The organism is Pantoea sp. X-Soil-MYKO-1785, assembly GCF_059730675.1.
In genome coordinates, this window is record NZ_AP036000.1 from 1 (window position 1) to 57,311 (window position 57,311).

The 57,311-nt window shown below is 57.4% G+C and carries 53 protein-coding genes (1 of these 53 running past the window's edge); 40 read left to right on the top strand and 13 right to left on the bottom strand.

Translation table 11 applies throughout. The features are described from left to right. The first annotated feature begins 324 nt into the window (after positions 1-324). The 19 genes from mnmG to AC6I8D_RS00095 all read left to right on the top strand — a co-directional run bounded on the left by mnmG (position 325) and on the right by AC6I8D_RS00095 (position 20,185). A complete protein-coding gene (gene mnmG / locus AC6I8D_RS00005; protein ID WP_312054958.1) occupies positions 325-2,214 on the top strand; it encodes a tRNA uridine-5-carboxymethylaminomethyl(34) synthesis enzyme MnmG in 1,890 nt (629 codons plus the stop codon). A 47-nt stretch (positions 2,215-2,261) separates the two neighbouring features. Then, the gene (rsmG, locus tag AC6I8D_RS00010) at positions 2,262-2,879 is read left to right on the top strand and encodes a 16S rRNA (guanine(527)-N(7))-methyltransferase RsmG (protein ID WP_312054957.1); all 618 of its coding nucleotides are present in this window, start codon (positions 2,262-2,264) and stop codon (positions 2,877-2,879) included. A 713-nt stretch (positions 2,880-3,592) separates the two neighbouring features. Next, positions 3,593-3,973 (top strand): F0F1 ATP synthase subunit I, encoded by a 381-nt coding sequence (gene atpI, locus AC6I8D_RS00015; RefSeq protein WP_031376171.1) that lies wholly within the window; start codon positions 3,593-3,595, stop codon positions 3,971-3,973. Between the two features lie 8 nt (positions 3,974-3,981). Beyond that, positions 3,982-4,800 (top strand): F0F1 ATP synthase subunit A, encoded by an 819-nt coding sequence (gene atpB / locus AC6I8D_RS00020; protein ID WP_497819486.1) that lies wholly within the window; start codon positions 3,982-3,984, stop codon positions 4,798-4,800. 104 nt (positions 4,801-4,904) lie between these two features. Further along, the gene (gene atpE, locus AC6I8D_RS00025; protein ID WP_003849523.1) at positions 4,905-5,144 is read left to right on the top strand and encodes a F0F1 ATP synthase subunit C; all 240 of its coding nucleotides are present in this window, start codon (positions 4,905-4,907) and stop codon (positions 5,142-5,144) included. Positions 5,145-5,249: 105 nt separating this feature from the next. After that, positions 5,250-5,720 carry a F0F1 ATP synthase subunit B gene (gene atpF, locus AC6I8D_RS00030; protein WP_031376169.1) on the top strand — a complete coding sequence of 157 codons (471 nt, stop codon included), beginning with the start codon at positions 5,250-5,252 and terminating at the stop codon, positions 5,718-5,720. 14 nt (positions 5,721-5,734) lie between these two features. Further along, on the top strand, positions 5,735-6,268 hold the full coding sequence (gene atpH / locus AC6I8D_RS00035) for a F0F1 ATP synthase subunit delta (protein ID WP_031376168.1): 534 nt from the start codon (positions 5,735-5,737) through the stop codon (positions 6,266-6,268). 14 nt (positions 6,269-6,282) lie between these two features. Continuing rightward, positions 6,283-7,824: a F0F1 ATP synthase subunit alpha gene (atpA, locus tag AC6I8D_RS00040; RefSeq protein ID WP_069728658.1), complete on the top strand. Its 1,542-nt coding sequence runs from the start codon at positions 6,283-6,285 to the stop codon at positions 7,822-7,824. Between the two features lie 52 nt (positions 7,825-7,876). Continuing rightward, positions 7,877-8,743 carry a F0F1 ATP synthase subunit gamma gene (gene atpG, locus AC6I8D_RS00045; RefSeq protein ID WP_031376166.1) on the top strand — a complete coding sequence of 289 codons (867 nt, stop codon included), beginning with the start codon at positions 7,877-7,879 and terminating at the stop codon, positions 8,741-8,743. Positions 8,744-8,773: 30 nt separating this feature from the next. After that, on the top strand, positions 8,774-10,171 hold the full coding sequence (gene atpD / locus AC6I8D_RS00050) for a F0F1 ATP synthase subunit beta (protein ID WP_010258870.1): 1,398 nt from the start codon (positions 8,774-8,776) through the stop codon (positions 10,169-10,171). Between the two features lie 23 nt (positions 10,172-10,194). Next, the gene (locus tag AC6I8D_RS00055) at positions 10,195-10,614 is read left to right on the top strand and encodes a F0F1 ATP synthase subunit epsilon (protein ID WP_312054953.1); all 420 of its coding nucleotides are present in this window, start codon (positions 10,195-10,197) and stop codon (positions 10,612-10,614) included. Between the two features lie 161 nt (positions 10,615-10,775). After that, the gene (gene glmU / locus AC6I8D_RS00060; protein WP_497819487.1) at positions 10,776-12,146 is read left to right on the top strand and encodes a bifunctional UDP-N-acetylglucosamine diphosphorylase/glucosamine-1-phosphate N-acetyltransferase GlmU; all 1,371 of its coding nucleotides are present in this window, start codon (positions 10,776-10,778) and stop codon (positions 12,144-12,146) included. 147 nt (positions 12,147-12,293) lie between these two features. Beyond that, positions 12,294-14,123 (top strand): glutamine--fructose-6-phosphate transaminase (isomerizing), encoded by a 1,830-nt coding sequence (gene glmS, locus AC6I8D_RS00065; protein WP_031376164.1) that lies wholly within the window; start codon positions 12,294-12,296, stop codon positions 14,121-14,123. Between the two features lie 165 nt (positions 14,124-14,288). Beyond that, the gene (gene pstS / locus AC6I8D_RS00070) at positions 14,289-15,332 is read left to right on the top strand and encodes a phosphate ABC transporter substrate-binding protein PstS (protein WP_312054949.1); all 1,044 of its coding nucleotides are present in this window, start codon (positions 14,289-14,291) and stop codon (positions 15,330-15,332) included. Between the two features lie 87 nt (positions 15,333-15,419). After that, positions 15,420-16,382, top strand: coding sequence for a phosphate ABC transporter permease PstC (pstC, locus tag AC6I8D_RS00075; RefSeq protein WP_031376162.1), 963 nt, complete (start codon positions 15,420-15,422; stop codon positions 16,380-16,382). Beyond that, a complete protein-coding gene (gene pstA / locus AC6I8D_RS00080; protein WP_312054948.1) occupies positions 16,379-17,269 on the top strand; it encodes a phosphate ABC transporter permease PstA in 891 nt (296 codons plus the stop codon). The genes pstC and pstA overlap by 4 nt, the downstream gene beginning before the upstream one ends. Positions 17,270-17,313: 44 nt before the next feature. Next, entirely contained in the window at positions 17,314-18,087 is a 774-nt protein-coding gene (pstB, locus tag AC6I8D_RS00085) for a phosphate ABC transporter ATP-binding protein PstB (protein ID WP_031376160.1), read from the top strand. 17 nt (positions 18,088-18,104) lie between these two features. Further along, positions 18,105-18,839, top strand: coding sequence for a phosphate signaling complex protein PhoU (phoU, locus tag AC6I8D_RS00090; RefSeq protein ID WP_003849553.1), 735 nt, complete (start codon positions 18,105-18,107; stop codon positions 18,837-18,839). A gap of 107 nt (positions 18,840-18,946) precedes the next feature. Next, positions 18,947-20,185, top strand: coding sequence for an MFS transporter (locus tag AC6I8D_RS00095; protein WP_312054946.1), 1,239 nt, complete (start codon positions 18,947-18,949; stop codon positions 20,183-20,185). A gap of 115 nt (positions 20,186-20,300) precedes the next feature. Here AC6I8D_RS00095 and xylB read toward each other — a convergent pair whose 3' ends face one another. Next, positions 20,301-21,743 carry a xylulokinase gene (gene xylB, locus AC6I8D_RS00100; protein ID WP_497819488.1) on the bottom strand — a complete coding sequence of 481 codons (1,443 nt, stop codon included), beginning with the start codon at positions 21,741-21,743 and terminating at the stop codon, positions 20,301-20,303. A gap of 17 nt (positions 21,744-21,760) precedes the next feature. Beyond that, a complete protein-coding gene (gene xylA, locus AC6I8D_RS00105) occupies positions 21,761-23,083 on the bottom strand; it encodes a xylose isomerase (RefSeq protein WP_312054942.1) in 1,323 nt (440 codons plus the stop codon). Between the two features lie 346 nt (positions 23,084-23,429). Here xylA and xylF point away from each other — a divergent pair, with 346 nt between their 5' ends. The 5 genes from xylF to AC6I8D_RS00130 all read left to right on the top strand — a co-directional run bounded on the left by xylF (position 23,430) and on the right by AC6I8D_RS00130 (position 30,426). Continuing rightward, a complete protein-coding gene (gene xylF, locus AC6I8D_RS00110) occupies positions 23,430-24,422 on the top strand; it encodes a D-xylose ABC transporter substrate-binding protein (RefSeq protein WP_312054940.1) in 993 nt (330 codons plus the stop codon). 28 nt (positions 24,423-24,450) lie between these two features. Continuing rightward, positions 24,451-25,971, top strand: coding sequence for a xylose ABC transporter ATP-binding protein (locus tag AC6I8D_RS00115; protein WP_497819489.1), 1,521 nt, complete (start codon positions 24,451-24,453; stop codon positions 25,969-25,971). Then, entirely contained in the window at positions 25,964-27,148 is a 1,185-nt protein-coding gene (gene xylH / locus AC6I8D_RS00120; protein WP_497819490.1) for a xylose ABC transporter permease XylH, read from the top strand. The genes AC6I8D_RS00115 and xylH overlap by 8 nt, the downstream gene beginning before the upstream one ends. Positions 27,149-27,240: 92 nt before the next feature. Then, positions 27,241-28,419, top strand: coding sequence for a D-xylose utilization transcriptional activator XylR (gene xylR, locus AC6I8D_RS00125; protein WP_312054935.1), 1,179 nt, complete (start codon positions 27,241-27,243; stop codon positions 28,417-28,419). A 555-nt stretch (positions 28,420-28,974) separates the two neighbouring features. Next, the gene (locus AC6I8D_RS00130) at positions 28,975-30,426 is read left to right on the top strand and encodes a sugar porter family MFS transporter (RefSeq protein WP_312054933.1); all 1,452 of its coding nucleotides are present in this window, start codon (positions 28,975-28,977) and stop codon (positions 30,424-30,426) included. A gap of 32 nt (positions 30,427-30,458) precedes the next feature. On the opposite strand, the gene AC6I8D_RS00135 is transcribed toward AC6I8D_RS00130, so the two are convergent. The 6 genes from AC6I8D_RS00135 to AC6I8D_RS00160 all read right to left on the bottom strand — a co-directional run bounded on the left by AC6I8D_RS00135 (position 30,459) and on the right by AC6I8D_RS00160 (position 36,264). After that, positions 30,459-31,592 carry an ROK family protein gene (locus AC6I8D_RS00135; RefSeq protein ID WP_312054931.1) on the bottom strand — a complete coding sequence of 378 codons (1,134 nt, stop codon included), beginning with the start codon at positions 31,590-31,592 and terminating at the stop codon, positions 30,459-30,461. A gap of 128 nt (positions 31,593-31,720) precedes the next feature. Beyond that, entirely contained in the window at positions 31,721-33,232 is a 1,512-nt protein-coding gene (locus AC6I8D_RS00140; protein ID WP_312054929.1) for a sodium:solute symporter family protein, read from the bottom strand. A 195-nt stretch (positions 33,233-33,427) separates the two neighbouring features. Next, positions 33,428-34,168, bottom strand: a complete 741-nt coding sequence (gene dnaC / locus AC6I8D_RS00145; protein WP_312054927.1) for a replicative helicase loader DnaC — start codon at positions 34,166-34,168, stop codon at positions 33,428-33,430. Beyond that, positions 34,168-34,704 (bottom strand): primosomal protein DnaT, encoded by a 537-nt coding sequence (gene dnaT / locus AC6I8D_RS00150; RefSeq protein WP_312759160.1) that lies wholly within the window; start codon positions 34,702-34,704, stop codon positions 34,168-34,170. The genes dnaC and dnaT overlap by 1 nt, the downstream gene beginning before the upstream one ends. A 107-nt stretch (positions 34,705-34,811) precedes the next feature. After that, positions 34,812-35,489, bottom strand: a complete 678-nt coding sequence (locus AC6I8D_RS00155; protein WP_312759164.1) for a hypothetical protein — start codon at positions 35,487-35,489, stop codon at positions 34,812-34,814. A gap of 76 nt (positions 35,490-35,565) precedes the next feature. Then, positions 35,566-36,264 carry an autotransporter gene (locus tag AC6I8D_RS00160; RefSeq protein ID WP_497819491.1) on the bottom strand — a complete coding sequence of 233 codons (699 nt, stop codon included), beginning with the start codon at positions 36,262-36,264 and terminating at the stop codon, positions 35,566-35,568. A 182-nt stretch (positions 36,265-36,446) separates the two neighbouring features. Here AC6I8D_RS00160 and AC6I8D_RS00165 point away from each other — a divergent pair, with 182 nt between their 5' ends. The 9 genes from AC6I8D_RS00165 (at position 36,447) to AC6I8D_RS00205 (ending at position 45,573) form a co-directional block, all read left to right on the top strand. Beyond that, positions 36,447-37,007, top strand: a complete 561-nt coding sequence (locus AC6I8D_RS00165) for a DNA-3-methyladenine glycosylase I (protein ID WP_312054920.1) — start codon at positions 36,447-36,449, stop codon at positions 37,005-37,007. A 115-nt stretch (positions 37,008-37,122) separates the two neighbouring features. Then, the gene (locus AC6I8D_RS00170) at positions 37,123-37,785 is read left to right on the top strand and encodes an OmpA family lipoprotein (RefSeq protein WP_312054918.1); all 663 of its coding nucleotides are present in this window, start codon (positions 37,123-37,125) and stop codon (positions 37,783-37,785) included. Between the two features lie 148 nt (positions 37,786-37,933). Further along, on the top strand, positions 37,934-38,920 hold the full coding sequence (locus AC6I8D_RS00175; RefSeq protein WP_497819492.1) for a LacI family DNA-binding transcriptional regulator: 987 nt from the start codon (positions 37,934-37,936) through the stop codon (positions 38,918-38,920). A gap of 72 nt (positions 38,921-38,992) precedes the next feature. Then, the gene (locus AC6I8D_RS00180; RefSeq protein ID WP_312054914.1) at positions 38,993-40,018 is read left to right on the top strand and encodes a LacI family DNA-binding transcriptional regulator; all 1,026 of its coding nucleotides are present in this window, start codon (positions 38,993-38,995) and stop codon (positions 40,016-40,018) included. Between the two features lie 138 nt (positions 40,019-40,156). After that, positions 40,157-40,903 (top strand): sugar phosphate isomerase/epimerase, encoded by a 747-nt coding sequence (locus AC6I8D_RS00185; protein WP_312054912.1) that lies wholly within the window; start codon positions 40,157-40,159, stop codon positions 40,901-40,903. A 9-nt stretch (positions 40,904-40,912) separates the two neighbouring features. After that, positions 40,913-41,866: a sugar kinase gene (locus AC6I8D_RS00190; protein ID WP_031376140.1), complete on the top strand. Its 954-nt coding sequence runs from the start codon at positions 40,913-40,915 to the stop codon at positions 41,864-41,866. Positions 41,867-41,899: 33 nt separating this feature from the next. Further along, positions 41,900-43,183: an MFS transporter gene (locus tag AC6I8D_RS00195; protein ID WP_497819493.1), complete on the top strand. Its 1,284-nt coding sequence runs from the start codon at positions 41,900-41,902 to the stop codon at positions 43,181-43,183. Positions 43,184-43,266: 83 nt separating this feature from the next. Then, complete coding sequence (ghrB, locus tag AC6I8D_RS00200) at positions 43,267-44,241, top strand: glyoxylate/hydroxypyruvate reductase GhrB (protein WP_312054907.1); 975 nt, start codon at positions 43,267-43,269, stop codon at positions 44,239-44,241. 81 nt (positions 44,242-44,322) lie between these two features. Continuing rightward, positions 44,323-45,573, top strand: a complete 1,251-nt coding sequence (locus AC6I8D_RS00205) for a valine--pyruvate transaminase (RefSeq protein ID WP_497819494.1) — start codon at positions 44,323-44,325, stop codon at positions 45,571-45,573. Here the strand turns inward: AC6I8D_RS00205 and AC6I8D_RS00210 are convergent. Continuing rightward, positions 45,570-47,021 carry an aminotransferase-like domain-containing protein gene (locus AC6I8D_RS00210; protein ID WP_312054903.1) on the bottom strand — a complete coding sequence of 484 codons (1,452 nt, stop codon included), beginning with the start codon at positions 47,019-47,021 and terminating at the stop codon, positions 45,570-45,572. The genes AC6I8D_RS00205 and AC6I8D_RS00210 overlap by 4 nt on opposite strands. A gap of 227 nt (positions 47,022-47,248) precedes the next feature. On the opposite strand from AC6I8D_RS00210, the gene AC6I8D_RS00215 reads away from it, so the two are divergent. From AC6I8D_RS00215 to AC6I8D_RS00240, 6 genes are read left to right on the top strand one after another with little or no spacing between them, the layout of a single operon-like run. Next, positions 47,249-48,715 carry a hypothetical protein gene (locus AC6I8D_RS00215; protein WP_497819495.1) on the top strand — a complete coding sequence of 489 codons (1,467 nt, stop codon included), beginning with the start codon at positions 47,249-47,251 and terminating at the stop codon, positions 48,713-48,715. 17 nt (positions 48,716-48,732) lie between these two features. After that, the gene (locus AC6I8D_RS00220; protein ID WP_312054899.1) at positions 48,733-50,007 is read left to right on the top strand and encodes an ATP-grasp domain-containing protein; all 1,275 of its coding nucleotides are present in this window, start codon (positions 48,733-48,735) and stop codon (positions 50,005-50,007) included. Continuing rightward, the gene (locus AC6I8D_RS00225) at positions 49,995-50,702 is read left to right on the top strand and encodes a class II glutamine amidotransferase (protein ID WP_312054898.1); all 708 of its coding nucleotides are present in this window, start codon (positions 49,995-49,997) and stop codon (positions 50,700-50,702) included. The genes AC6I8D_RS00220 and AC6I8D_RS00225 overlap by 13 nt, the downstream gene beginning before the upstream one ends. Before the next feature lie 5 nt (positions 50,703-50,707). Next, on the top strand, positions 50,708-51,508 hold the full coding sequence (locus tag AC6I8D_RS00230; RefSeq protein WP_312054897.1) for a 2OG-Fe(II)-dependent halogenase WelO5 family protein: 801 nt from the start codon (positions 50,708-50,710) through the stop codon (positions 51,506-51,508). A 29-nt stretch (positions 51,509-51,537) separates the two neighbouring features. Next, positions 51,538-52,038, top strand: coding sequence for a YbaK/EbsC family protein (locus AC6I8D_RS00235; RefSeq protein ID WP_312054896.1), 501 nt, complete (start codon positions 51,538-51,540; stop codon positions 52,036-52,038). A 20-nt stretch (positions 52,039-52,058) separates the two neighbouring features. Continuing rightward, positions 52,059-52,970: an EamA family transporter gene (locus AC6I8D_RS00240; protein ID WP_312054895.1), complete on the top strand. Its 912-nt coding sequence runs from the start codon at positions 52,059-52,061 to the stop codon at positions 52,968-52,970. A 38-nt stretch (positions 52,971-53,008) separates the two neighbouring features. On the opposite strand, the gene ibpA is transcribed toward AC6I8D_RS00240, so the two are convergent. Further along, positions 53,009-53,425, bottom strand: coding sequence for a small heat shock chaperone IbpA (gene ibpA, locus AC6I8D_RS00245; RefSeq protein WP_046289498.1), 417 nt, complete (start codon positions 53,423-53,425; stop codon positions 53,009-53,011). Positions 53,426-53,715: 290 nt separating this feature from the next. On the opposite strand from ibpA, the gene AC6I8D_RS00250 reads away from it, so the two are divergent. Further along, positions 53,716-54,087 (top strand): YceK/YidQ family lipoprotein, encoded by a 372-nt coding sequence (locus tag AC6I8D_RS00250; RefSeq protein WP_497819496.1) that lies wholly within the window; start codon positions 53,716-53,718, stop codon positions 54,085-54,087. Here AC6I8D_RS00250 and AC6I8D_RS00255 read toward each other — a convergent pair. From AC6I8D_RS00255 to AC6I8D_RS00265, 3 genes are all read right to left on the bottom strand, one after another. Further along, the gene (locus AC6I8D_RS00255; RefSeq protein WP_497819497.1) at positions 54,059-55,321 is read right to left on the bottom strand and encodes a YidR family protein; all 1,263 of its coding nucleotides are present in this window, start codon (positions 55,319-55,321) and stop codon (positions 54,059-54,061) included. The genes AC6I8D_RS00250 and AC6I8D_RS00255 overlap by 29 nt on opposite strands. Positions 55,322-55,368: 47 nt before the next feature. Continuing rightward, positions 55,369-56,691, bottom strand: a complete 1,323-nt coding sequence (locus AC6I8D_RS00260; RefSeq protein ID WP_497819498.1) for an MFS transporter — start codon at positions 56,689-56,691, stop codon at positions 55,369-55,371. Positions 56,692-56,929: 238 nt separating this feature from the next. After that, positions 56,930-57,311: the 3' portion of a FadR/GntR family transcriptional regulator gene (locus tag AC6I8D_RS00265; RefSeq protein ID WP_312759181.1), read on the bottom strand. Its footprint extends 317 nt past the window's final position; only the last 382 of its 699 coding nucleotides appear in the window; the start codon falls outside the window, past its right edge — the gene reads right to left on this strand; the stop codon is at positions 56,930-56,932.

Consider the following 57,311-nt stretch of genomic DNA (forward strand, 5'->3'; position numbering starts at 1 on the left):
CCGGTAGTTATCCAAAGAATAACCGTAGTATGCTTTTTGAGCTGTGTATAAGTCGCCATTTAGATCCCAGCTTATACGGATCAGGATCACCGATCATTAACAGCTAGTGATCCTAAGTAATCACCTGATTTGACAGCTGTTCTGGCACATATCCACAGAAACCGGCGATCCTAATAAGAGATCTAACAGAAAGATCATATACAGATCTAAGATCCTTTCTTTTAAAACCGGACGATCCCGCGGCTTTCACCCCAGACGGAATTTGAGTAGAATCCACGCCCCAGGACGACGATCCGGCACGTTTATCAACCGAGGTACCACTTCATGTTTTATCAGGATCCTTTTGACGTCATCGTAATTGGTGGTGGTCATGCGGGCACCGAAGCCGCAATGGCGGCAGCCCGAATGGGTCAGCAAACCCTGTTACTCACCCATAACATTGATACGCTTGGACAAATGTCCTGTAACCCGGCGATCGGTGGTATTGGCAAAGGACATCTGGTGAAGGAAGTGGATGCCATGGGGGGTCTGATGGCCCATGCAATCGATCAGGCTGGCATCCAGTTTAGGATACTAAACGCCAGCAAAGGCCCGGCCGTCAGGGCAACCCGTGCTCAGGCCGATCGCGTGCTCTATCGGCAGGCGGTTCGCACTGCGCTGGAAAATCAGCCCAACCTGATGATCTTCCAGCAGGCGGTCGACGATCTGATTGTGGAAAACGATCGGGTCGTCGGTGCCGTTACCCAGATGGGGCTGAAATTCCGGGCGAAGACCGTGGTGCTGACGGTAGGGACCTTCCTCGACGGGAAAATTCATATCGGACTGGATAACTACAGCGGCGGTCGCGCTGGCGATCCACCTTCCATTCCGCTGGCAAAACGTCTGCGTGCCCTGCCACTGCGGGTTAATCGCCTGAAAACCGGTACGCCGCCGCGCATTGACGCACGCAGTATCGACTTCAGCGTACTGGCGCCGCAGCATGGCGATAACCCGATGCCGGTGTTCTCGTTCATGGGCAATGCCGCTCAGCATCCGCAGCAGGTGCCGTGCTGGATCACCCATACCAACGAAAAAACCCATGAAGTGATCCGCAATAACCTCGATCGCAGCCCGATGTACGCTGGGATCATCGAAGGGATCGGCCCGCGTTACTGTCCGTCAATCGAAGACAAGGTGATGCGCTTTGCCGATCGTAACGCCCATCAGATCTTCCTGGAACCGGAAGGGCTGACCAGCAACGAAATTTACCCGAACGGCATCTCGACCAGCCTGCCGTTTGACGTACAGATCCAGATCGTACGATCGATGCAGGGCATGGAAAATGCGAAGATCGTGCGTCCGGGCTATGCCATTGAGTATGACTTCTTTGATCCACGCGATCTGAAACCGACGCTGGAGAGCAAATTCATTAACGGTCTGTTCTTTGCCGGACAGATCAACGGCACCACCGGTTACGAAGAAGCCGCCGCGCAGGGGATGCTGGCCGGCCTCAACGCCGCGCGGCAGTCTGCCGACAAAGAGGGCTGGGCCCCGCGTCGCGATCAGGCTTACCTCGGTGTGCTGGTTGATGACCTCTGCACCCTCGGTACTAAAGAGCCGTACCGCATGTTTACCTCCCGCGCCGAGTATCGTTTGATGCTGCGTGAGGATAATGCCGATCTGCGTCTGACCGAAACCGGCCGTGCCCTGGGCCTGGTCGATGATGCCCGCTGGGCGCGTTTCAACCAGAAGCTGGAAGCGATTGAGCAGGAACGTCAGCGTCTGCGCGATATCTGGGTACACCCTAAATCGGAGCGCGTTGCCGAGGTGAACACCGTCCTCAGCGCACCGCTGACCAAAGAAGCCAGCGGCGAAGATTTGCTGCGTCGTCCGGAAATGACCTATCTCACCCTGATGACGCTGGATACCTTTGGCCCGGCGCTGGCTGATGAGCAGGCGGCGGAGCAGGTTGAGATTCAGGTTAAATATGAAGGATACATTGCGCGTCAGCAGGAAGAGATCGATCGTCAGCAGCGCAACGAGAACACCCTGTTGCCGGTGGATCTGGATTATCGCCAGGTCAACGGCCTGTCGAATGAGGTGATCGCCAAGCTGAATGACCACAAACCCACCTCGATTGGTCAGGCGACGCGCATTTCCGGCATCACGCCGGCGGCGATCTCTATTCTGCTTATTTATCTGAAAAAACAGGGTCTGCTGCGCAAAAGCGCCTGACCTGAAACGGGGCGAGGCGACTCGCCCCCGCTGACTGGACTTACGCTGTGATCAACACACTCACCTCGCTGCTGCAGGCAGCCAAGATTTCCCTCTCCGATCAACAAAAACAGCAGCTGGTTGCCTATGTCGGCCTGCTGGACAAGTGGAACAAAGCCTACAACCTGACGTCAGTGCGCGATCCGCAACAGATGCTGGTTCGCCATATTCTTGACAGCATTGTGGTGGCACCACACCTGATCGGTTCACGCTTTATTGATGTCGGTACCGGACCGGGCCTGCCAGGCATACCGCTGGCGATTGTGATGCCTGATGCGCACTTTACGCTGCTCGACAGCCTCGGTAAGCGGGTGCGCTTCCTGCGTCAGGTGCAGCATGAGTTAGGACTCACTAACATTACGCCGGTGCAGAGCCGGGTTGAAGCGTTCCCGGCAGAGCCGCCGTTTGACGGCGTAATCAGCCGGGCATTCGCCTCGCTGACTGACATGGTGAACTGGTGTCATCATCTGCCCGGGGCAGAAGGGCGCTTTTTTGCCCTTAAAGGTGTTCGTCCGGATGATGAAATCGCCAGCTTACCGGCAGGCTATCGCTGTGATGAGGTGATTAAACTGCAGGTCCCGCAGCTGGAAGGCGACCGTCACCTGGTGATCCTTCGTCAGCAATAAGCCTGAAATACGTAAGGATTTAACCCGCTGCGGCATTTTGCCTTATCCCGCTGGCTGGTCAAAAAAAGTGCATTTGATGCGCTAATAATAACGGATTTTCATTAAGCCTCTGACGGCGAAAAGTTAAAAAAGCCGTCGGAAATTATCCGAAAAACTCTGTTACATTTAACGTTTAATTCACATTTAGTTAGCACAAAGATCACTTGTATAGCGGACTAACGGAATAAAAATAGTCACGTCAGAAAATATATCAAGGTAATTACCTGGCGTGCGTAATATGAATTTCACGTTTCTCATGCACAGTTCGATGTCAATAGCGTGTTTTTAGCGTAAATAGGCTTTTCTGGCGGACGATCTATTTTCAATATCATGATTTTGTTGGTTTAATTGGGTATGTGTAAGGCTGGCAATTAGCATACTGAGAAAAGTCCTGGCGGCGTGAATGCTTATTATGTGATCTAAAGCACGCTTTAAAAGCAAGTCGCCAGCCAATTTTCAACCGGAAAATGGCCAATCCTTAGCGGGGGATGTTTGGAAAAATAGCCCTCCGGAAAGAAATTTAAATAATTGTTCACCTTTTCGCTACTTACCGATTGAAATCGCAGGTGCGGCCCGTATAATTTGCACGGCTTTTGCTGCTTGACTCAAATGCGTAAAGGCAGTCTTATACGACACGCGACATACCCCGAATGGGGCAGGAGAGTATCAGCGTCATGTCAGTGTCTCTTTACAGTGTAAAATTCGCCCGGACAGTGCTGATGATTCAGCTGGTGACAATCGTCATCATCGGCGCACTCTTTGCCCTGAAAGATGTCACCTGGGGCGTCTCTGCTGTAGCTGGCGGAGCGGCAGCCTGGCTGCCGAACGTGTTGTTTTTGTTTTTAGCCTGGCGCCTGCAGGGGCAAACCCCGGCTTCGGGGCGAGTCGCGTGGAGCTTCGCTTTGGGTGAAATAGCCAAAGTGTTCGCGACCATCATTTTGCTCATTGTGGCGTTGGGTCTATTCGGGGCGGTTTTCTGGCCGGTCGGAATAACCTGGTTATCGGTGCTGGTGGTACAAATGCTGGCACCGGCGGTAATTAACAACAAAGGGTAAGAGGCATCATGGCTGCAGGAGAAATCTCTACTCCGCAAGAATACATAGGACACCACCTGAATAACCTTCAGCTGGACCTGCGTACTTTCGAGTTAGTGAATCCGCACGACGCTCCCGCGACGTTCTGGGTATTAAATATCGATTCCATGTTTTTCTCTCTGGTGCTGGGATTCATCTTCCTGGTGTTGTTCCGTAAAGTAGCTAAAACAGCTACCAGCGGTGTGCCAGGGAAATTACAAGCGGCTATCGAACTGGTTGTCGGCTTCGTTGATGACAACGTGCGCGACATGTATCACGGTAAGAGCAAACTTATCGCCCCGCTGGCGCTGACAATTTTTGTCTGGGTCTTCCTGATGAACTTCATGGATCTGCTGCCAATCGATCTGCTGCCGTATATCGGTGAGCAATGGTTGGGCCTGCCGGCGCTGCGCGTCGTGCCGTCTGCAGACGTGAACATCACGCTCTCAATGGCGTTGGGCGTCTTTATTTTGATTCTGTTCTACAGCATCAAAATGAAAGGCATTGGCGGCTTCACTAAAGAGCTGACGCTGCAGCCTTTTAACCACCCGATCTTCATCCCGATCAACCTGATTCTGGAAGGTGTTAGCCTGCTGTCTAAACCGGTTTCTCTCGGTTTACGACTGTTCGGCAACATGTATGCGGGTGAGCTGATCTTTATCCTTATTGCCGGTCTGTTGCCGTGGTGGTCGCAGTGGGTGCTGAATGTGCCGTGGGCCATTTTCCACATCCTGATCATTTCGCTACAGGCTTTCATTTTCATGGTCCTCACGATTGTCTATCTGTCGATGGCATCTGAAGAACACTGATTTTTTTCTCAACACTACTTTCCCTCTCTATTCCGGGTGACAGCCATCAGGCTGCAGCCCGGAAGATGAAGGGAGCATTTAACTGAAACAAACTGGAGACTGTCATGGAAAACCTGAATATGGATCTGCTGTACATGGCTGCCGCTGTGATGATGGGCCTGGCGGCAATCGGTGCTGCGATCGGTATCGGCATCCTCGGAGGAAAATTCCTGGAAGGCGCTGCTCGTCAGCCTGACCTGATTCCTCTGCTGCGCACGCAGTTCTTTGTTGTAATGGGTCTGGTGGATGCAATCCCGATGATCGCTGTTGGTCTGGGTCTCTACGTGATGTTTGCTGTCGCCTAAAGCTCCTGTGTTCACTCAGCGCACAGTGTGCAAGGGTGAACGGATTCTGCCGCTTATCGTTGATAACGGCAGAAAAGTTAAATACTCAATTAGAGGCATTGTGCTGTGAACATTAATGCAACAATCCTCGGCCAGGCCATCGCGTTCATCCTGTTTGTCGCGTTCTGCATGAAGTACGTATGGCCGCCGATTATGGCTGCCATCGAAAAGCGCCAGAAAGAAATTGCTGAAGGCCTTGCTTCTGCTGAACGCGCGAAGAAAGATTTGGATCTCGCGCAGGCTAATGCGACCGACCAGCTGAAAAAAGCTAAAGAAGACGCTCAGGTCATTATCGAGCAAGCGAACAAGCGTCGCGCGCAGATTCTGGACGAAGCCAAAACCGAAGCTGATAACGAACGTGCTCGCATCGTGGCACAAGCGCAGGCTGAGATTGACGCCGAACGCAAACGTGCTCGTGAAGAACTGCGTAAGCAAGTCGCGTTGCTGGCTATGGCCGGTGCCGAGAAGATCATCGAACGTTCCGTGGATGAAGCTGCTAACAGCGACATCGTTGATAAACTGGTCGCTGAACTGTAAGGAGGGAGGGGCTGATGTCTGATCTGATTACTGTAGCTCGCCCCTACGCCAAAGCAGCTTTTGACTTTGCTGTTGAGCATCAAAGTATTGAACGCTGGCAACAGATGCTGGCGTTTGCCGCAGAAGTGGCTCGCAATGAACAGATGGCTGATCTTCTTTCAGGTGCGTTAGCACCCGAAGCGTTGGCAGCGTCGTTTAACGCAGTCTGTGGTGATCAACTGGATGAACCCGCGCAGAACCTGATTAAGGTGATGGCGGAAAACGGACGTTTGACAGCGCTTCCGGCAGTACTGGCCCAATTCATCGACCTGCGTGACGCTTATGAAGCCACCGCAGAAGTTGATGTTATCTCCGCCAGTACGCTGAGTGACGACCAGCTGAATAAAATCAGCGCCGCGATGGAAAAACGTCTGTCACGCAAAGTTAAGCTGAATTGCAAAATTGATAAGTCTGTGATGGCAGGCGTGATCATCCGTTCGGGTGATCTGGTTATTGATGGCAGCGTACGCGGCCGTCTTGACCGTCTGGCTGACGTCTTGCAGTCTTAAGGGGACTGGAGCATATGCAACTGAATTCCACCGAAATCAGCGAACTGATCAAGCAGCGCATTGCTCAGTTCAATGTCGTGAGTGAAGCTCACAACGAAGGTACGATTGTTTCTGTAAGTGACGGTATCATCCGCGTACACGGCCTGGCCGATGTGATGCAGGGTGAGATGATTGCCCTGCCGGGCAACCGTTACGCGATTGCCCTGAACCTCGAGCGTGACTCAGTAGGTGCAGTGGTAATGGGTCCTTACGCTGACCTCGCCGAAGGCATGAAGGTGAAGTGTACTGGCCGTATTCTGGAAGTACCGGTAGGCCGTGGTCTGCTGGGCCGTGTGGTGAACACCCTGGGTGCACCAATCGACGGTAAAGGCGCAATTGACAACGACGGTTTCTCACCGGTTGAAGTGATTGCACCAGGCGTTATCGACCGTCAGTCAGTCGACCAGCCGGTTCAGACCGGTTATAAGTCGGTCGATGCGATGATTCCAATCGGCCGTGGCCAGCGTGAGCTGATCATCGGTGACCGTCAGACCGGTAAAACCGCGATGGCGATCGATGCAATCATCAATCAGCGCGACTCAGGCATCAAGTGCGTCTACGTTGCGATTGGTCAGAAAGCCTCAACCATCTCTAACGTGGTTCGCAAGCTGGAAGAGCACGGCGCGCTGCAGAACACCATCGTTGTGGTGGCCTCTGCTTCTGAATCCGCTGCCCTGCAGTATCTCTCTCCGTACGCAGGCTGTGCGATGGGTGAGTACTTCCGTGACCGCGGTGAAGATGCGCTGATCGTTTATGATGATCTCTCTAAGCAGGCGATTGCTTACCGTCAGATTTCTCTGCTGCTGCGCCGTCCACCAGGTCGTGAAGCATTCCCTGGCGACGTGTTCTATCTCCACTCCCGTCTGCTGGAACGTGCATCACGCGTAAGCGCTGATTATGTTGAGCGTTTCACTAACGGTGCCGTGACAGGTAAAACCGGTTCACTGACAGCACTGCCGATCATCGAAACCCAGGCGGGCGACGTTTCTGCGTTCGTTCCGACCAACGTAATCTCGATTACTGATGGTCAGATCTTCCTGGAATCGAACCTGTTCAACTCCGGTATTCGTCCGGCGGTTAACCCAGGTATTTCGGTATCGCGTGTTGGTGGTGCTGCACAGACCAAGATCATCAAGAAACTGTCCGGTGGTATCCGTACCGCGCTGGCACAGTATCGTGAACTGGCGGCGTTCTCGCAGTTCGCCTCTGATCTGGACGATGCAACCCGTAAACAGCTGAGCCACGGTCAGAAAGTCACCGAGCTGCTGAAGCAGAAACAGTATGCGCCGATGTCAGTCGCGCAGCAGGGTCTGGTTCTGTTCGCGGCCGAGCGTGGCTATCTGAACGACGTTGAGCTGGCAAAAATTGGCAGCTTTGAAGCTGCACTGCTGGCCTTCGCGGATCGCGATCACGCCGAGCTGATGGCTGAAATCAACCAGTCGGGTAACTACAACAACGATATCGAAGCCAAGCTGAAAGGCCTGATCGATACGTTTAAAGCAACCCAGTCCTGGTAATGTCTGGCGGCTTGTCTGAAAAGGCAGGCCGCAAGGCTTTGAGGAGAAGCTAATGGCCGGCGCAAAAGAGATACGAAGCAAGATCGGAAGCGTGAAAAACACGCAGAAGATCACCAAAGCGATGGAAATGGTCGCCGCCTCCAAGATGCGTAAAACGCAGGAACGCATGGCGGCCAGCCGTCCGTATGCAGACACCATGCGCAAAGTGATTGGTCACCTTGCGTTGGGTAATCTGGAATACAAGCACCCTTACCTGCAAGAGCGCGACGTTAAGCGCGTCGGCTACCTGGTCGTTTCAACTGACCGCGGGCTTTGTGGTGGTTTGAACATTAACCTGTTCAAGAAAGTACTGGCAGATATGAAGTCCTGGTCCGATAAAGGCGTGCAGAGCGATCTGTCGATTATCGGTTCTAAAGGGGCGTCATTCTTCAGTTCTGTTGGTGGCAACATCGTGGCGCAAGTCAGCGGCATGGGCGATAAACCGACCCTGTCTGACCTGATTGGCCCGGTAAAAGTGATGTTGCAGGCTTATGATGAAGGCCGCATCGACAAACTGATGATCGTCAGTAACAAGTTCAATAACACCATGTCTCAGACTCCGACCATTACCCAACTGCTGCCGTTACCGCCAGCGGAAGGTGAAGAAGAGATGAAGGCGAAGACCTGGGATTACCTGTACGAACCCGATCCGAAAGCGCTGCTGGATACCCTGCTGCGTCGTTACGTCGAATCGCAGGTTTATCAGGGTGTGGTGGAAAATCTGGCCAGTGAGCAGGCCGCACGTATGGTAGCGATGAAAGCCGCAACCGATAACGGCGGAAATCTGATCAAAGAGCTGCAGTTGGTGTACAACAAAGCTCGTCAGGCCAGCATCACCCAGGAACTTACCGAGATCGTCTCGGGGGCCTCCGCGGTTTAACCAGGTTTGGAATTAGGTAGAGGATTCAAGATGGCAACTGGAAAGATTGTCCAGATTATCGGCGCCGTTGTTGACGTCGAATTCCCTCAGGACGCGGTACCGCAAGTGTACAGTGCCCTCGAGGTTATGAATGGTGATGCGCGTCTGGTGCTGGAAGTTCAGCAGCAGCTGGGCGGCGGCGTGGTCCGTACCATTGCAATGGGTACGTCTGACGGCCTGAAGCGTGGTCTGAGCGTCAACGACCTGCAGAAACCGATTCAGGTTCCGGTCGGTAAAGCGACCCTGGGCCGTATCATGAACGTTCTCGGCGAGCCAATCGACATGAAAGGCGAGCTGAAAGAAGAAGATGGCAGCGCAGTAGAGATCGCCTCTATTCACCGCGCGGCACCTTCTTATGAAGATCAGTCTAACTCGCAGGAACTGCTGGAAACCGGCATCAAGGTTATCGACCTGATGTGTCCGTTCGCCAAGGGCGGTAAAGTGGGTCTGTTCGGTGGTGCGGGTGTAGGTAAAACCGTCAACATGATGGAACTGATCCGTAACATCGCGGCTGAACACTCAGGTTACTCAGTGTTTGCCGGTGTGGGTGAGCGTACTCGTGAGGGTAACGACTTCTACCACGAAATGACCGACTCCAACGTTATCGACAAAGTTGCCCTGGTGTATGGCCAGATGAACGAGCCGCCGGGTAACCGTCTGCGCGTGGCACTGACCGGTCTGACCATGGCGGAAAAATTCCGTGATGAAGGCCGTGACGTTCTGCTGTTCATCGATAACATCTACCGTTATACCCTGGCCGGTACCGAAGTTTCTGCACTGCTGGGTCGTATGCCATCTGCGGTAGGTTACCAGCCAACGCTGGCCGAAGAGATGGGTGTGTTGCAGGAGCGTATTACCTCCACCAAGACTGGTTCAATCACCTCCGTACAGGCCGTTTACGTCCCTGCGGATGACCTGACTGACCCGTCACCAGCAACCACCTTTGCGCACTTAGACTCAACGGTAACGCTGAGCCGTCAGATCGCCTCTCTGGGTATCTACCCGGCTGTTGACCCGCTGGATTCTACCAGCCGTCAGCTGGATCCACTGGTTGTGGGTCAGGAGCACTACGACGTAGCGCGTGGCGTTCAGTCACTGCTGCAGCGTTACCAGGAGCTGAAAGACATCATCGCCATCCTCGGTATGGACGAGCTGTCTGAAGAAGATAAACTGCTGGTGGCACGTGCGCGTAAGATTCAGCGCTTCCTGTCTCAGCCGTTCTTCGTTGCGGAAGTCTTCACCGGTTCTCCGGGCAAGTACGTTACGCTGAAAGACACTATCCGTGGCTTTAAAGGCATCATGGAAGGTGAGTTTGACCACCTGCCAGAGCAGGCCTTCTACATGGTTGGTGCCATCGAAGAAGCCGTGGAAAAAGCGAAGAAACTGTAATAACGGTTCCCGGGAGGAAGATTATGGCTATGACTTATCACCTGGATGTGGTCAGCGCAGAGAATCAGTTGTTCTCTGGTCTGGTACAGAAAATTCAGGTGTCAGGTAGCGAAGGTGAGTTAGGGATTTTCCCTGGCCATGCGCCGCTGCTGACTGCCATTAAGCCTGGAATGATCCGTATCGTGAAACAGCACGGCGAAGAGGAGTTTATTTACCTCTCTGGCGGCGTGCTGGAAGTGCAGCCGGGCAGCACCACCGTTCTGGCCGATACCGCTATCCGCGGTACCGATCTGGACGAAGCCCGCGCCCTGGAAGCGAAACGCAAAGCAGAAGAGCACATGAACAGCAGCCACGGTGACGTGGACTATGCTCAGGCCTCTGCCGAGCTGGCGAAAGCCATTGCTAAACTGCGCGTGATCGAACTGACCAAAAAAGCGATGTAATCCAGCTTTATGCGTCACGAAATGCCAGCCCTTCGGGCTGGCATTTTTTTTGTCTGTCGGGTCATCTGCGCCCTCCCGCCTAATTTCGGCCTGAGAAAAATGTAGTAATCTCACCCTCAAACCGTTTTACTTTCACCCGTAAAAATTCACTCAGGATAGATATGTCTAACAGTGCGATGAGTGTGGTGATCCTTGCCGCTGGCAAGGGCACCCGTATGTATTCCGATCTGCCAAAAGTTCTGCATACGCTGGCAGGTAAACCGATGGTGCAGCATGTGATTGACGCGGCCAAAGGACTGGGCGCGCAGCAGGTGCATCTGGTTTATGGTCACGGCGGCGATCGTCTTAAAGCCACCCTCACCGACAGCGCCCTCAACTGGGTGCTGCAGGCCGAGCAGCTCGGCACCGGCCACGCCATGCAGCAGGCCGCGCCCTGCTTCGCTGACGATGAAGACATTCTGATGCTCTACGGCGACGTACCGCTGATCGCTGAGGCGACGTTACAGCGCCTGCGTGAGGCCAAACCGCAGGGCGGCATCGGCCTGCTCACCGTGGTACTGGAGAACCCGACCGGCTATGGCCGCATCGTGCGTGAGAACGGCACCATTGTCGGCATCGTCGAGCAGAAAGATGCCACGCCAGAGCAGCTGCAAATCACTGAAATCAACACCGGTATCCTGATCGCCAACGGTGGCGATCTGAAACGCTGGCTGGCGCAGCTCACCAACAACAACGCGCAGGGTGAATACTACATCACCGATATCATCGCGCTGGCGCATCAGGAAGGCCGGCTGATTGAGGCGGTTCATCCGACGCGCATCAGTGAGACCGATGGCGTGAATAATCGTCTGCAGCTGGCAACGCTGGAACGCACTTATCAGACTGAACAGGCTGAGCGCCTGCTGCTGGCGGGCGTAATGCTGCGCGATCCGGCCCGCTTTGACCTGCGCGGCACTCTGACCCACGGCCGGGATGTGGAAATCGACACCAACGTCATCATTGAAGGTCAGGTAACACTGGGCGATCGGGTAAAAATCGGCGCCGGCTGTATCATCAAAAACAGCGTGATCGGCGACGATTGCGACATCAGCCCTTATTCGGTGATCGAGGATGCGAATCTGGCCAGCGCCTGTACCGTCGGACCCTTTGCCCGTCTGCGTCCCGGCAGTGAACTGGCGCACGCCGCCCATGTCGGTAACTTCGTTGAGATGAAAAAAGCCCGTCTGGGCGAAGGTTCGAAAGCGGGTCACCTCTCCTATCTGGGCGACGCGGAGATCGGCGCTAACGTCAACATCGGGGCCGGCACCATCACCTGTAACTATGATGGCGCGAATAAATCAAAAACCGTGATTGGCGATAACGTGTTTGTCGGCTCGGACACCCAGCTGGTGGCGCCGGTCAGCGTGGCTGCAGGTGCTACCATTGCGGCGGGCACCACCATTATGAAAGATGTCACCGAAGCGGGACTGGTCTACAACCGCAAAGAGCAGAATCACAAAGCGGACTGGCAGCGCCCACAGAAGAAAAAATAATTTTTAACGGCCCGCATGAAGCGGGCCGATGCAGTGCCAAAACTATAATCCCCACTCTCTACAAGGCTCGGGGAACCGGCAAAGCCGGATATCAGGTCGCATGACAACGAAAGTGGCGAACAGCCATGTAGTCAGGAAAACATCATTATGTGTGGAATTGTTGGTGCAGTAGCACAACGCGATATCGCAGAAATTCTGCTGGAAGGCCTGCGTCGTCTTGAGTATCGCGGATATGATTCGGCCGGTCTGGCCGTGGTCGATCGTCAGGGGCACGTAACGCGCCTGCGACGTTTAGGGAAAGTGCAGAAGCTGGCCGATGCAGCCGAACAGCAGCCGCTGATTGGCGGCACCGGTATTGCCCATACGCGTTGGGCAACGCACGGCGAGCCGTCGGAAGCCAATGCGCATCCGCACGTTTCTGAGCACATCGTTATCGTGCACAACGGCATCATTGAAAACCATGAGCCGCTACGCGCTGCGATGATCGAGCGTGGCTACGTTTTTGCCTCTGAAACCGACACCGAAGTGGTGGCGCACCTGGTTCACTGGGAGCAGAAACAGGGCGGAACGCTGCGTGAAGTGGTGCTGCGCGTCATCCCGCAACTGCGCGGTGCCTATGGCATGGTAATCATGGACAGCCGCGATCCGTCGCTGCTGGTGGCGGCACGCTCCGGCAGCCCGCTGGTGATCGGTCGTGGCGTGGGCGAGAACTTTATTGCCTCCGATCAGCTGGCGCTGCTGCCGGTGACGCGTCGGTTCATCTATCTGGAAGAGGGTGATATCGCGGAAATCAGCCGTCGCGATGTGACCATCGTTGATCGTACCGGTAAACCGGTGACGCGCGCAGAGATCGAATCGACCCTGCAGTATGATGCCGGTGACAAAGGCATCTACCGCCATTACATGCAGAAAGAGATCTACGAGCAGCCGATGGCGCTGAAAAGCACTCTGAGTGGCCGTTTCAGTCACGGCCAGGTCGATCTCAGCGAGCTGGGCGCAGGTGCAGAAGCGCTGCTGGCGCAGGTGGAGCATATCCAGATTATCGCCTGCGGCACCTCGTATAACTCCGGCATGGTGTCACGCTACTGGTTTGAGTCGCTGGCAAACATCCCGTGCGATGTCGAGATTGCCTCTGAGTTTCGCTACCGCAAGTCGGCAGTGCGGAAAAACAGCCTGCTGATCACCTTATCGCAATCGGGCGAAACGGCCGACACCCTGGCAGCACTGCGTCTCTCCAAAGAGCTGGGCTATCTCGGTTCCCTGGCGGTGTGTAACGTGGCCGGTTCGTCGCTGGTGCGGGAATCTGATCTGGCGCTGATGACCAAAGCGGGCACCGAAATCGGTGTTGCCTCGACCAAAGCCTTTACCACGCAGCTGGCAGTGTTACTGATGCTGGTGGCGAAGCTGGGCCGGCTGAAAGGCATGGCGGCGGAAACCGAGCATGAGATTGTCCACGCGCTGCAGGCGCTGCCCAGCCGGATCGAACAGATGCTGGCGCAGGATAAGCTGATTGAAAATCTGGCAGAGGGCTTCTCGGATAAGCATCATGCGCTGTTCCTCGGCCGTGGCGATCAGTACCCGATCGCCATGGAAGGCGCGCTGAAGCTGAAGGAGATCTCCTACATTCACGCCGAAGCCTATGCGGCGGGCGAGCTGAAGCACGGCCCGCTGGCGCTGATTGATGCCGATATGCCGGTGATCGTGGTGGCACCCAACAACGAACTGCTGGAGAAGCTTAAATCCAACATCGAAGAGGTGCGGGCACGCGGCGGTCTGCTGTATGTGTTTGCCGATCAGGATGCCGGCTTCAGCGACAGTGACGGGATGAAGATTATCCCGCTGCCCCACGTGGAAGAGGTGATTGCGCCGATCTTCTATACCGTGCCGTTGCAGCTACTGTCGTATCACGTCGCGCTGATCAAAGGCACCGACGTCGATCAGCCGCGTAACCTGGCGAAATCGGTTACCGTAGAATAACAAAGTGGGCCCGGTCGCGGGCCCGCTTCATTTTTGCCCACTGTCATATAACTGTCATATTTCGTACATTTCATTGTCATCAAACTGTCCTATTTTCCCTCCTGCAGCAATCACTGACTCTTACTAAAACGGCCCCGAGCCTGAATTTTCTCCCCTGGAGGGAACATGACACTGATGCGTAGCACCGTAGCCCGAATCCTCGCCGCCACCTTTGCAGTCAGCGCGGTATCTGCTTTTGCGGCCACCGATCTGACGGGCGCAGGCGGGACGTTCCCGGCGCCGGTTTATGCCAAGTGGGCAGCAGAGTATCAGCAAGCCACCGGTAGCAAAGTTAACTACCAGGGCATCGGTTCATCTGGCGGCGTGAAACAAATCATCGCCAAAACCGTCGATTTCGGTGCGTCCGATGCGCCAATGAAAGATGAAGATTTGCAGAAAAATGGCCTGTTCCAGTTCCCGACGGTGATCGGCGGCGTGGTGCTGGCGGTTAACCTGCCGGGCATCAAATCAGGTGAACTGACGCTGGACGGTAAAACCGTCGGCGACATCTACCTCGGCACCATCAAAAAGTGGAACGATCCGGCGATCGCTAAACTCAATCCAGGCGTAAAACTGCCAGAGACGAATATCAACGTGGTGCGCCGCGCTGATGGTTCAGGTACCTCATTCGTTTTCACCAGCTACCTGGCGAAAGTGAATGAGGCGTGGAACAGCAAAATTGGTAAAGGCAACACCGTAAACTGGCCGGTCGGTCTGGGTGGCAAAGGCAACGACGGCGTGGCCGCGTTTGTCCAGCGTCTGCCGGGTTCAATCGGCTATGTGGAATATGCCTACGCCAAACAGAACAACCTGACCTACACCAAACTGATGGACGCTGATGGCAAGCCGGTCGCACCGAGCGAAACCAGCTTCAGCAACGCGGCGAAAGGCGCAGACTGGAGCAAATCTTTCGCTCAGGACCTGACCTTCCAGAAAGGTGCGGATGCCTGGCCTATCTCTTCCACCACCTTTATCCTGGTTTACAAAGATCAGGCTAATGCGGCCAAAGGCAGCGAAGTGCTGAAGTTCTTTGACTGGGCGTACAAAAACGGCAGCAAAACCGCCACCGCGCTGGATTATGCCGCCCTGCCTGAAAGCGTGACCGAGCAGATTCGCGCTGCCTGGAAAGCCAATATCAAAGACAGTTCTGGTAAGGCGCTTTATCAGTAATTGACCGACCCTGGCCGGACTCCGGTTCGGTCAGACCCAACGGGCGGCGTACTGCCGCCCTGTTAACTCCTGAAGACTGAGACTTCTATGGCTGCAACCAAGCCGGCATTCAAAGCCCCAGGCAAGCAAGGTGACAGAATATTTGGTGCGCTGGTCAAGCTTGCCGCACTGATCGTCCTGTTGCTGATGGGCGGCATTATCGTCTCCCTGATCATCTCCTCGTGGCCAAGCATTCAGAAGTTTGGTTTCTCCTTTTTGTGGACCAAAACCTGGGATGCCCCCAACGAACAATTTGGTGCGCTGGTACCGATTTACGGCACCCTCGTCACCTCTATCATCGCGCTGATTATTGCCGTGCCAGTCAGTTTTGGTATCGCGCTGTTCCTGACCGAACTCGCGCCAGGCTGGCTGCGTCGCCCGCTGGGTACCGCCATTGAGCTGCTGGCCGCCATCCCCAGCATTGTCTACGGCATGTGGGGCCTGTTCGTGTTTGCGCCGCTGTTTGCTGAATATTTCCAGACGCCGGTCAACGACGTGATGTCAGGCATTCCGATTGTCGGTGAGCTGTTCTCCGGCCCGGCATTCGGTATCGGTATTCTGGCCGCTGGCGTGATTCTGGCGATCATGATCATCCCCTACATCGCCTCCGTGATGCGCGATGTGTTTGAGCAGACGCCGGTGATGATGAAAGAGTCGGCCTACGGCATCGGCTGCACCACCTGGGAAGTGATCTGGCGCATCGTGCTGCCGTTCACTAAAAACGGCGTGATTGGTGGCGTGATGCTGGGGCTGGGCCGCGCACTGGGTGAAACCATGGCGGTGACCTTTATCATCGGTAACACCTACCAGCTCGACAGCCCGTCGCTGTTTATGCCGGGCAACAGCATCACCTCCGCCCTCGCCAATGAGTTCGCTGAAGCGGAGTCCGGCGTGCATGTGGCGGCGTTAATGGAGCTGGGCCTGATCCTGTTTGTGATTACCTTTATCGTGCTGGCGATTTCAAAACTGATGATTATGCGGCTGGCGAAAAGTGAAGGAGCGCGATCATGACCACCATTGAAGTTCAGGCGCGCGCCGAACTGGACGCGTCCCGTCGTAAGATGCAGTCCTGGCGCAGCACCAAAAACAAGATAGCGCTGACGCTGTCGCTGCTGACCATGGCATTTGGTCTGTTCTGGCTGGTGTGGATCCTGTTCACCACCGTATCACGCGGCCTTGATGGCCTATCGTGGTCGCTGTTCACCGAATCAACGCCGCCACCGAACACCGCCGGCGGCGGTCTGGCGAACGCCTTAGCGGGCAGCGGATTACTGATTTTCTGGTCGACCTTCTTCGGCACGCCACTGGGCATCATGGCCGGTATCTATCTGGCGGAATATGGCCGTAAATCGTTTCTGGCGGAGGTGATCCGCTTTATTAACGACATTCTGCTGTCGGCACCGTCGATTGTGGTCGGACTGTTTGTCTACACCATTGTGGTGTCACAGATGCAGCACTTTTCCGGCTGGGCCGGGGTGATTGCGCTGGCGCTGTTGCAGGTGCCGATCGTGATCCGTACCACCGAGAACATGCTGCGGCTGGTGCCGGACAGCATGCGTGAAGCGGCTTACGCGCTGGGCACGCCGAAGTGGAAGATGATCTCCGCCATCACCCTGAAGGCGTCGGTCTCCGGCATTATCACCGGGGTATTGCTGGCGATTGCCCGCATCGCTGGCGAGACCGCACCGCTGCTGTTTACTGCGCTGTCGAACCAGTTCTGGAGTACCGACATGATGCAGCCGCTGGCGAATCTGCCGGTCACCATCTTTAAGTTCGCCATGAGCCCGTTCGCCGAATGGCAGAGCCTGGCCTGGGCGGGTGTACTGATTATTACCTTGTGCGTGCTGCTGCTGAATATCGTCGCGCGGGTGATTTTTGCCAAAGGTAAACACGGTTAACTTCCGGCGCTGCCCTGCGCGGCGCCGTATAAGAGAGACGAGCAATGAGTATCGCGACTGCATCAGCCGATAAAATTCAGGTCCGTAATCTGAACTTCTATTACGGTAAGTTTCATGCGTTAAAGAATATCAATCTGGATATCGCCAAAAATCAGGTTACCGCGTTTATCGGGCCATCCGGCTGTGGTAAATCGACCCTGCTGCGTACCTTCAATAAAATGTACTCGCTCTATCCGGATCAGCGGGCTGAAGGCGATATCCTGCTGGACGGCGACAACATTCTGGCGGCGCAACAGGATATCGCGCTGCTGCGCGCCCGGGTTGGCATGGTGTTTCAGAAGCCGACGCCGTTTCCGATGTCGATTTATGACAACATCGCCTTCGGTGTTCGCCTGTTTGAGAAGCTGTCGCGTGCCGATATGGATGAACGTGTTCAGTGGGCGCTGACCAAAGCCGCGCTGTGGAATGAAACCAAAGACAAGTTGCATCAGAGCGGTTACAGTCTCTCCGGTGGTCAGCAGCAGCGTCTGTGCATCGCCCGCGGCATCGCGATTCGCCCGGAAGTGCTGTTGCTGGATGAACCCTGTTCGGCGCTCGACCCGATCTCAACCGGGCGTATCGAAGAGCTGATTACCGAACTGAAGCAGGATTACACCGTGGTGATCGTGACGCACAACATGCAGCAGGCCGCACGCTGTTCCGACCACACCGCATTTATGTATCTGGGCGAACTGATTGAATTCAGCGATACCGACACGCTGTTCACCAAGCCGGCACAGAAGCAAACTGAAGACTACATTACCGGCCGTTACGGCTGATTTGACAGGAGATCGCCATGGATAATCTGAATCTGAACAAACATATCTCCGGTCAGTTCAACGCCGAGCTGGAGCACATTCGCACCCAGGTGATGATCATGGGTGGCATGGTCGAGCAGCAGCTGACCGACGCCATCACCGCGATGCATAACCTCGACGGTGAACTGGCGCAGCGGGTGATCGACGGCGACCAGAAGGTCAACATGATGGAGGTGGAGATTGATGAGGCCTGCGTGCGCATCATCGCCAAACGTCAGCCAACCGCTATCGATTTGCGGCTGGTGATGGCGATCATCAAAACCATTTCTGAGCTGGAACGGATTGGTGACGTAGCGGAGAAGATCAGCCGCACCGCGCTGGAGAAGTTCGGCCAGCAACATCTGCCGCTGCTGGTCAGCCTTGAGTCGCTGGGGCGCCATACCGTGCAGATGCTGCATGATGTGCTGGACGCCTTTGCGCGCATGGACCTCAACGAAGCGATCACTATCTACCGTGAAGACAAAAAGGTGGATAAAGAGTACGAGGGCATCGTGCGTCAGCTGATGACCTACATGATGGAAGATCCGCGTACCATTCCCAGCGTGCTGACGGCGTTGTTCTGCGCCCGGGCGATTGAGCGCATCGGCGACCGCTGCCAGAACATCTGTGAAATCATCTTCTATTTCGTCAAAGGTCAGGATTTCCGCCACGTTGGCGGTGACCGGCTCGACGAACTGCTGTCAGGCGATGATGGCAGCAACAAGCCTTCCTGAGTGACCGCAACCGTACGCCGTGCTGGCGTACGGTTCGGCGTTTTCGATTGGTCCCCCCGGCAACACTCTTTATACTTGCGGCACTTTTCCTTCTGAGGTGCTGAATAATGTCTCCTTCTCCCCAGGGTAAACCCGGCGTTACGCCCGGTAAAGCGATGCTGGCCGCCGTCAGCGGTTATGCGATGGATGGATTTGATCTGCTGATCCTTGGTTTTATGCTGCCGGCGATCAGCGTCTCGCTGGCGCTCAATCCGTCGCAGGCGGGATCGCTGGTCACCTGGACGCTGATTGGCGCGGTGATCGGCGGTATTGTGTTTGGCCATCTCAGCGATCGCTTTGGCCGTATTCGCATGCTGACCGTCACTATCCTGGTGTTCTCGGTGTTTACCGGCCTGTGCGCCGTGGCGCAGGGCTACTGGGATCTGCTGGCCTGGCGTACGCTGGCGGGCGTCGGGCTGGGCGGCGAGTTCGGCATCGGTATGGCGCTGATCGCCGAAGCCTGGCCAGCAGAGAAGCGCAACCGCGCCTCGGCGTGGGTCGGTATCGGCTGGCAGCTCGGCGTATTGCTGGCGGCCTTTATCACGCCGCCGCTGCTGAGCGTGATCGGCTGGCGCGGCATGTTTCTGGTCGGTTTATTACCCGCGCTGGTCTCGTTTGTGATCCGTCGCAGCATGGGTGAACCGGAGGCCTATCGCCGACAGGTCAAAAACGTTCCCTCGCTCTCTTTCCCGGCGCGCCTTAAGCTGCTGGTCCGCGATCGCGCCACCGCAAAAGCCAGCCTCGGCATTTTCATCCTCTGTTCGGTACAGAATTTTGGCTACTACGGCCTGATGATCTGGATGCCGAGCTACCTCTCTTCCAGCTTCGGTTTCAGCCTGACCAAATCGGGCCTGTGGACGGCGGTAACGGTGGTCGGTATGACCTTCGGTATCTGGCTGTTTGGTGTGCTGGCCGATCGCTTTGCGCGCTGGAAGATTTTCCTGCTCTATCAGTTTGGTGCAGTGGTGATGGTGGTGATTTATGCTCAACTTCGCGATCCCGGCATCATGCTGGTTACCGGGGCGATTATGGGAATGTTCGTTAACGGGATGATTGGTGGCTACGGCGCGCTGATCTCCGATACCTTCCCGCCACAGGTGCGGGCCACGGCGCAAAACGTCCTGTTTAACCTTGGGCGTGGCGTCGGCGGCTTCGGCCCGGTGGTGATTGGCCTGCTGGCGAGCCAGTTCTCCTTTGCGGCGGCGATTACCTTACTGGCGCTGATCTATCTGCTGGATATTGTGGCCACCCTGTTCCTGCTGCCGAAAAAGCACAGTCAGGATGACACGCTGGGCGCGATTGGCTGAAGCAAGGGCGCGGGTCTGCCGGGATGAAAATATCCCTCCTGGCAGACGCTTTACCGGTCGGCAAACGAATAAGCGAAACGCGCCGCCACGGCGGTTACCGGCCAGCGCGTCGGGTTTAGTTCATTAACGGCAGCAGCTGCTGATACAGCGCGGCAAAGGTCTGCCGCAGCGGCTGATAATACGCCATGCGCGCGCTGTCCGGCTGGTGGCGTTGCACCAGGGTAAGCGTCGGTGCGGCTGCCTGCTCATCCAGCGCCAGCTGCGCCAGTCTGGCCGCGCCGAGTGCCGGTCCGACCTCGCCACCGTGGCAGTAATCGAGCGTCTGACCGCTGATGTCCGCCAGCATCTGTCGCCACATCGCACTGCGTGCGCCGCCCCCGATCAACATAATACTTTTTGGCTGCACGCCGCATTCATGCAGCACATCCATCCCCTGCGCCAGCGCAAATCCCACGCCTTCCAGCACCGCCCGCGCCAGTTCCGGACGACCATGCTGGTGGGTAAAGCCAAAGAAAGCGCCTCTGGCGTTGGGATTGTTGTACGGCGTGCGTTCGCCGGAGAGATAGGGTAAAAACCACAGCGGCGGCACGTCATCGCGCGCCCGCGCCGCCTCATCCAGCAGTGCCGGTACATCGTGACAGCCGGTCAGTTCAGCCGCCCAGTCGAGGCAGGAAGCGGCGCTGAGCATCACCGACATCAGATGCCAGCGCTGCGGTAAGGCATGACAGAAACTGTGAACGGCGCGCTGAGGATTACTCAGATAGCCCTCGCTGACCACAAAGTAGACGCCGGAGGTGCCCAGTGAGAGCATGCCCTGACCCGGCTCAGTCATGCCAACGCCGACCGCGCCCGCCGCATTATCGCCACCGCCCGCCGCCAGCGGCACCGGATTCATTTTCCAGCGCGCCGCCAGGGCAGCATCCAGCGTGCCGGTTATGGCATTGCCCTCATACAGTTGTGGCATCTGCTCACGGCTGAGATCGCAGGCGCGCAGCATCTCATCGCTCCAGTCTCGCCGCGCCACGTCCAGCCACAGCGTGCCTGCCGCATCTGACAGATCGGTGGCGAAGTCACCGCTCATCCGCCAGCGCAGGTAATCTTTTGGCAACAGCACCTTCGCGATCTGACTGAAAATGGCTGGTTGGTGTTGCTGCACCCACAGCAGCTTGGGCGCGGTGAAACCGGGCATCATCAGGTTGCCGGTGATCGCCCGGGCGTCCGGCACCTTCTGCTCCAACTCACGGCACTGCGCCTCACTACGCCCATCATTCCACAGTATCGCCGGACGCAGAACGCGGCCGGCGCTGTCCAGCAGAGTCGCGCCATGCATCTGGCCGCTCAGCCCGATCGCCGCAACGGCGTGCAGATCGTGCTGCCCGCTCAGCGCCTGCATGGCGTGGTCCAGCGCCTGCCACCAGCTCTCGGGATCCTGTTCGCTCCACAGCGGCTGTGGACGTGAAACCTGCAGTGGCGCTGTTTCTGTCGCCCGCACCTGGCCGGCGGCATCCACCAGTACCACTTTGACGCCAGAGGTGCCTAAATCGATCCCGATAAACATCTTCTGCTCCTGAATGTTTAGAAATCAAAAAGATAGTGATTCACCAGGTTTTCCAGCTGCTCCTGGCGTCCGCTCTGATGCTGCGGATTCAGCTGCTGTTGCTGAGCATGCGCCGCCAGCGAGGCCAGTGAAAACTCGCCTTTTAAAATTTGCTGGCCGAACTCACCATTCCAGCCGCTGTAACGCTGTGCCACGCGCTTATCCAGCTCGCCGTCGTCGATCATCCGGGCCGCGACTTTCAGCGCCAGCGCCATGGTATCCATTGCGCCGATATGGCCGTAGAACAGATCGTATTTGTCGGTGCTCTGGCGACGCACTTTGGCATCAAAGTTTAAGCCGCCGGTGGTAAAGCCGCCCGCCTTGAGGATCTCATACATCACCAGCGCATTCTCCTCCACGCTGACCGGGAACTGATCGGTATCCCAGCCACACTGCGCGTCGCCGCGGTTGGCATCGACCGAGCCGAAAATGCCCAGCGCAATGGCGGTAGCAATTTCATGGTGGAAAGAGTGACCGGCCAGCGTGGCGTGGTTGGCCTCGACGTTCACTTTGATCTCTTTCTCCAGACCGAACTGTTTGAGGAAGCCATACACCGTGGCGACGTCGTAGTCGTACTGATGCTTGGTCGGCTCCTGCGGCTTCGGCTCAATCAGCAGTGTGCCCTGGAAACCGATTTTGTGTTTGTGCTCAACCACCATCTGCATAAAGCGGCCAATCTGTTCGCGCTCCTGGCGCAGATCGGTATTCAGCAGGGTTTCGTACCCTTCGCGGCCGCCCCACAGTACGTAGTTTTCACCGCCGAGGGTTTTAGTGGCCTGCATGGCGCTGCATACCTGAGTCGCGGCCCAGGCGAAGACTGCCGGATCGGGATTGGTCGCCGCGCCTGCGCCGTAGCGCGGATGGGTAAAGCAGTTCGCCGTGCCCCACAGCAGCTTCACCCCGGTCTCCTGCTGCTTCTCCAGCAGCTTATCGGTCATGATGGCAAAATTGTCCTGATAGCTGCGCAGCGAATCGCCTTCCGGCGAAACATCCACATCATGAAAGCAGTAATAAGGCACGTTCAGCTTGTGAAAGAACTCAAAGGCGACGTCCGCTTTTTGCTTCGCCAGCTGCAGCGCATCACCGTTTTTTTGCCACGGGCGATCAAACGCACCGACGCCAAACATATCCGCTCCGTTCCAGCAGAAGGTATGCCAGTAACAGGCCGCGAAGCGCAGATGCTCCGCCATGGTCTTGCCGAGGATCACCTCGTCAGGATTGTAATGACGAAACGCGAGAGGCTGAGTCGATTTGGTGCCTTCGTAACGGACGCGATCGATCTGATCGAAATAAGCGTGCATGGTTTGCTCCTTAGCATCGGGACCTGAATGGTCTGCATTGAAGCGATATTTGATATTGGCTGTCGACGCGGCTCAATTACGATATTTCACACTGCGTATCAGATAATTATTATTTGTGCGCTGGCTCGCAAAATAAAGCTCCCCTTAGCGCGGTTATTGCCGAATTTATTGCCCATTCTGAAAAAGATGAAATATCGATCGCGCTCATAAAAAAAGAAATAAACCAAAAAACGTAATAGCCGGATAAAAATCAGTAATTGATGTAATAGGAAAATCAGAGCAACAATTCATCCGCCTGGTTCATGGGCCTGCAACGACAATAGCCTCAACCTACAGGATAAACGCAATGAAGATGAAACATGCGCTGTTAGCCGTCTGCGCTGCGCTGGCTCTGTTCAGCCAGACCAGCGTGGCCAAAGAAGTGAAGATCGGCATGGCAATTGATGATTTACGTCTGGAGCGCTGGCAAAAAGACCGCGATATTTTCGTGAAACAGGCGGAATCGCTGGGTGCGCAGGTGTTTGTCCAGTCGGCAAACGGCAATGAAGAAACCCAGATGTCGCAGATTGAAAATATGATCAACCGCGGTGTCGATGTGCTGGTGATTATTCCCTATAACGGCCAGGTGCTGAGTAACGTGGTCGCCGAAGCGAAACGCGAAGGGATTAAAGTGCTGGCCTACGACCGGTTGATAAATAACGCCGATATCGATTTTTATATCTCGTTTGATAATGAAAAAGTGGGTGAATTGCAGGCCGAAAGCATTGTGAAACAGGTGCCTAAGGGCAACTACTTTTTAATGGGCGGTTCCCCGGTAGATAATAATGCCCGCCTGTTCCGCGCCGGCCAGATGAAAGTATTAAAACCCTTTATCGATAACGGCAGTATTAAAATTGTCGGCGATCAGTGGGTCGATGCCTGGCTGCCGGAAAACGCGCTGAAAATTATGGAAAATGCGCTGACCGCCAACGGTAACCACATTGATGCGGTCGTGGCGTCTAATGATGCCACCGCCGGTGGAGCGATTCAGGCGCTGAGCGCCCAGGGACTGGCCGGCAAAGTGGCGATCTCCGGTCAGGATGCTGACCTGGCCGCCATCAAACGGATTAAAGCCGGCACCCAGACCATGACGGTATACAAGCCGATCACTGAACTCGCCACCGAGGCGGCAAAAATCGCAGTCGAGCTGGGCGATGGCAAAAAGCCGGCCAGTAACAGCACGCTGAACAACGGACTTAAAGAGGTTCCGTCGCGGCTGCTGACCCCAATTCAGGTTAACAAAGACAATATCGAAAGCACCGTGGTGAAAGACGGTTTCCACAAACAGAGCGAACTCTGACCGCGCCTGGCGTGAGGGAGAACAGTCGATGCTGCTGGAAATGAACAATATCACCAAGCGTTTCGGCGCGGTGAAAGCGCTGAATGATGTCAGCCTGCAGCTGGATGCGGGCGAAGTGATGTCGCTGTGTGGCGAAAATGGCTCAGGTAAATCGACCCTGATGAAAATCCTCTGCGGGCTCTATCCGCACGGTGATTTTGACGGCCAGATTTACTTTGCCGGCGACAAAATAGAGGCGCAGACCATTCGTGATACCGAGCGCAAAGGGATTGTGATCATCCATCAGGAGCTGGCACTGGTGCGGCAACTGACGGTGATGGAGAACATTTTCCTCGGTGCCGAGCTGGGGCGTTTCGGCATGGTTGATGATGAAACCATGACGCTGCGCTGCCAGCAACTGCTGGCCCGGGTCGGGCTGAACGTCTCTCCCGCCGCGCGGGTCGGCGATTTGGGCCTCGGTCAGCAGCAGCTGGTGGAGATCGCGCGCGCGCTTAACAAGCAGGTGCGGTTGCTGATCCTGGATGAGCCGACCTCCTCACTGACCGAACAGGAGACGGAGGTGCTGCTCGGCATCATCCGTAACCTGCGTGAACACGGCATCGCCTGCATCTACATCTCCCACAAGCTGAACGAGGTCAAAGCGATCTCCGATACTATCTGCGTGATTCGCGACGGCCAGCATATCGCCACCCGGACGGCAACCGGCCTGAGTGAAGATGACATCATTACCATGATGGTCGGACGCGAGCTGACTGCGCTCTATCCCCATGCGCCGCATCAGATTGGCGACACGGTGCTGAAAGTAGAGAACCTCACGGCGTGGCATCCGGTTAACCGGCATATCCGCCGCGTCAACAACGTCTCTTTCAGCCTGAAGCGCGGAGAAATTCTCGGCATCGCCGGACTGGTCGGGGCGGGCAGAACCGAAACCGTACAGTGCCTGTTCGGGGTCTGGCCGGGACGCTGGCAGGGCGATATCTGGATCAACGGCAAGCCGGTCAGGATCACCGATTGCCACGCCGCCATTGCGCACGGCATCGCCATGGTGCCGGAAGACCGCAAAAAAGATGGCATCGTGCCGCTGATGGCGGTGGGAAAAAATATCACCCTTGCGGCGCTGGACCAGTTCAGCCATCGGCTTTCCACCCTTGATGAAGCGCAGGAACAGCAGGCGATCAACGCGGCGATTACCCGTCTGCGGGTGAAGACCTCCTCCTCTGAATTGCCGATTGGCCGGCTGAGCGGCGGCAATCAGCAGAAAGCGATTCTGGCCAGGTGCCTGCTGCTTAACCCGCAAATCCTGATTCTGGATGAGCCGACGCGCGGCATTGATGTTGGAGCACGTCAGGAGATCTATCTGCTGATCAATGCGCTGGTGCAGCAGGGGATCGCGGTGATTGTGATTTCGTCCGAGCTGCCGGAAGTACTGGGCCTGAGCGACCGGATCCTGGTGATGCATGAAGGACAAATTAAAGCTGATTTGATCAACGATAACCTGACTCAGGAGCAGGTGATGGAAGCCGCCCTGCGGAGTGAACATTATGCTTAAGAGTGAAAGTACCCAAAGTGGCCTGTCAGGAACCCCGGGCAAGCCGTCGCCCGGCAAATTCCCGCTGCCTAATCTCCAGGTGCTGGTGATGCTGGGAGCGATTGTGCTGATTGCCCTGTTCTTTACCTGGACCACCGATGGCGCGTGGCTCAGCCCGCGTAACGTTTCCAATCTGCTGCGACAGACCGCGATTACCGGCATTCTGGCGGTGGGGATGGTCTTTGTGATTATCTCGGCGGAGATCGATCTGTCGGTCGGTTCAATGATGGGATTACTGGGCGGCGCCGCGGCGATTTTCGACGTCTGGCTGGGCTGGCCGTTGCCGCTGACCATTGTGGTCACCCTGGTGATGGGACTGTTGCTGGGGACCTGGAACGGCTGGTGGGTTGCCTACCGCAAAGTGCCGTCATTTATCGTGACGCTGGCGGGCATGCTGGCCTTTCGTGGCATCCTGGTAGGAATTACTGACGGCACCACGGTTGCGCCAATCTCTCCCGGCATGTCGCAGATTGGCCAGAGCTACCTGCCTGGCGGCGTCGGTTTCGGCTTTGGTTTCGCCGGCCTGGCGCTGTTTATGCTGTGGCAATGGCGTTTACGCCTGCGCCGTCAGCAGATTGGGCTGGCCCAGAGCCCGGCCAGCGGTACCGTGGCGCGTCAGGCGATTACCGCGATTCTGGTGCTGGGTGCGATCTGGCTGCTGAACGATTATCGCGGCGTACCGACCCCGGTATTACTGCTCGCCTTGCTGCTGCTGGCCGGGATGTTTATGGCGACCCGGACCGCTTTTGGCCGTCGTATATACGCCATCGGCGGCAATATCGATGCGGCGCGGCTGTCAGGGATTAACGTGGCGCGCACTAAACTGGCGGTGTTTGCGATTAACGGCGTGATGGTGGCGATTGCGGGTCTGATCCTCAGTTCGCGACTGGGTGCCGGTTCGCCTTCGGCCGGTAACATTGCGGAACTCGACGCCATCGCTGCCTGTGTGATTGGCGGAACCAGCCTGGCCGGCGGGGTTGGCTCGGTAGCCGGTGCGGTGATGGGGGCGTTTATCATGGCCTCGCTGGATAACGGCATGAGCATGATGGACGTGCCAACCTTCTGGCAGTACATCGTTAAGGGCGCCATTCTGCTGCTGGCGGTGTGGATGGATACCGCCACGCGGCGTCGGGTGTAATCGCGTGGAGGATCACATTGTGGCGCAAACCATTTTTATGCCCCTGTCAGCCGTGCTATGCAATGCGCTGAGCTTTTAAGGGAATCGCCACCATGCATGATAAACGTTATCGCATTACCTTGTTGTTTAACGCGAACAAGGTGTATGACCGTCAGGTTGTCGAGGGCGTCGGGGAATATCTTCAGGCGTCGCAAACCGACTGGGACATTTTCATTGAGGAGGACTTCCGCTGCCGCATCGACAACATTCGGGAGTGGCTGGGCGACGGCGTAATCGCCGATTACGACGATCGTTCAATCGAAACCCTGCTGTCGAATGTGCCGGTGCCGATCGTCGGTGTTGGCGGCTCTTATCATCGGCAGGAGGATTATCCGCCGGTGCATTACATCGCCACCGATAATGCCGCGCTGGTGGAGCGGGCGTTTATGCATCTCAAAGAGAAAGGCATCAATCGCTTTGCCTTCTACGGTTTGCCAGCTTCAGGTGGCAAGCGCTGGGCGCAGGAGCGGGAACAGGCGTTTCGTCAGTTGGTGATGCGGGAGCGCTATCAGGGGGTGGTCTATCAGGGCATGGAAACCGCGCCGGAAAACTGGCAACACGCTCAGAACCGGCTCGCCGACTGGTTGCAGACGCTGCCACCGCAAACCGGCATTATCGCCGTCACCGACTCGCGGGCGCGCCATCTGCTGCAGGCTTGTGAACACCTGAAAATTCCGGTGCCGGAAAAGCTGGCGGTGATCGGCATTGATAACGAAGAGCTGACGCGCTATCTGTCGCGCGTCGCGCTCTCGTCAGTGGCGCAGGGCTCGCGGCAAATGGGTTATCAGGCGGCCAAACTGCTGCACCGCCTGCTGGATGAGCAGCCGCTACCGCTTCAGCGCATCCTGGTGCCGCCGGTCAAAGTGATCGCCCGTCGCTCTACCGACTTCCGTTCGCTGCGCGATCCGGCTGTAATCCAGGCGATGCATTACATCCGCTTTAACGCCTGTAAGGGCATTAAAGTGGAGCAGGTGCTGGATGCCATCGGCCTGTCGCGATCCAATCTGGAAAAACGGTTTCGTGATGAAACCGGCGACACCATTCATGCGATGATCCACCGCGAAAAGCTGGAGAAAGCCCGCGAACTGCTGGCATCGTCGTCACTCAATATCAATGAAATCTCGCAGATGTGCGGTTATCCGTCCCTGCAGTATTTCTATTCGGTTTTCCGGAAAGGGTACGACACCACGCCGAAAGAGTATCGCCAGCTGTATGGTGAAAACGTGTTGTAGGAGTGTGGCCAGGCCGGTCCCGGTGGTACTGGCCGACCGCTCGCCACTCAATTTCTTCGTTCAAAAAAATATCATGCTGGAAATTATATTTCATTATCCGGACAGGGCCGAGCCATCGGACCGGATTCAGGCCCGGCCGCCGACCGGGCGTATATCACGAGCTACCTCTGATGACCTTATAAATCATCGGATTACCAAGCAGCTTCTTCCCTCTCATCCCGCGGTCTTAGTTACGCCTTCGCCGGGCTTTCATGCTGCTGTCAGCGTCAAAATTTTCAGTTGGCCAGTTCGCTGCCGTTGAGCCAAAACAGACTCAGGCAGCGTATTTCTGTTTATTTTACTGATTAATAACCCTTTTAATGATGGTTTTACCTCAGCGTCACCACAAAATTTTCGAACCCCGCTCACATTTCCGAAAAAATTAATCCAAATTATCCGATTTAGAAAATATATTTCACTGGTGCTTGATCGCTGAAGCTCGTAAACCTCTGACAACTATGCCCCCCTCTTTCTGAACCGTTTCGGTTCAGGCTGTAGAGAACAGGAGCCTGAAAAATGGAAACCCGGCAAAAACGCTACAACATGAAATATGTCATGCTCTGTTGCACCGTCGCCGCCTTTGGCGGTCTGCTGATGGGCTATGACTCGTCGATTATCTCCGGCGCAATCGAACCGCTCAGTGACTATTTTCAGCTCACCCCGGCAGAAACCGGCTGGGCGGTATCAAACATTCTGCTGGGCAGCCTGGTCGGCTGTTTTATTGCGCCAAAGCTCAGCGATAAATTCGGCCGCAAAAAATCGCTCGCGATTACTGCGCTGCTGTTTACTGCCTCGGTGGTTGGCACCGCAATCGCCCATAACTTTTTCACCTTTGTCGCGTTCCGTATCCTGGGTGGTCTGGCGATAGGCCTGGCGTCGGTGATCTCGCCGATTTATCTGGCGGAGCTGTCGCCGTCGAAGTTTCGCGGCCGCACCAGCGCCCTCTACGCTGTCTGCTGCGTCGGCGGTCAATCGGTGGTACTGCTGACTAACTACTTCATTAACAAATCGATGTTGCCCGAAGCGATGGTGGATATCGGCTGGCGTTACATTCTGGCTACCGCGCTGGTGCCCTGTGCGCTGTTCATCTTTTTTATTGCCTTTATTCCGGAATCTCCCCGCTGGAACGTGCTGAAAGGCAAAGACAAAGAGGCGCTGGATACCCTGAGCAAAATCTCTGATCCGGCGCACGCTGAGAGCGTATTCAACGAAATTAAGCACTCGTTTTCTGATGAAGCCGCCAGCCGCCATAAGGCCCGTTTCCGCCTGAATAAAACCACGCTGCCGCTGTTAATCATCGGTGTTGGTCTGGCGGTGGGTAATCAGATCAGCGGCATCAACGTGATTCAGTATTTCGGCCCGACGCTGCTGAAAAATGTCTCCGGCAGCACCGATTCGGCGCTACTGCAGACATTCTGGCTGTCAGTCTGCCAGTTTGTCGGCGTGCTGCTGGGGATGGCGCTGATCGATAAGGTCGGACGGCGTAAGCTATTGCTGCTGGGAGCGATCACCTCGGCCATTTTCCTCGCCTACACCTTTATCGCGTTCTATTACCGCCTGCCGGGTCTGCTGGCGGTGGTGGGATTATTTGCCTATATGGTGTTCTTTGGTATGACCTGGGGACAGATTGTCTGGACCGTGCTGGGGGAGCTGTTCCCTACCGAAATCCGATCCATCTGCGTCGGCATCTCAATCTGCGCCATGTCGGTGGCGAACTTTATTATCAGCACCACTTTCCCGATCCTCAACAGCAACACCGTGCTGCTGGAAATGTTCCACGGCGGCTTCCCGCTGCTGCTGTTCGCGCTGTTTTCGCTCGGCATGTACTTTTTCACCTTCCGTTACCTGCCGGAAACGGCCGGGATGCCGCTGGAGAAAATCCACGCGCGCGTACTGGAGCAGTTTAATATCGACCCACGCGAAGCGAACGAGGCGGTTAGCGCGCCGGTCAGTGACGTCCGATCATAAAAAAGGCAGCGCAGGCTGCCTTGTCTGGGAGGTTAACCGACCCGCTGCTCGGTCTGCTCAATCACCGCCAGCGCCAGCCCGTTGGCCGGATCGATGCGGTTTTCAAGGAAAAGCAGCTGGGTATGAGCGGCGGTAAAGGCGAGGGTGCAGGCCTGGGCGGTATCGCGCACCGCCTTACAGAAGGCCGGGCTGACGCTCCACGGACAATCGATCATGATGGTCGCCGGATTGAGCAGCAGCATGATCTGACTCAGGGCCGCGCCCAGATAGCTGCCGGCCTGCGCCATCACCTCATCCACTACCCGTGGCGCGCTGTCGCGGTTCTGCCAGCTCAGCCCGGGCTGGCGCTGCGCCAGCTGCTGTTTCACTGCCGGCTGGCTAATCAACGCCTCAAGACAACCCCGTCTGCCGCAGCTGCAGCGCGGGCCGTCAGGCTGAACGGTCAGGTGGCCCGCTTCACCCGCGGTCCAGCTGTGACCGGTAAAAACTTCGCCGTGCTGCACCAGCGCCCCACCAATCCCTTCTGAGATACGCAGATAAAAGTGGCCGCTGTCGACGGAGAGCCCACGCTGCTGTACTGCCAGCAGCGCTGCGGCCTTCACGTTATTCATGATGCGGATCGGCAGCCGTACATGCTTACGCAGCACGGTCAGCAGATCGACATCCTGCCAGTCGAGGTGCGATGAGAGATGCATCCAGCCGCGCCGGGGATCAACGATGCCGGGAAAGCCGAGGCCGATCCCCAGCAAATCGGGGTAGCGTTCGGCCAGCTCACGACACAGCATCGCCAGTTCGGCCAGCAGGCGGGTCGGGTTTTCAGTGTCGGTACGCAGCGTCTGTTCGGCCAGTACCTGAGAAAAGTAGTCGCAGACCCGCCAGTGAATCACATTGCGTTCCACCATCACGCCTGCGCTCTTTAGCTTCTCCGGCCGCAGGGTAATCTCGATTTTCGGGCGTCCAGCCGCTGCCACGCTGACCGGTCCCAGCTCCTCAATGAGCTCCTGCTCCAGCAAATCATCAATGATCAATGAGACGGTATTTTTGCTGAGCGATAAGGTCTGGGCCAGATCCTGGCGCGAGGTGATGCGCAGTTTTCGCAACTGCGTCATGACCCGCTTTTGGTTGTTAAGTCGCAGTAACGCGGGTCCTTTTCCGTTCGCTTTCATGGCGAATCCACCCCACAGAGGAGAAAGAATTCAGTGTATCAGCCTGTACGTATTCGTCATCCCACACTTTTGCGTGCTATTTCACACAACCAGGCGAGATCCGGCTGACCGGCCGCTGTCTGACCGGCTCAACTCAGGGTTTTATGCCGCCAGCCAGCGTCCGGCGGGGTCGCTCGATCCTGATTAAGCGCGCTTAGCAGCACCTCGACCTGCGGGCTGACCGGCGAGCGACGCAGCCAGCCGAGCAGGGTAAACAGCAACAGCGAGGACAATACCGGTGCCGCCACCTGGGTCGCCAGGCTGGCATCGTCAATGACAAGCCGCACGCAAAAGAAGGTCCCGACGCCTGCCGCCCAGCTGACCAGCGCCGCGGTGCTGCCAGAGCGACGGAAAGCGGGCAGCAGACCCAGCAGCATCGGAATCGAAATCGGCCCGACCAGCCCGCCAAACCAGATAACCAGTAGCGACAGTACGCCGCCGAACCGGCTGGCATTCAGGGCGATAACCAGGGTGGTGATAATAAACAGAAAGGTGGTGCAGCGCGCCACCCGCAGCGAACTCTGGCCCCGTGGGAAGGCGCGCGGCCAGAGGGCAGGCAGAATATCGCGGGTCACCACCGCCGTAATAGCGTTGGCGTCAGAAGAGGTCATGGAGAGCGTATGGGTGAACATCGCCACCAGCATCAGCCCGATCAGCCCGTTGGGCAGTAGCTGCATCGCCATCAGTGACCAGGCGCGTGACGGGTCGGCCAGATCGGGAAACAGCAGCGGCGCAGCCCACATCGGCCAGAACAGCACCAGCGGCCAGATCAGGTAGAGGGCGGCAGAGAGCAGTGCCGCTTTGCGCGCTTCGCGTCCGTCCGGTGCGGCAATAAACCGCTGTGCCAGATTCCAGGTGCCGCCGTTGTAGCTCAGGGTGTAGATCAGCAGGTAGGCAAAGATAAAGCCGGTGGTGTAAGGGCCCTGCACTATCTGCAGGTGGCTGGCCGGTAGCCGATCCCAGATAGTCAACAGCGCGCCGAAGCCGCCGAGCTGCAGCGCTACCGCCACCAGCATCACAATGGCAGCGACAAACTGCACGATAAACTGGCCAAAATCGTTGCAGGCATCGGCCCACAGGCCGCCGATCACGCTGTAAAACAGACTTAATCCGCCTGCAATACAAATGCCGATCAGCGGATCGAGGCCGGTGAAGACGTTGATAATCACCGCAATGGCGGCCCATTTGGCTCCGACATCCACCGTTTTCAGCAGTACACCGCTGCACGCCAGCACCATCTGGGTCGGCAGGTTATAGCGGGTCAGCAGATACTCGGTGGGGGATTCAATCTGCATATAACGACGCAGCCTGGCCCAGCGCGGGGCAAATAGCGAGGAGCCAATCAACACCGCCAGCGAAATGGGCAGCGCCCACCAGAACCAGATGGTAATGCCCATGTTGTAGGCCACCGCGCCGTAGGCAACAAAAACCGCGGCGCTGTAGCCAGACATATGATGGGAAATGCCGGAGAGCCACCAGGGCATCCGGCCTCCAGCCGTAAAGAAGTCACGGGTATTGCCGACCCTGCGCATCGCCCACAGCGTGATCAGCACAATCATCAGCGCGTAGAGCGCTATTACAGCGTAATCGAGCAGGTTCATGGCGGGCTCCACCGGGTCACGCGCCTGTCCGGCAATCCGGCGGCACGGCGCAGCGCGGAAGGCGGACCAACAGCAGAATGACTAAATACGAATCGGTCCGGCGGCGTTACGCAGGCTAAGGGCAGAGGCGGCACTCAGTCGTGTGGGTAGCCCGGCGGGCAAGACAGCAGGCTGCCCGCCGTAGCGGGCAGGGTATTAATATTCGTCGCCGCGCACCCGGCTGCGGTAGCTTTCCCAGTCGAAACGTACCCACAGACTGTTGCCGAGGCGCATCCGGTCCATGACGCGTTCGCCAAGCAGGGTGTTCATTTCATTGGGATTAAGGTTGGTTAACATGCCGGTCGGGCGCTTCGACGAGGAGCGGCGATCGACAATCTGGTTGATGATCACTTTTTCATAGCGGGATTCGCTCTGCATGCCGATCTCATCAATCACCAGCAGGTCAACGCTGCTGAGATCCTGAATCAGCCGCTCTTCGGTAATGCCGCTGCTGCCGCTGAAGGTGCCCTTCATGCTCGACATCAGGTCGGCGACCGTCACAATCAGCACGCTTTTACCGCGCAGGATCAGGTCGTTGCCAATCGCCGCCGCCAGATGGTTTTTACCGGTGCCGGGACGGCCCGAAAAGACAAAGCTGGCGATGCTATCCTCGAATTCGGCCGCATACTGTCGCGCTTGTTCCAGTGCCTTACGCTGACCTTCATTTTCGACACGGTAGTTGTCGAAAGAACAGTTAATATGCAGTTCGCGAATACCGGATCGGCCCATAATGCGCTGCATTTTCATGGCGCGATTTTCACGCACGATGGCTTCAGAGCGTAAACGGCCTTGTTCCTGGTTCCAGGCCAGAAGTTCTTCACCATTAGTGAACTTTGGTCGGGTACCTGCTGGCATCATTCTTTTCAGGCGACTAAAAAGGTCGTTTGGCGTTTTCATTATTCACCTCGGAAACCATCGGGAATATCGTAGTCAGTACTGCTGATTTGAGTGATATCGCGCTTCGGTTGCCCGCCGTTGGCGGCACGGTTCATCTGGATGCTTCGCGCCAGCTTTTGTTGCCACTGAACATGGTGAAACAGCCGGCCTTCTGCCTGCCAGTAGGCGACAAAAGCGGCCAGCTCGGTGGCGGTAACCGGTTCGCTGAGCGCCACGCCCCAGATGGCGGCCTGGCGGGTAAAATCCGCATCTGGCTGCCAGCCCGCGTACATGGCGAACTTGCCGACCGGCGCAGAGATTGCCGCAGGCGCATCGTCATACAGGCTGTCATCCAGCGCCACATCATTCGGCTGGCGGGCAGCGGCTTCCAGCGCCAGTAACTGCGCCAGACGCGCCGGGGTGATGGCGTACATCACCGGCGCGTAATCCTCTAACACCGCCAGCGTACCGTTTTCCGCCTGTTGCAGCGCGGTCAGCGGGTCCTGACGGAAGGCATCCAGGCCAATGAGCGTTGAAGTTAAGATTTTGACTGACATGAAAAGACCTGAGGTTAACGAACACCTTGCGCCGGGGCCGTGCCGCCGACGCAGAAGTGTTTATTGTACCTTTTTTAACGTTGCGGATCGCTCAAAAAGCGCGACCATTATGAGTGAGAGGTCACCGGGGAGGTTGCGTGACGGACGGAAGCGGGCTGGGTCGCACTGACGGCAACGGCAACCGGGCGGGTTTGCCATAAATAGCGCACCGAGGCCAGCCAGCACAGTCCGTAACCCAGCAGTTCGGTTCCCTCTTCCGCCATGTTTTTAACCACACGGTTATAATCGCCCAGCATCAGGTGCTGCCACAGCGCATGGATGCCAAACAGACGGGAAAAGACCAGCACCACCAGAAAGCCGGAGGCCATCACCGGCCAGCTACGGTGCTGCAGCAGCCTGGCCAGCGCGTGCAGAGTCTTTTTCGGCGTCCGCAGCGCAACCGCAAGACATCCGGCAGTCACTGCCAGCGCAAACCAGATCCAGCTGCCGTGCTGGATGGTATCAAACACAAAGTCGAGTTCGCGAATCAGCATGCAGCTATAGAAGCCCGCCACTAAGGTCAGCGCGCCGCGCTGCGCCGGACGGCGCTGGGCGGCAATGAAGAACAGGGCGGCAATCACCGCCAGCATGATTTCCTGGGTGGTTTCAGTAAAGGAAGTCTCGTGCAACGCATCATTCATCCAGGCCACATCAATATAGATGGGCAATATCATCAGAGCGAGAAAGAGTGCTGCCAGTATGAAGACCGTCATTTCACGGCCAATAATTGTCAAATCGTTGCGCATAGTGTTACCAGTATAATGATTAGCAAACTCATTATATTTTAAACGCTCCGCGCCCTTTCTCTTTTTATGCCCCCGCTCAGAAGCTGGCGCTGATGCCGAGGCTATACAGCAACGGCTCGTCACCATTCAGCGCACTGTTTTGTGAAAACGCGGCGAAAGCTGCCAGATTACTGTTCAGCGGCAGCTGCGCACCGACGCTGAGGTCGATGCCGCTCTCCTGCTGTGAATTCACCGGGTCACGCCGATCGTTCTGTGGTGATTCCGCCACGGGATGGCTATAGCTGAGCTGGGCCCACGGCATAATCCATCCCTGCTGCATATCGACACGCCAGCCGACGCTGGCAATCTGCTCACGGCTCTGCTGATCGCTGTAATCGCACTGCAGACAGTTTATCTGCGGCGGATCGACCGCATATTGCGCTACGGGACCGGTAGTGAAGGACTCGCCGACCGGCAGATCGACCCCGGCGCGATAGCGTTTTCCCAGCGGCGTGCTGCCGACGATGCCGGTTTCACTGTGCAGCTCCACCGGCAGCGCAGCCGGAGAATTAAGCGCGGCCTCGAACAGGGCGCGATTTTCGTCACTGAAGTCGAGCGAGGTGTGGGAAATTTTCTCTGCCAGAATGGTGTTGTAGTCGGGCTGTGGGCTGATTATCGCGGGCGCAGCAAAGTCGCCGCCCCAGGCAAAGGTCGGTTGCGCCAACAGTAACAGTGCTGCACCACACCAGCCGCGGATTCGATAGCGCTGGCCTCTCCACCCACTTTTCTGCAACATACGATCTCCAGTCGGGGCTGAAGTTATTCCCGGGGAAGCTGGATTAACCACCGGTTTGCGATCTTGTTTTACCCGTCGTTATATAACCCATCGTCGTATAGCCGTTAGTTGTTTAACTATTAACCGGTTGTTCCTAAGATCAAGCGGCCCGATAAAATATTTCCGCGAAAAGGAATCAGATAATGCAACGATGTGGCTGGGTGACCCAGGATCCCCTCTATCTGGCATACCACGATACCGAATGGGGCGTGGCGCAAACCGACAAGCGCGCGCTGTTTGAGATGCTCTGCCTGGAAGGGCAGCAGGCGGGATTATCCTGGATCACCGTATTGAAAAAGCGCCAGAATTACCGTGCGGCGTTTCACCATTTTGATCCACAGGCGATTGCCTTAATGGATCAGCCGGAGGTTGAGGCGCTGATGCACAACAGCGGCATTATTCGTCATTCAGGCAAAATCGCCGCCATTATCGCTAATGCGCGCGCGCTGCTGGCGATGGAAGCAAAAGGGGAGGATTTTGCGCGCTTCGTCTGGCAATTTGTCGATAATGCGCAAATTGTCCATCATTATCCTGACTACAAGCTGGCACCCACCACCTCAGAGCACGCTATCGCGCTCTCTAAAGCGCTTAAGCAGCGTGGTTTTAAATTCATCGGCCCGACAATCTGTTATTCCTTTATGCAGGCCTGCGGACTGATAAACGATCATCAGACCAGCTGTTTTTGCCATCCTGACAATCTTTAAGCGCGATTCCTGAAAAATTAAGACTTTCCCCACCCCTTTCCTCACTTTTACGCGGCATAATCGTGCCGCTTATGGGGACAGTTTTCCCCTGTGTGTCGAACGTAAGGGAAGAAAAATGCAGAAGAAATTAGTTGCGATTACCGTGTTATTAAGTGGAAGTCTGGCCCTGTCTGGCTGTACCACCAATCCTTACACCGGCGAATCGCAGGCGGGTAAGTCAGGCGTGGGTGCCGGTCTGGGTGCCTTAGTGGGTGCCGGCGTGGGTGTGCTCTCCTCATCGAAGAAGGATCGCGGTAAAGGGGCGTTGATTGGCGCAGCCGGTGGTGCGGCGCTGGGTGGCGGTGTCGGTTACTACATGGATGTGCAGGAAGCGAAGCTGCGAGACAAGATGCGCGGTACCGGCGTCAGCGTGACCCGTGAAGGCGATAATATCGTCCTCAACATGCCGAACAACGTGACGTTCGACTCCAACAGCAGCAATCTGAAGCCAGCGGGCGCGAATACGCTGACTGGCGTTTCAATGGTGCTAAAAGAGTATCCAAAAACCGCAGTAAACGTGGTCGGTTACACCGACAGCACCGGAACGCGCGCGCTGAATATGCGTCTGTCACAGCAGCGTGCCGACAGTGTCGCCAGCGCGCTGATTGTGCAGGGTGTCGCCAGCAATCGTCTACGGACGCAGGGCGCAGGGCCGGATAATCCGGTCGCCAGCAACAGTACCGAAGCCGGAAAAGCGCAAAACCGTCGCGTTGAAATTACCCTCAGCCCGCTTGGTTAATCGCTGTCGCCCCCGTCCGGGGGCGCATTCATCTCGCTGTCATTTTCTGTAAATGCTCGTTTTAAAGCTTCCAGTAAGGCATCTGCAGATAGAGCCACTTCAGGCTTTATGTTAGTCTGATCAAAATTTGATCAGTGAGTCATCTTTTATGTCACTTAAAGCGATAGCAGCGGCATTAGGACTTTCTGTCACCACGGTCAGCCGCGCGCTCAATGGTTACGAAGATGTCGCGCAGGAAACCCGTAAACGGATTGAGGAAGAAGCGCAGCGTCGCGGCTACCGGCCCAATGCTGCCGCCCGCCGTCTGAAAACCGGACGTGCCAATGCGGTCGGTCTGGTCTATCCGGTCAGCGCGCCGCCGCTGAGCGACGGTCACCTCAGTGAGATGCTGTTGGCGCTGGATCAACGCCTTGCCCACCACGAAATCGATCTGCTGCTGCTGGCGGATAAGCCGCAGAGCCAGCCACTGCTAACCCGTCTGCTGCGCAGCCGCGCGGTCGATGCCATCATCGTCACCCATATCACCCCGCAGGACCGGCGACTGGCGTATCTGCTGCAAACCGATTTTCGTTTTCTGGCGCTGGGCCGCAGCGATTTGCCACAAGATTATGCCTGGTTTGATGTCGACCACGCGGCCGGTTCGCAGCTGGCGGTTGCCTATTGTCTGTCACAGGGCAGAGAGAAGATTGCCTGGCTCGGCAGCAACGAAAACAGCAGCCGGATTCGCGATCGTCGCCAGGGCTATCTGGATGCGCTGGGCACCCTGGCGCCTTATGCACAGGCCGCAATGCCCGCTTCGCGCCGCGCCGGCTACCAGCAGACCTGTGCCTGGCTGGCAGCGGAAAATCCGCCCGACGCGATTATTACGGACTGCGGCCCGTTAGCAGAAGGGGCGATGGTGGCGCTGCAACAGGCCGGACGGGCAGCAGGCAAGCAGGCTATTACGCTGATCGGCTGGGATGGCCTGCCGCGCGATGCGATTCTCGATCATCCCATTATCACCATACGTCAGGCGGCGCAGCATCAGGTCGGCGAGCAGCTGGCAGAGATGGTATTACAGCTGCTGAAGGGCACGCCGCCGCGGCAATTACAGACGTTGTGGCAGCCATGGCTGCAATTGCCGCCGTCGCTGTAGCGTCGGGGGCTTTTTGCGACTGGACGCGGCTGTGCTAGTCTCTGCCTGGTTTCTACTTTTGCAGGATATTTCATGAAAATCAGGCCGCCTCGCGCCACCATCAGCGATGTTGCTCACGCGGCACGAACCGGAAAAACCAGCGTTTCACGCTACCTCAATGGTGAGTTGCATCTTCTTTCAGCCGATCTTAAAGCCCGGATTGAGCAGGCTATTGCCGATCTCAGCTATCGCCCCAGCCAGATGGCGCGCGGCCTGAAGCGCGGCCGCACCCGCCTGATTGGGCTGATCATCGCCGACATCACCAATCCCTATTCGGTTGATGTGATGAGTGGCATTGAAGCCGCCTGCCGCGAGCAGGGTTTCACCCTGCTGATGTGTAACACCAACAACGAAGTGGACCTGGAGCAGCACTATCTGCAGCTGCTGAGCAGCTATCAGGTAGAGGGCATCGTGGTGAATGCGGTGGGGATGCGTGAAGAAGTACTGAGCCATCTGCAGCAATCTTTGCTGCCGATGGTGCTGATTGACCGCAAAATTCCCGATTTTCCCTGCGACGTGGTGGGGCTGAATAATGCCGAAGCGGCGGAGACGGCGACGCGTCATCTGGTCGATAACGGTTACGAAGCCTTGCTGTTTCTGAGTGAGCCGCTGGGCAGCGTCAACACCCGACGTGAGCGTTTGCAGGCTTTCCGCCAGCTGCTGACGGCCTATCCGCAGGTGCAGCATGAGAATGCGGAGCTGCCGCTGCATCAACCCGCCGCGCTCGATCAGGCGCTGCGCGCCTTTCATCAGCGTCACGCCGGCAAACGCAGCGCGGTGATGGTGGCCAACGGCGCGCTGACGTTGCAGGTGGCGCGATCGCTGCAACGGATCAATCTGCAGTGGGGCAGCGATATCGGCCTGCTTGGCTTCGACGAACTGGAGTGGGCCGCGCTGGCAGGCGTCGGGATCACCACGCTGAAACAGCCTACCTGGCAGATCGGTTACAGCGCGCTGCAAAGGGTGATTGCACGTATCGAAAGCAGCGATCTGCCGGTCGCCGAACAGGTCTTCTCTGGCGAACTGATCGTTCGCGGTTCCAGCCAGCCTCTGCGCTAATTTTCAGACTTTTACGCGTCCACTCCGTGCTCGCTTCGTGAGCACGATCATAAATTCATCGTTTGCTGCTTTGCTTTGGAACCGGTTCCATCTAGGGTTTTTACAGAACTTAAGGCGAACGCCTCGATGGAGCACAACATGAAGCCTGACATTATCGTGGTCACCGCCGCTTACGGCCATTCGCAGATCGCCGCTCTTGGCGGTCAGACGGCACTGCTGCCGATCATTCAGCAGGCGGGCGCTGACGGCGTTGAAATCCGTCGCGAACTGTGTGATCAGGCCACGCTGGCCGATCTGCCTGCCCTGGCCGCTGCGGTGGCGCAGCATCAGCTGCACGCCAGTTATTCGGTACCGGATACGCTGTTTTGTGACGACGGTGACGTAAATCCGCGCATAACTCACTACTTTGAAGAAGCACGCCAGTTAAACGCCCAGCGTCTCAAGCTGGCGCTGGGTCACTTCACCGGCACGCTTTCGGCGTCATTGTCGTCACTGCTGGCTGCCCAGCCACTGTCGCTGACGGTGGAAAACGATCAGACCGAGCACGGCAAACTCGCCGCCAGCGTGCAGTTTTTCGCGGCGGTCCGCGCGGCCGGATTGCCGATCAGCATGACCTTTGATATGGGCAACTGGTGCTGGACCGGCGAAGATGCCGCCCAGGCTGCGCAACAGCTGGCGGCACAGGTCGGTTATATCCATGTGAAAGCGGCGATCCCGCATCATGACAGCTACCGGGCAATCGCGCTGGATGAGGCTGATAACGGCTGGCGGACTCTGCTGCAACAGCTGCCCGCCACGGCACCACGCGGGATTGAGTTTCCGCTGGAAGGCGAAGACCTGATAGCGGTCACGCGGCACTATGTGTCGCTGCTGCGCAACGTTTGAGGAGTGAAGATGACTACGCATCACAACGGTACGCTTGATGTTGTCACTATCGGGGAAGCGATGGCGATGTTTATCGCCCGTGAAACCGGCGACCTGGCCGCCGCGGAAACCTTCGTTAAACGTGCGGCAGGGGCTGAACTGAATGTGGCGACTGGCCTGGCGCGTCTCGGCCTTAAAACCGGCTGGGTCAGCCGCGTCGGGGATGACGCCTTTGGGCGCTTTATCTGCCAGCAGCTGGAGAAAGAGGGCATTGATCATCGCCAGGTGACGGTCGATAACCGTTATCCGACCGGTTTCCAGCTTAAATCCAAAGTGGATGATGGCTCCGATCCGCTGGTGGAGTATTTCCGTAAAGGCTCGGCCGCCAGCCATCTGTCGGTAGACGATTTCGACGCCGACTATTTTGGATCGGCACGCCATCTGCACCTGAGCGGCGTGGCGGCTGCGCTCTCCGACAGTTCGCTGGCGCTGCTGAAACATGCGGCAAAAGAGATGCGTGCGCGCGGCAAAACCATCTCGTTCGATCCTAACCTGCGGCCGGTGCTGTGGCGCAGCGAAGAGGAGATGCGTACCCAGCTTAATCTGCTGGCGGAGTACGCCGACTGGGTGCTGCCTGGCGAGAAAGAGGGACTGATTCTGACCGGTTATCGTCAGCCGGAAGCGATTGCCGACTTCTACCTCGATAAAGGGGTGAAAGCGGTGGTGATTAAAACCGGCTGTGACGGCGCCTGGTATAAAACCGCCAGCGGCGAAAAAGGTCAGGTTGCCGCGATCAAAGTCGATAACGTGGTGGACACCGTGGGCGCTGGCGACGGTTTTGCCGTTGGCGTGATCAGTGCGCTGCTGGAAGGTCTGAGCCTGCCGCAGGCGATTCAGCGCGGCAACAAAATTGGTTCGATGGCGATTCAGGTGATTGGCGACAGCGAAGGTCTGCCGACGCGTCAGCAACTCGGCGACGCATAGCCCGCGCCTCACATATTGACACAGGAGTTCCCGATGAAAACGCAGACAATTGCGCCAAAACGCTGGTGGTTCATCATGCCCATCGTGTTTATCACCTACAGCCTGGCCTATCTCGACCGCGCTAATTTTAGCTTTGCTTCGGCGGCGGGGATAAACGACGATCTCGGCATTACCAAAGGCATGTCCTCTCTGCTGGGTGCGCTGTTCTTCCTCGGCTACTTCTTCTTCCAGATTCCTGGGGCGATCTACGCCGAACGCCGCAGCGTCAAAAAACTGATTTTCTGGTGCCTGATCCTGTGGGGCGGCTGTGCCTCGCTGACCGGCGTGGTCAGCAATATTCCAATGCTGGCGGCGATTCGCTTTATTCTCGGGGTGGTCGAAGCGGCGGTGATGCCAGCCATGCTGATCTACATCAGTAACTGGTTTACCAAATCTGAACGGTCACGCGCCAATACCTTCCTGATCCTCGGTAACCCGGTGACGGTGCTGTGGATGTCGGTGGTATCGGGCTACCTGATCGAATCCTTCGGCTGGCGTGAAATGTTCATTTTCGAAGGGATCCCGGCGGTTGTCTGGGCCATCGCCTGGTGGTTTATGGTGCAGGACAAACCGGCACAGGCGCGCTGGATGAGTGATGCAGAGAAAGCCGCACTGCAGGCGGAACTGCAAAAAGAGCAGGACAATATCAAAGCGGTGCGTAACTACAGTGAAGCGTTCCGTAACCGCAACGTGATTATTCTTTGCCTGCAATATTTTGCCTGGAGCATTGGCGTTTACGGCTTCGTGCTGTGGCTGCCCTCGATTCTGCGTAACGGTACCCAGATGGGAATGGTTGAAGCCGGCTGGCTGTCAGCGGTGCCGTATCTGGCGGCGACCATTGCGATGGTAGTGGTCTCGTGGGCCTCTGATAAGACGCAAAACCGTAAGCTGTTTGTCTGGCCACTGCTGCTGATCGGCGCGCTGGCATTCCTCGGCTCTTATCTGGTGGGATCGGGCAACTTCTGGCTCTCCTACACCCTGTTAGTGATTGCCGGTGCGGCGATGTATGCCCCTTACGGCCCGTTCTTCGCCATTATTCCAGAGATGCTGCCGCGCAATGTTTCCGGCGGGGCGATGGCGCTGATCAACAGTATGGGCGCGCTCGGCTCGTTTATCGGATCGTGGATTGTCGGCTATCTTAATGGTGCGACCGGCAGTCCGTCAGCGTCCTATATTTTTATGGGATCGGCGCTGCTGGTGTCGGTGTGGCTGACGCTGATTGTCAAACCGGCGCAGAACAAGACGACGCCACAGCTGCACGGGGCGAAACACGCCTGAACGCGTAAACCCAGACGTTAGCCCTCATTTTCCGGGCGGCCTGCGCGCCGCCCGTCACTTATTTAATGACCGGGAGCCACCGAATGAAACCCGCTGTGATTCTGTATAAAAAACTGCCCGACGATTTGCGCGCGCGCCTGGCGGCGCATGCCGAAGTCACTGAAATCAGCGATCTGTCACCCGCCAGCCAGCAGCAGCACGCTGCGGCGCTGGCCCAGGCCGAAGGCCTGCTGGGATCGGGCGGTAAAGTGAATGGCGAACTGCTGGCGAAAATGCCAAAACTGCGCGCCTGCTCCAGCGTCTCAGTCGGGTATGACAACTTTGACGTCGAGGCGCTGAATCAGCGTCAGGTGGTGCTGATGCACACTCCGACCGTGCTGACGGAAACCGTCGCCGATACCATCATGGCGCTGGTGCTGAGCACCGCACGTCGGGTGCCGGAGCTGGACGCCTGGGTAAAAGCGGGCAACTGGCAGAAAAGCATCGGTCCGGAGCGTTTTGGCATCGATGTGCACCATAAAACGCTGGGCATCCTCGGTATGGGCCGCATCGGCATGGCGCTGGCCCAGCGCGCCCACTTTGGCTTTGGCATGAAAATCCTCTATAACGCGCGCCGTGAGCATCAGGAAGCGCAGACGCGATTTGGCGCAGAGCGCTGCGAACTGGAGACGCTGCTGAAGCAGAGCGACTTTGTCTGCATCAGCCTGCCGCTGACTGAACAGACCCATCATCTGATCGGGGCAGAGCAAATTGCCCTGATGAAGCCGGAAGCGGTGCTGATCAACGCCGGTCGCGGGCCGGTGGTGGATGAGAACGCGCTGATCGCGGCTCTGCAGGCGGGAAAACTGCACGCCGCCGGACTGGATGTGTTCGAGAAAGAGCCGCTGCCGGCCGATTCTCCGCTGCTGTCGCTGCCCAACGTGGTGACGCTGCCGCACATCGGTTCCGCGACTCACGAAACCCGCTACGGCATGATGCTGGATGCCGTGGATAATCTGATCGCTGCGCTCAGCGGCAAGGTCGATAAAAACTGTGTTAACCCGCAGGCGCTGAAGTAATCCCTGCGCCTTCCCATTGCGCCCGCCGGTGGCGGGCGTTATGGTGGACCCCCGATTCGTTATCACAAATTTTTAACCGCTATGTCCTTTTCTCAGTTCGGCGACAAATTTACCCAACATTCCGGCATCTCACGGCTGATGGAAGATATGGGCGCAGGCTTGCGTACGCCCGGCACCATCATGCTGGGTGGCGGCAATCCGGCGCAAATCCCGGCCATGAACGACTACTTTCAGCAGCTGCTGCAGCAGATGCACGAGGAAGGCAAGCTCAGCGAGGCGCTCTGCAATTACGATGGCCCGCGTGGCAAAGCAACACTGTTGGAAGCGCTGGCAGAACTGCTGCGCGACCAGCTGGGCTGGCCGATCGGCGCACAGAACATTGCGTTGACTAATGGCAGCCAGAGTGCCTTCTTCTATCTGTTTAACCTGTTTGCCGGCCGCCGGGCCGACGGCAGCAAAAAGCGCGTGCTGTTCCCGCTGGCACCGGAGTATCTCGGCTATGCCGATGCCGGGCTGGAAGAGGGCATGTTTGTCTCGGCCAAACCGAACATTGAACTGCTGCTGGCCGGCCAGTTCAAATATCACGTCGATTTCGAACATCTGCCGATGAAAGAGGATATCGGGCTGATCTGCGTGTCGCGTCCGACCAACCCGACCGGCAACGTGATCACCGACGATGAGCTGCTGCAGCTGGATGCACTGGCGCAGCAGCACGACGTTCCGCTGTTGATCGACAACGCCTACGGCGTGCCGTTTCCCGGCATTATCTTCAGCGAGGTCCGCCCGCTGTGGAATCCCAACATTATTCTCTGTATGAGCCTGTCGAAGCTTGGCCTGCCAGGTGCGCGCTGCGGCATTATTATCGCCGATGAGAAAACCATCGGGGCGCTGAGCAACATGAACGGCATCATCAGCCTGGCACCCGGCAGCATCGGCCCGGCGATTGCCGGTGAGATGATCCGCCGTGGCGATCTGTTGCGCCTGTCAGAACAGGTGATTAAGCCGTTTTATCAGCAGAAGGTGCAGCAGACCATCGCTATCCTGCGTCGTTATCTGTCGGAAGAGCGCTGCCTGATCCACAAACCGGAAGGGGCGATTTTCCTCTGGCTGTGGTTCCGCGACCTGCCGATCAGCACTGAGACGCTTTACCAGCGGTTGAAAGCGCGCGGCGTACTGATGGTGCCGGGCCACTTTTTCTTTCCGGGACTGGAACATGAATGGCCGCACACCCATCAATGCATGCGCATGAACTACGTGCCGGATGCGGAGAATATCGAGCGGGCGGTGCAGATTCTGGCCGAAGAGATTGAGACCGCCTGGCGCGACGCCTAATCCTGCGGCTCGGTTAATGACAGCTGGCACCACTGCGCCAGCTGTCGTATTGCCTGTTCAACCTCGTCATTCCAGCCGAAACCGGCATTAAGCCGGAAACAGTGGTCATAGCGCTGATCGGTGGCAAAAATATGGCCGGGCGCAATGCCAATACCTGCATTCCGCGCTTTAAGAAACAGTGCGCGCACGTTCAGCGCCTGCGCGGGCATTTCTACCCATAACACATAGCCGCCTTCGGGATCCGAAACCCGGGTTCCGGCCGGGAATTCCCGCAGCACCGACTGACGCATGGCGCTGATTTGCCGCGCCAGCTCGCGCCGCAGTTTGCGCAGATGCGCGTCATAGCCTCCGCTGCGCAGCAGCTCAGCGACCGCCGCCTGCGACAACACCGAGGTGCCCATGGTCGAGGTATATTTCAGCGAGGCGATTTTGCGCATGTAGTTGACGCTGTGGACCCAGCCGATGCGGATGCCAGGAGCCACCGTTTTGGAGAAACCACTGCACAGAATGGCATTCGGGCTGAAGGCGCGCATCGGGAAAGGGCGGCGCTCACCAAAGGCGGTATCGCCAAAAATATCGTCCTCAATGATCACCACATCATTTTCATCCGCCTGCCGGGCAATATAGGCTTTCTGCTCGTTAGGAATGCTTTTCCCCAGCGGATTATTAATGTTGCACAGAGTCAGAAACACCCGCACCGCCTTGCGCTGAAACAGCCCGGTCAGCTTCGCCACATTGACATAGCCTTCCGGCCCGGCCTCGACTTCAATCACCCGCAGATTGAGGTTATGCAGCATTTGCAGCAGCACGAAATAGCAGGGCGACTCGACCGCCACCACGTCACCAGGCTGGGTGGTGGCGCGCAGCGACAGGGAGATAGCTTCGATACAGCCGTTGGTGATCAGGATATCGTCGGTGCTGATATTGCAGCCGTAATCGACCGCCCGGCGGGCGATTTCGACTTTTAACGGCGCGTAGCCGGTGCCTTTCACCGTGTTGCCCAGCAGGGCGGGCTTGCTGTAGCCCATCTGGCGCATCAGCAAGCCGAGCTTCTTCACCGGATAGAGCGCGCTGTCGCCGTTCGCCAGATCGAGACGCACCCGGCAGTCTGAACCGAGCATCGCCAGATGCAGCTCAGTCTGTTCGTCGAGCGGGGCGATGGCACGCGGCTGTTCGCTGACGGCAGGCAGCTGTCGCGGTCGGTGCCGTTGCGGCGCCACAAAAAAGCCCGACTTCGGCCGGGCGACGGCGTAACGCTCATCCTCCAGCGTACGTAATGTTTTCAGGGCGGTCGTGAGGCTGACGTTGTACTGCGTCGCCAGGGTACGCACCGACGGCAGGCGGCTGTCGGGTGCCAGCGTACCGGCATGAATCGCCTGCTTGATCTGTTCGGCTATCTGGCGGTAACGACTGTTCTGACTCTCCTGTTCCCCGACAACTTCGGCCATCTGTACCACCCCATATCGCGCTGATCTGTGCATATTCAACAGAGTACATTCAAAGTACTTTAGCCTGCATCTCTTAATTATTCATGACGCTAAACGGACCTGTCGCCATGGCGATTGTGCGTCTGAGAGGTATGCCGGGCGTCATCGTCATCCGCGCAGGCCGCCGGTTGCGACATCAGGCGTTCAGGCGGTTGAGTGATTCTATTCGCGTAAGGAAAAAGTGAAAAATGAATAATCTGTCCACCATGATGAAGGAGATTCAGGGCTACCTTTCGCCGGCCATCATCGACTCAGCACAGCGCTGTTCTGACCGTCTGCTGGCGGCGTTACCCGATCGCCAGCAGCTGGAAAATAACCGTGTTCTGCTCGCCTATGGCGGCGGGAAAGACAGCAGCTACATGGTGGCCTATGTCCGCTATATTCAGGGCATCATCTGGCAGCAGCGCGGTGCCACCTTTCGCCTGCGCGTCAGCACCAATCGTCATGCGGCGATGAACGACAGCGTGATGGAGAACATCAACCGGGTTTATCAATCGCTGGCGATGCATGACGATCCGCTGGCTGAATGTCTGGTGGTGGATGGGTTACAGATTCGTCCTTACGCCCGGCATCTGCCAATGCCAGAGGCGGTGCGGCAGCAGAATCGCAACGATGTGCTGATGAATGGCCACCGGTTTCGCGCCGATGCGCGCTCGACCTTCTGCAACGCCTGCAATCTCAGCATGGTCAACTCATTTGGTCTGGCGGCGGATTACGACGGTGGCGTGGATGTGATCATCACCGGCGACTCGCCGCAGGAGCAGGCAGCCTATGTTGCCTGGGCGCGCCATCTGTCGCGGCTGTTCGACGCGCCGGTGGCGGATAAAAGCCGCGGCTTTAGCGGTTTCCTGCAGACGCTGGATGGCGTCGCCGAACGCTATTTCAGCGATATCTACGGTGCCGATCAGCTGACGCCAGCGCACCGCATTACCCATCAGTTAGCGCGCGATCCGCTGTTTTTCAATATCTATCAGGACACCGCCTATGAAGCGGGCGCGCACTGGGCGCTGCTCAGTGAATTTATGCGCTTCCGTTTCGATGAGCTGATGTTCAGCTTCTCCGAGTCAGACTGCGGCAATCCGACCTTAATGGCCCATCTGCGCGGGCTGCGGGCGGAAACGCTGCTGCAGCGCAACTACGCCGAAGGGATCCGCGAATATGTGCGCTTTGCCCTCGGCTTAATGGTGAAGAAGGATTTCCCGCCGCAGCTGATCGACGAAATGGCGGCGCGGTATCAGGATGACGCGGCGATCCAGCAGCAACGTCAGCGGGCAGCGACCTTCGCTATTGAGGCGTTCGGTCTCAGTGAAGAGCAGCTGATCTGCATGATTTACTCACCGTTCCTCGCCCACGGGCAACAGCTTAGCCACTGGCTGACCCGCCAGCAGATTGCGCTGGATGAGGCAGCGATCCGCGATCTCCTTGAACAGCGCAGCGAAGATAGCACGCTGGCGCAGCAGTTAACCCAGCTTTCCGGCATGACGCTGACGCAGATGCGTCACTGCTGGCAGAGCAACCCGGTCAGTTCGTTGCTGGACGGCAAGAGCGCCGATCCGCTGTCGCGCGTACTGCGTTTTGATCCCCATAAAGCGGTGATTCAGGTTAACCACGGTGAGCTGAACGACACCGTGACTGAAGTCATTTCCGGACGTTAGTCCGGTAAGGCGAGGCGATGAGAAAGATTTTTCTGCAGATTGGCGCGACCCGTGACGGGCACAATCCCTACTGCGCGGTGGCGAAGCGCGACGGCTATTTTACCGTGCTGGCTGAGATGGGCGACTTTGTTGATTACCAGTCGCTGAGCCTGACGCTGCCCTTTGATCTGATCGTTCGCCTGGATCGACCGGAAAACCCGTGGGAGGTGATCCAGGCTTATCTGCACGCCGGTTTGCTGTCGCATCCGCAGGTGGTGCTGGCCGGTTTTGAAGCCTATAACGCCAGCGCCGGGCGGGTTCGGGAAATGCTGGCCGGACCCGATGCACCAGCCGCGTTTATCCCGCTGGATAAATATGCTCAGCGCATGGCGCTGAAAAAAGCCTGGCCTGCTTTCCCGCAGCCGGAGTTCCGCTTCTTCGCCTCACCGCTCAGCATTCTGGATGCGAAAGAGGCGCTGCTTTATCCCTGCGTGGTGAAACCGGTGGATGGCGGTGGCGGGCTGGGGATCTGGCTGATTGAACGGGCCGATCAGCTGTGCCAGGTGGTGAACAAGCTGGTACAGACGATGAATTACGGCGGACGCGGCTTCAGCGGTTTCATTGTCGAGAGCGGATTATCGGGTGAGGAATTCTCGTTGCAGGGCGTGGTGCATCAGGGACATCCGCAGGCGCTGACCTGCTGCCAGAAGGTGATTGAGCAGCACCGTGACGCTGAGGGCTGCGTCAGCTTTTACGAATCGGGACATGTGGCGCTGGCAGCGGCCGCGCTGCCATCTTCGTTCACCAGCCTGATGGCGTTTTGTTGCGAAACCTTTGGCTATCGTCAGGGTGCCTTCCATATCGATTTCATCCTGGTGAACGGTATTCCGCATTTTCTGGAGATGGGATTTCGGCTGTCAGGCATGGGCGTGACAACGCTGGTTCAGGAAGCCACCGGCATCGACTGGGCAGACGTGACCTTTGGCCTCGAGGCGGGCGCGGTGCTGCCGGCGTTTGCCTTCACCGCGCCGCGCGCGGTGGGCCAGCTGCGGCTGCGGCAACCGGCACAGCTGCAGGCGGCCGAGCGCTGGATCGATCAGCATCAGCAGGGTCAGCTGATGCCGACGCTGCGGCTGCCTGCACTGCAGGTTTCACCGCGATCGTCGTTATACGCCGATCTGACCCGACACGCCGGGGTTCTGGCGACCTTTTGCCTGACCGCGGCGACACGTGAACCGATTCTGGCGGCCTTTCATCAGGTGATCGCCGCGCAGCCCGCGGCGGCAGGGAGAAACACAGTATGTGCAGAATGATTCTGGCACACGGCCGGTTCGACAGCGCCGCCATTCTGGAGGCGGCGCGCGTCATGAGCTGTGGCGAGAGCGCCGACCACGACGGACCGATCAAACAGCATCCTAACGGCTGGGGCTGTCTGTGGCTGGAGAACGGTGAGATCCGCACCCTGCATGGCACCGGCGCGTTTGCCGACGCGCTGCCGGGCATTGATGTCGATCGGCTACGCAGCCGCTTTCTGGCGGTTCACGTGCGCCACGCCACCCTGAGTAAAAATCACGGACTGGAATTCTCGCATCCGCTGTGGCGCAACAGCGCAGGACATCGCTGGTACATGATGCACAACGGTTTTCTGCCGACCATTTATCGTCAGCTCGGCCTGGCCGAATCACGCTTCGATTCGGAAGAGTATCTGCACTATCTGGTCGATCAGATCACCCCGGCTGATTTCACCCGTGACTATCTGCAGGCAAAAATGGCTCAGGTTGCGCCAGGCGGCAGTGCAGGTAATGCGATTTTTGTCACCCGCGACAAGGCCTGGGCATGGCAGTGGCATCCGCACGACACGCCCTATCCCGACTACTTTACGATGCATTTTCGGCAACAGGACGATTGTACCCTGATCGCCTCTGAACCGGTGGCAATACCAGGCAGCGCCGGCAACTGGCGGCGAATGAACAATCATGAACTCTATGAAATACCGTTTAGGGAGTGAGAAACATGGCTATTTTCAATCAGTTCCGCGTGATTAATCCCAACATGTTTGTGGAGTCGACCTGGCTGGATGACATCGTAACGGCGCGCGTGCCGTTGCTGGTGCTGCGCAACTTCCTCACGCCGGACGTCCGCCAGGCGGTGGTGACCGATCTCCAGCACTGCCGGGAAAAGATCCGCGTATCCCACTACCCCAACGGTGCGCTCACCACGCTCGGTCCCTATCTGGCCCGGCATACGGCGGCGCCGGACAACTATTTTACCGAGCTGCGCGACATTCAACCGTCGCTGCCGCCGTCGCTTAGCACGTTGCGCGAACAGATCTACTACTGGGTACAACATGCGCTGCGGCTGGAGAGCCTCGCTACCGCGCAGGAGCCGGGCCGGGGTGAGTATGCCGGTTCGATTGTGCGCTTTCATGCCGACGGCGTGGCGAATCCGCTGCATAACGACAACATCGTGCGCGATGCCGCCAACAGCGGGCTGGCGGTAACCCAGATCCTGCATCAGCTCAGTTGCGTGGTCTGCCTGCAGGAGTGCAACGCCGGCGGCGCGCTGCGCATCTACAACAAAAAATGGTCGCCGGAGGATGAACAGTTCAAAACCGCCGGTGAGCTGGGTTATCGCAGCGGCGTGGTGGCGGGCAGCGAAACCTGCGAGTTTTCACCGCGCAGCGGCGATATCTACCTGTTTAACCCCGCCTTTTATCACGAAATTGACCGGGTCGAAGGCGATACCCGCATCACCATGGGCTTCTTTTTCGGCCTGACCGATAAAAAAATGAAGCACGCTATCGCCTGGAGTTAATCCAGGTTGCGCCAGATAAGGAGAGGGGAATGACGACGTTTGAAAAAATCATCGCGCTGCTGGATCAGCATCAGGCGAACTATCGGGTGGCAGAGCATCAGGCGGTGGGCCAGACCGATCTGATCAGTGAGATACGCGGTAACGCGCTCAATCAGGCGGCCAAAGCGATGGTGCTTGAGGTCAGCATGCCGGAGGGTGCCGATGCGCGTTATCTGCTGGCGATTGTGCCGGGCGATTGCCGGATCAACTTCAAAAGCGCGGCGCGCGCCATCGGCGGTAAGAAGTCCGCCTTTGCCGCACCGGAGATGGCCCAGGCGCTGACCGACTGCGTAATGGGGGCGGTGCCGCCGTTTAGTTTTGATGACCGGCTGGCGTTGCGGGTCGATACGCGGCTGCAACAGGTCGGGACGTTATGGTTTAACGCGGGTGCGCTGGATAAGTCGATTGCGCTGGCGGTAGAGGACTATTTTCGCATTGTCGGTGACGACTGCTGTGCGGATATCGCCACGCCGGTGGCGATCACTGCCTGAAGCGGCACAAGGAGTATCCGATGTCGGTAAAAGATATGCTGTTAGCGCTGTGCGTGGTGGTGGCATGGGGCGTCAATTTTGTGGTGATCAAGCTGGGGCTGCAGGGCATGCCGCCCTTTTTACTGGCCGGGCTACGCTTCAGCCTGGTGGCGTTTCCCGCCATCTTGTTTGTGCGTCGTCCGCCGATCCCGCTGCGCTGGCTGGTGGTCTACGGGATGACCATCAGTTTTGGTCAGTTCGCGTTTCTGTTTCTGGCGATCAAGCTGGGCATGCCCGCCGGCCTGGCGTCGCTGGTGCTGCAGGCGCAGGCGTTCTTCACGCTGCTGCTGGGCGCGCTGCTGCTGGCGGAGAAGCTGCGCTGGAATCACATTGTCGGGATTATTATCGCCACGCTGGGGATGTTTATGCTGGCCACGGCGGGCATGGAGGGCCAGACCACGGCCGGTATCACGCTGACGACAATGATGCTGACGCTGGCGGCAGCGCTGTCGTGGGGACTGGGTAACATCACCAACAAGATCATTATGCGCAACCGCAAGGTGCCGATCATGTCGCTGGTGGTCTGGAGCGCGCTGGTACCGATCGCGCCTTTCTTTGCCTGCTCGCTGCTGTTTGACGGCCAGGCCGCCATCCTCAACAGCCTGCTGCATATCGGGTTACAGACCATACTGGCGTTAATTTATCTGGCGTTTATCGCCACCATCATAGGCTATGCGATCTGGGGTAACCTGCTGAGCCGCTACGAAACCTGGCGCGTTGCGCCGCTGTCGCTGCTGGTGCCGGTGGTCGGGATTATCACCGCCGCGCTGGTGCTGGATGAGCACCTGTCGGGACAGCAGATGCTGGGCGCTACCATCATTATTCTGGGGCTGCTGGTGAACGTATTTGGCGGGGTAGTGGGTCAGCGTTTAGCGATGCGAACGCAATCCTGAAGGCAAAAAAAACGCCGCTGACGCGGCGTTTTTTATGATTATTTCAGAATCTCAATACGGCGTGGTTTCGCTTCTTCCGGCACCAGGCGTTCAAGATCGATGCTTAACAGACCATTTTCCAGACGGGCATCACGTACCACAATGTGGTCGGCCAGCTGGAATTTACGCTCGAAATTACGTTCGGCGATACCCTGATACAGGTATTTACGTTCGGTCTGCTCTTCCGGGTGGGCACCCCGCACGATCAGCACGTTATCGTGGGCGGTGATCTCCAGTTCGCTCTGAGAAAAACCGGCTACGGCAATAGTAATGCGATAGTGGTTTTCATCGACCAGCTCGACGTTGTACGGAGGATAGCCGCCGTTGCTCTGATTTTGATTCGCTTCGAGCAGGTTAAACAGGCGGTCAAAGCCGATGGCAGAACGATAAAGTGGAGAGAGATCAAAATTACGCATATTAAGACTCCTGAGTTTCAGCAAGTTTTGGCAACCTTCCACTACGGGACAGGTTTTTATACGGCACCTCACTGTCCCTTGCGGCAACGGTGAGTGCGTCCGTAATCTAAAAATGGGTGCCGGACGTCAGCTTTCAAGGGGGAAAACGCAATTTTTTTCGCCAGATTGAGAAAATGACATACACTCAGGACTACCTTTGCCGGACCAGTACGGACCTCACCCCAGAGTGATGGCGTTGTCTGGCAAGCCAACTCAGTCAGGCTTCTGTCAGGGCTGAAGGGATGATAATAATGAAATTGATGAAAACGTTACCGCTGGCGGGTGTAGTCTGCTGTGCCGTTGTGGCAAGCGGCTGCTCCAGCGTCATGTCACACACCGGCGCCAGTCAGGGCTACTATCCTGGCACCCGCGCCAGCGCCGATCTGCTGGTCGATGACGACACCAGCTGGGCACTGAAACCGCTGGCGTTGATCGATCTGCCGTTCTCCGCTGCGCTGGATACGCTGTTACTGCCGTGGGACTATTATCGCAACGACAGTGACAGATCGATCGACTCACCGCGCGAGCGGGTATTGCAAAGCGAGAAGCTGGCGCATACCCAGGAACATCTGGCGCAGGCCCAGCCGATGCCGACTATGCAGTCGTCGTCGCCGCAACCGTAAACAGCTGCCGCCAGCCGTTTACCTCACGCATATAAGCAATCTGGCTGCCGTCAGGCGACCAGACCACCGCGTCACCGGATGGCGGTTGCTCTGTCCGGTCAGTCAGCCGCTGACACGATCCGCTGGCGACCTCACACTGCATCACGCTGTTGTCGCAGATAAAAGCGATCGCCTGACCATTAGGGTGCCAGCTAAACGCCGACTGGATGCTGTGGTTCAGCCGGGTGATCTGGCGCGGCTCGCCGCCGTTGGGCGACACGCTCCACAGCTGAATCACCTGCTGCGGGTCCGCCATCAGAAAGGCGATCTGGCTGCCGTCCGGCGCAGCGCGCAGCCAGTGGCGTGGTTGCAGCGCCAGTCCGCGACTTACCGTCAGGCGACGCTGCTGCACGCCAGCAGGCGGTGCAGGTAACTGTCGCTCATTGCCCTCCAGCGGTGCCTCGCCCGCGCAGGCGTAATCCTCCAGCGCCTCGGGCAGGTCAACAATAAACACCTCAGGCCGTTTTTCACCCTGCGCATTCAGCGTATCGCCAATAAAGGCGATGGCCCAGCGCTGCCAGCTGCCGTCCGGTTTCTGGTAGCCGCGATCGCCAACCCAGCACTCTTCATAAGCGCGATTAATCTGGTCGCTGCCGGGTACGGGCTGCGCATGGGTACGGCTGACCAGCAGGCAAAAATAACTGCCGTCATATTCGCGTGGATGCTGCTTCTGCGGCGTCACCGCCCGCAGCGGCACGGCGATGCCGACGTTACGCAGGTCCTGGCGGCTATCCCATTCATGCATTACATGATCGTTGTAGGTGAAGCTGAGGCGTGACCCGTCGGCACTGAACACATGCACGTGCGAACCACCCCGCAGCGCGCCGGGCGTAAAGGGCGGAGTGATATCGCAGGCATCGAGATTGCTCGCCTCGCCGTTCTGAATAATGACGCCACGCCGATGGTGAAAGTCATACTGCCAGCTTGCGTCGGGATGCTCCGGGCCGTGAATACAGACATAGCGCGGCGGCAGATCGGGGCTGACGGTAACCACCCCGACATGGGCACCGTGGCGTGCCTGATACAGCACCTCCACCTCGCCGCTGGCCACATTGACCCGCTCAATGGTCTGACTGGTAAACGATGCGCCTGAGGGACGCAGGTCAAACGCCAGCCACTGGCTGTCGGCGGTCCAGACATTGATATTGGTAAGCTGATGCTGGCGGGCAGCAAAGGTGATCTGTTTTTCGCGCATGGAGGCAACCTGATAAAAATGTTGCCCCACACGCTACGCCAAACCGGCTAAAGATGCAGCTTCGATTTCGCCTCACTGCGTACCTGGCCGTCATCCCCGACGGCTTTTTTTCGTCCCAGCAGCAGGCCGAGTAAGCCGCCCAGCACCAGCGCACCCGCCACAATCAGCAAACCGTCATTGTAGCTGTGGGTGGCATCTTTAATGCGGCCCATGATCGGCGGAAAACCGAGGCCGGCAATATTCGCCACAGCGTTGATCAGCGCAATCGACGCGGCACCGGCGACGCCGGAGATGGTTTCGGTGGTGACGGCCCAGAAGACCGGCGTAATCGCCCAGTTGAGGCCCACCATCAGCACCAACAGACCGTAAGCCAGCCACTGTTGCGAAACCGCCATCGCGCCCAGCAGCAGCAGGCCCGCAGCGATCAACGGCAATCCCAGATGGCGGGCTCGCTCGCCGGTTTTGTCCGAATGACGGCCATTAAAATACATAAACAGACAGGCGAACAGGAACGGCACCGCCGACAGCAGGCTGACCATCAGGTTACTGCGGTCCTCCGCCACGGCCTTGACAATCAGCGGCAGAAACAGCGTCACGCCGATGGTACCAAACGCCTGCAGCAGCCACAGCAGGCTGAGCGCCCAGACGCGACCGCTTTTCAGCGCCACCCGCCAGTTATGATGGTGAATGGCGGAATGCTTCTCGTCACGTTCAATGGTCTGCTGCAGCCAGCTACGCTGCTCGCCGGAGAGCCAGCGCGCGTTGGCCGGTGAATCATCAAGATAAAACCAGGTGACGATGCCGAGGAAGAAAGCGGGAATACCTTCCAGCAGGAACAGCCAGCGCCAGCCCTCGACACCTAACATGCCGTGCATGTTCAGCAGGCTGCCGGAGAGCGGCAGGCCAATCACCGATGCCAGCGCCGCGCCGATATAGAACATCGACATGGCACGGGCGCGATCGCTACGCGGATACCAGCAGGAGAGGTAGAAGATAATGCCGGGCGTAAACCCGGCCTCTGCCGCCCCGAGCAGAAAGCGCATCACATAAAGCTGGGTGGGCGTCTGGACCAGGCTCATGCCGGCGGCAATGATCCCCCAGCTCACCATGATGCGGGCGATCCAGCGCCGTGCGCCGACCCGCGTCAGCAGGACGTTACTCGGCACTTCGAAGATGATGTAGGTGACGTAAAAAATGCCGGCGGCGATGCCGTACATCTCGGCGGTCATCGCCAGATCGGCATTCATCTGTAGCGCGGCGACGGAGATATTGGCGCGATCGATATAGGCAATCAGGTAGAGTAGCATGATGAACGGCATAATGCGCCGGTTCATTTTTTTCACGGTACTGAGATGCAGATGTTCACTCATCGGGAGATCCTCTCGTAGGGTATAGCGAACCCGGATCCCGCATCGCGCGGGAGCTGGCGAGTGTTTCTTATTATCGGGTGAAGCGGGTACTGCCAGAGCTCATCAAACACCTGCTGGTGGCTGCGGCCGTTTAAGCGGGTGACACCCGCCTCTGAGTGTCGGCTCTTAACCACGACGGGGTCGCGGTCGTCGCAGGCGCGCAGGTTGGCCGGGCCCCAGTCGGGAGCGATACGGAGGCTCACTCGACCTCCTTCAGGCGTTGAGTTGAGCTGGCAATCATGGCGCGAGCCGCCGCCTCTGCGGCGTCACTATCCTGATGGCGAATGGCATCAAACAGGTTCTGATGTTCACGCAGGGTTTGCGGCATGTTGTCGCGATCGGCGCGGTAGGTGCGGGCAAAAACTGCTTTCTGGAGCTGAACCAGCGCGATACTGAGCTGTTGCAGAATCGGATTGTGAACCGAAGCCAGCAGCGCCTCGTGGTAGCGCATATCCGCTTCGTTAAAGGCGTCCCGATCGTCACGCCGGGCGATCATCTCGTTGAGCGCCTGCTCGATAGCGGCTAGATCCTGGGCGCTGGCGCGTTCGGCTGACCAGCGCGCCAGCTGTGGCTCGACCAGC

Bases quoted from the DNA above. Each gene is read 5' to 3' on its own strand.
- mnmG (WP_312054958.1), top strand. From the start codon at position 325: ATGTTTTATCAGGATCCTTTTGACGTCATCGTAATTGGTGGTGGTCAT.
- atpI (WP_031376171.1), top strand. From the start codon at position 3,593: ATGTCAGTGTCTCTTTACAGTGTAAAATTCGCCCGGACAGTGCTGATG.
- atpB (WP_497819486.1), top strand. From the start codon at position 3,982: ATGGCTGCAGGAGAAATCTCTACTCCGCAAGAATACATAGGACACCAC.
- atpE (WP_003849523.1), top strand. From the start codon at position 4,905: ATGGAAAACCTGAATATGGATCTGCTGTACATGGCTGCCGCTGTGATG.
- atpH (WP_031376168.1), top strand. From the start codon at position 5,735: ATGTCTGATCTGATTACTGTAGCTCGCCCCTACGCCAAAGCAGCTTTT.
- atpA (WP_069728658.1), top strand. From the start codon at position 6,283: ATGCAACTGAATTCCACCGAAATCAGCGAACTGATCAAGCAGCGCATT.
- atpG (WP_031376166.1), top strand. From the start codon at position 7,877: ATGGCCGGCGCAAAAGAGATACGAAGCAAGATCGGAAGCGTGAAAAAC.
- atpD (WP_010258870.1), top strand. From the start codon at position 8,774: ATGGCAACTGGAAAGATTGTCCAGATTATCGGCGCCGTTGTTGACGTC.
- AC6I8D_RS00055 (WP_312054953.1), top strand. From the start codon at position 10,195: ATGGCTATGACTTATCACCTGGATGTGGTCAGCGCAGAGAATCAGTTG.
- glmU (WP_497819487.1), top strand. From the start codon at position 10,776: ATGTCTAACAGTGCGATGAGTGTGGTGATCCTTGCCGCTGGCAAGGGC.
- glmS (WP_031376164.1), top strand. From the start codon at position 12,294: ATGTGTGGAATTGTTGGTGCAGTAGCACAACGCGATATCGCAGAAATT.
- pstS (WP_312054949.1), top strand. From the start codon at position 14,289: ATGACACTGATGCGTAGCACCGTAGCCCGAATCCTCGCCGCCACCTTT.
- pstC (WP_031376162.1), top strand. From the start codon at position 15,420: ATGGCTGCAACCAAGCCGGCATTCAAAGCCCCAGGCAAGCAAGGTGAC.
- pstA (WP_312054948.1), top strand. From the start codon at position 16,379: ATGACCACCATTGAAGTTCAGGCGCGCGCCGAACTGGACGCGTCCCGT.
- pstB (WP_031376160.1), top strand. From the start codon at position 17,314: ATGAGTATCGCGACTGCATCAGCCGATAAAATTCAGGTCCGTAATCTG.
- phoU (WP_003849553.1), top strand. From the start codon at position 18,105: ATGGATAATCTGAATCTGAACAAACATATCTCCGGTCAGTTCAACGCC.
- AC6I8D_RS00095 (WP_312054946.1), top strand. From the start codon at position 18,947: ATGTCTCCTTCTCCCCAGGGTAAACCCGGCGTTACGCCCGGTAAAGCG.
- xylB (WP_497819488.1), bottom strand. From the start codon at position 21,743: ATGTTTATCGGGATCGATTTAGGCACCTCTGGCGTCAAAGTGGTACTG.
- xylA (WP_312054942.1), bottom strand. From the start codon at position 23,083: ATGCACGCTTATTTCGATCAGATCGATCGCGTCCGTTACGAAGGCACC.
- xylF (WP_312054940.1), top strand. From the start codon at position 23,430: ATGAAGATGAAACATGCGCTGTTAGCCGTCTGCGCTGCGCTGGCTCTG.
- AC6I8D_RS00115 (WP_497819489.1), top strand. From the start codon at position 24,451: ATGCTGCTGGAAATGAACAATATCACCAAGCGTTTCGGCGCGGTGAAA.
- xylH (WP_497819490.1), top strand. From the start codon at position 25,964: ATGCTTAAGAGTGAAAGTACCCAAAGTGGCCTGTCAGGAACCCCGGGC.
- xylR (WP_312054935.1), top strand. From the start codon at position 27,241: ATGCATGATAAACGTTATCGCATTACCTTGTTGTTTAACGCGAACAAG.
- AC6I8D_RS00130 (WP_312054933.1), top strand. From the start codon at position 28,975: ATGGAAACCCGGCAAAAACGCTACAACATGAAATATGTCATGCTCTGT.
- AC6I8D_RS00135 (WP_312054931.1), bottom strand. From the start codon at position 31,592: ATGAAAGCGAACGGAAAAGGACCCGCGTTACTGCGACTTAACAACCAA.
- AC6I8D_RS00140 (WP_312054929.1), bottom strand. From the start codon at position 33,232: ATGAACCTGCTCGATTACGCTGTAATAGCGCTCTACGCGCTGATGATT.
- dnaC (WP_312054927.1), bottom strand. From the start codon at position 34,168: ATGAAAACGCCAAACGACCTTTTTAGTCGCCTGAAAAGAATGATGCCA.
- dnaT (WP_312759160.1), bottom strand. From the start codon at position 34,704: ATGTCAGTCAAAATCTTAACTTCAACGCTCATTGGCCTGGATGCCTTC.
- AC6I8D_RS00155 (WP_312759164.1), bottom strand. From the start codon at position 35,489: ATGCGCAACGATTTGACAATTATTGGCCGTGAAATGACGGTCTTCATA.
- AC6I8D_RS00160 (WP_497819491.1), bottom strand. From the start codon at position 36,264: ATGTTGCAGAAAAGTGGGTGGAGAGGCCAGCGCTATCGAATCCGCGGC.
- AC6I8D_RS00165 (WP_312054920.1), top strand. From the start codon at position 36,447: ATGCAACGATGTGGCTGGGTGACCCAGGATCCCCTCTATCTGGCATAC.
- AC6I8D_RS00170 (WP_312054918.1), top strand. From the start codon at position 37,123: ATGCAGAAGAAATTAGTTGCGATTACCGTGTTATTAAGTGGAAGTCTG.
- AC6I8D_RS00175 (WP_497819492.1), top strand. From the start codon at position 37,934: ATGTCACTTAAAGCGATAGCAGCGGCATTAGGACTTTCTGTCACCACG.
- AC6I8D_RS00180 (WP_312054914.1), top strand. From the start codon at position 38,993: ATGAAAATCAGGCCGCCTCGCGCCACCATCAGCGATGTTGCTCACGCG.
- AC6I8D_RS00185 (WP_312054912.1), top strand. From the start codon at position 40,157: ATGAAGCCTGACATTATCGTGGTCACCGCCGCTTACGGCCATTCGCAG.
- AC6I8D_RS00190 (WP_031376140.1), top strand. From the start codon at position 40,913: ATGACTACGCATCACAACGGTACGCTTGATGTTGTCACTATCGGGGAA.
- AC6I8D_RS00195 (WP_497819493.1), top strand. From the start codon at position 41,900: ATGAAAACGCAGACAATTGCGCCAAAACGCTGGTGGTTCATCATGCCC.
- ghrB (WP_312054907.1), top strand. From the start codon at position 43,267: ATGAAACCCGCTGTGATTCTGTATAAAAAACTGCCCGACGATTTGCGC.
- AC6I8D_RS00205 (WP_497819494.1), top strand. From the start codon at position 44,323: ATGTCCTTTTCTCAGTTCGGCGACAAATTTACCCAACATTCCGGCATC.
- AC6I8D_RS00210 (WP_312054903.1), bottom strand. From the start codon at position 47,021: ATGGCCGAAGTTGTCGGGGAACAGGAGAGTCAGAACAGTCGTTACCGC.
- AC6I8D_RS00215 (WP_497819495.1), top strand. From the start codon at position 47,249: ATGAATAATCTGTCCACCATGATGAAGGAGATTCAGGGCTACCTTTCG.
- AC6I8D_RS00220 (WP_312054899.1), top strand. From the start codon at position 48,733: ATGAGAAAGATTTTTCTGCAGATTGGCGCGACCCGTGACGGGCACAAT.
- AC6I8D_RS00225 (WP_312054898.1), top strand. From the start codon at position 49,995: ATGTGCAGAATGATTCTGGCACACGGCCGGTTCGACAGCGCCGCCATT.
- AC6I8D_RS00230 (WP_312054897.1), top strand. From the start codon at position 50,708: ATGGCTATTTTCAATCAGTTCCGCGTGATTAATCCCAACATGTTTGTG.
- AC6I8D_RS00235 (WP_312054896.1), top strand. From the start codon at position 51,538: ATGACGACGTTTGAAAAAATCATCGCGCTGCTGGATCAGCATCAGGCG.
- AC6I8D_RS00240 (WP_312054895.1), top strand. From the start codon at position 52,059: ATGTCGGTAAAAGATATGCTGTTAGCGCTGTGCGTGGTGGTGGCATGG.
- ibpA (WP_046289498.1), bottom strand. From the start codon at position 53,425: ATGCGTAATTTTGATCTCTCTCCACTTTATCGTTCTGCCATCGGCTTT.
- AC6I8D_RS00250 (WP_497819496.1), top strand. From the start codon at position 53,716: ATGAAATTGATGAAAACGTTACCGCTGGCGGGTGTAGTCTGCTGTGCC.
- AC6I8D_RS00255 (WP_497819497.1), bottom strand. From the start codon at position 55,321: ATGCGCGAAAAACAGATCACCTTTGCTGCCCGCCAGCATCAGCTTACC.
- AC6I8D_RS00260 (WP_497819498.1), bottom strand. From the start codon at position 56,691: ATGAGTGAACATCTGCATCTCAGTACCGTGAAAAAAATGAACCGGCGC.